General features: G+C 51.9%; 57 protein-coding genes and 1 pseudogene (2 of these 58 cut by a window edge). 20 read left to right on the top strand and 38 right to left on the bottom strand.

Translation table 11 applies throughout. From position 1 onward, the window contains the following. The 9 genes from ACE99V_RS00540 to ACE99V_RS00500 all read right to left on the bottom strand — a co-directional run. On the bottom strand, positions 1-91 hold the 5' portion of the coding sequence (locus tag ACE99V_RS00540; RefSeq protein WP_400488993.1) for a hypothetical protein. The gene continues 1,310 nt to the left of window position 1, outside the view; only the first 91 of its 1,401 coding nucleotides appear in the window; it begins with the start codon at positions 89-91; its stop codon lies beyond the left edge, outside the window. A 367-nt stretch (positions 92-458) separates the two neighbouring features. Continuing rightward, the gene (gene kduD, locus ACE99V_RS00535) at positions 459-1,223 is read right to left on the bottom strand and encodes a 2-dehydro-3-deoxy-D-gluconate 5-dehydrogenase KduD (protein WP_400488992.1); all 765 of its coding nucleotides are present in this window, start codon (positions 1,221-1,223) and stop codon (positions 459-461) included. Between the two features lie 72 nt (positions 1,224-1,295). After that, complete coding sequence (locus ACE99V_RS00530; RefSeq protein WP_400488991.1) at positions 1,296-2,276, bottom strand: 2-hydroxyacid dehydrogenase; 981 nt, start codon at positions 2,274-2,276, stop codon at positions 1,296-1,298. Positions 2,277-2,293: 17 nt separating this feature from the next. Beyond that, on the bottom strand, positions 2,294-2,932 hold the full coding sequence (locus ACE99V_RS00525; RefSeq protein ID WP_400488990.1) for a bifunctional 4-hydroxy-2-oxoglutarate aldolase/2-dehydro-3-deoxy-phosphogluconate aldolase: 639 nt from the start codon (positions 2,930-2,932) through the stop codon (positions 2,294-2,296). Positions 2,933-2,959: 27 nt separating this feature from the next. Further along, the gene (locus tag ACE99V_RS00520) at positions 2,960-3,910 is read right to left on the bottom strand and encodes a sugar kinase (RefSeq protein ID WP_400488989.1); all 951 of its coding nucleotides are present in this window, start codon (positions 3,908-3,910) and stop codon (positions 2,960-2,962) included. A 22-nt stretch (positions 3,911-3,932) separates the two neighbouring features. After that, positions 3,933-5,423, bottom strand: a complete 1,491-nt coding sequence (locus tag ACE99V_RS00515) for a tripartite tricarboxylate transporter permease (protein WP_400488988.1) — start codon at positions 5,421-5,423, stop codon at positions 3,933-3,935. 21 nt (positions 5,424-5,444) lie between these two features. Next, on the bottom strand, positions 5,445-5,894 hold the full coding sequence (locus ACE99V_RS00510; RefSeq protein WP_400488987.1) for a tripartite tricarboxylate transporter TctB family protein: 450 nt from the start codon (positions 5,892-5,894) through the stop codon (positions 5,445-5,447). Positions 5,895-5,976: 82 nt separating this feature from the next. Beyond that, positions 5,977-6,981, bottom strand: coding sequence for a tripartite tricarboxylate transporter substrate binding protein (locus ACE99V_RS00505; protein WP_400488986.1), 1,005 nt, complete (start codon positions 6,979-6,981; stop codon positions 5,977-5,979). Positions 6,982-7,110: 129 nt separating this feature from the next. Then, positions 7,111-7,890, bottom strand: coding sequence for an IclR family transcriptional regulator (locus tag ACE99V_RS00500; protein WP_400488985.1), 780 nt, complete (start codon positions 7,888-7,890; stop codon positions 7,111-7,113). Between the two features lie 202 nt (positions 7,891-8,092). On the opposite strand from ACE99V_RS00500, the gene ACE99V_RS00495 reads away from it, so the two are divergent. Next, positions 8,093-8,779 carry an ArsR/SmtB family transcription factor gene (locus tag ACE99V_RS00495; protein ID WP_400488984.1) on the top strand — a complete coding sequence of 229 codons (687 nt, stop codon included), beginning with the start codon at positions 8,093-8,095 and terminating at the stop codon, positions 8,777-8,779. Between the two features lie 50 nt (positions 8,780-8,829). Here the strand turns inward: ACE99V_RS00495 and ACE99V_RS00490 are convergent. Continuing rightward, positions 8,830-9,099: pseudogene (locus tag ACE99V_RS00490) on the bottom strand (EamA family transporter); the annotation flags it as partial. Between the two features lie 47 nt (positions 9,100-9,146). Between ACE99V_RS00490 and ACE99V_RS00485 the strand changes: the two are divergent. Then, entirely contained in the window at positions 9,147-9,488 is a 342-nt protein-coding gene (locus ACE99V_RS00485; RefSeq protein ID WP_420997907.1) for a helicase HerA domain-containing protein, read from the top strand. Positions 9,489-9,717: 229 nt separating this feature from the next. Continuing rightward, entirely contained in the window at positions 9,718-10,209 is a 492-nt protein-coding gene (locus tag ACE99V_RS00480; protein WP_400488983.1) for a L,D-transpeptidase, read from the top strand. Between the two features lie 124 nt (positions 10,210-10,333). Here ACE99V_RS00480 and ACE99V_RS00475 read toward each other — a convergent pair whose 3' ends face one another. Continuing rightward, positions 10,334-10,591 (bottom strand): PQ-loop domain-containing transporter, encoded by a 258-nt coding sequence (locus tag ACE99V_RS00475; RefSeq protein WP_400488982.1) that lies wholly within the window; start codon positions 10,589-10,591, stop codon positions 10,334-10,336. Positions 10,592-10,843: 252 nt separating this feature from the next. Here ACE99V_RS00475 and ACE99V_RS00470 point away from each other — a divergent pair, with 252 nt between their 5' ends. Continuing rightward, entirely contained in the window at positions 10,844-11,968 is a 1,125-nt protein-coding gene (locus ACE99V_RS00470) for a copper amine oxidase N-terminal domain-containing protein (protein ID WP_400488981.1), read from the top strand. Positions 11,969-12,024: 56 nt separating this feature from the next. On the opposite strand, the gene ACE99V_RS00465 is transcribed toward ACE99V_RS00470, so the two are convergent. The 12 genes from ACE99V_RS00465 to ACE99V_RS00410 form a co-directional block, all read right to left on the bottom strand. After that, positions 12,025-12,402, bottom strand: coding sequence for an IS3 family transposase (locus tag ACE99V_RS00465; RefSeq protein ID WP_400488980.1), 378 nt, complete (start codon positions 12,400-12,402; stop codon positions 12,025-12,027). Positions 12,403-12,635: 233 nt separating this feature from the next. Continuing rightward, positions 12,636-13,718 carry a M42 family metallopeptidase gene (locus ACE99V_RS00460; protein WP_400488979.1) on the bottom strand — a complete coding sequence of 361 codons (1,083 nt, stop codon included), beginning with the start codon at positions 13,716-13,718 and terminating at the stop codon, positions 12,636-12,638. Positions 13,719-13,740: 22 nt separating this feature from the next. Then, entirely contained in the window at positions 13,741-14,637 is an 897-nt protein-coding gene (locus ACE99V_RS00455) for an acetamidase/formamidase family protein (protein ID WP_400488978.1), read from the bottom strand. Positions 14,638-14,640: 3 nt separating this feature from the next. After that, complete coding sequence (locus ACE99V_RS00450; protein ID WP_400488977.1) at positions 14,641-15,726, bottom strand: BPL-N domain-containing protein; 1,086 nt, start codon at positions 15,724-15,726, stop codon at positions 14,641-14,643. A 22-nt stretch (positions 15,727-15,748) separates the two neighbouring features. Then, positions 15,749-16,720 carry an ABC transporter ATP-binding protein gene (locus tag ACE99V_RS00445; protein WP_400488976.1) on the bottom strand — a complete coding sequence of 324 codons (972 nt, stop codon included), beginning with the start codon at positions 16,718-16,720 and terminating at the stop codon, positions 15,749-15,751. Next, positions 16,717-17,703: an ABC transporter ATP-binding protein gene (locus ACE99V_RS00440; protein WP_400488975.1), complete on the bottom strand. Its 987-nt coding sequence runs from the start codon at positions 17,701-17,703 to the stop codon at positions 16,717-16,719. The genes ACE99V_RS00445 and ACE99V_RS00440 overlap by 4 nt, the downstream gene beginning before the upstream one ends. Before the next feature lie 14 nt (positions 17,704-17,717). Then, positions 17,718-18,860, bottom strand: coding sequence for a hypothetical protein (locus ACE99V_RS00435; RefSeq protein ID WP_400488974.1), 1,143 nt, complete (start codon positions 18,858-18,860; stop codon positions 17,718-17,720). Then, on the bottom strand, positions 18,857-19,918 hold the full coding sequence (locus tag ACE99V_RS00430) for a response regulator (RefSeq protein ID WP_400488973.1): 1,062 nt from the start codon (positions 19,916-19,918) through the stop codon (positions 18,857-18,859). The genes ACE99V_RS00435 and ACE99V_RS00430 overlap by 4 nt, the downstream gene beginning before the upstream one ends. A gap of 2 nt (positions 19,919-19,920) precedes the next feature. After that, positions 19,921-20,694 (bottom strand): sensor histidine kinase, encoded by a 774-nt coding sequence (locus ACE99V_RS00425; protein ID WP_400488972.1) that lies wholly within the window; start codon positions 20,692-20,694, stop codon positions 19,921-19,923. Between the two features lie 21 nt (positions 20,695-20,715). Further along, positions 20,716-21,606 (bottom strand): ABC transporter permease, encoded by an 891-nt coding sequence (locus ACE99V_RS00420; protein WP_400488971.1) that lies wholly within the window; start codon positions 21,604-21,606, stop codon positions 20,716-20,718. 12 nt (positions 21,607-21,618) lie between these two features. Continuing rightward, positions 21,619-22,557, bottom strand: coding sequence for an ABC transporter permease (locus ACE99V_RS00415; protein ID WP_400488970.1), 939 nt, complete (start codon positions 22,555-22,557; stop codon positions 21,619-21,621). Between the two features lie 66 nt (positions 22,558-22,623). Continuing rightward, entirely contained in the window at positions 22,624-24,231 is a 1,608-nt protein-coding gene (locus ACE99V_RS00410) for an ABC transporter substrate-binding protein (RefSeq protein ID WP_400488969.1), read from the bottom strand. A gap of 666 nt (positions 24,232-24,897) precedes the next feature. On the opposite strand from ACE99V_RS00410, the gene ACE99V_RS00405 reads away from it, so the two are divergent. Both ACE99V_RS00405 and ACE99V_RS00400 read left to right on the top strand, forming a co-directional pair. Beyond that, positions 24,898-25,590, top strand: a complete 693-nt coding sequence (locus ACE99V_RS00405) for a response regulator transcription factor (protein ID WP_400488968.1) — start codon at positions 24,898-24,900, stop codon at positions 25,588-25,590. Beyond that, positions 25,568-27,772: a histidine kinase dimerization/phospho-acceptor domain-containing protein gene (locus ACE99V_RS00400; RefSeq protein WP_400488967.1), complete on the top strand. Its 2,205-nt coding sequence runs from the start codon at positions 25,568-25,570 to the stop codon at positions 27,770-27,772. Before ACE99V_RS00405 ends, ACE99V_RS00400 begins: the two co-directional genes overlap by 23 nt. Positions 27,773-28,086: 314 nt before the next feature. On the opposite strand, the gene ACE99V_RS00395 is transcribed toward ACE99V_RS00400, so the two are convergent. Next, a complete protein-coding gene (locus ACE99V_RS00395) occupies positions 28,087-28,437 on the bottom strand; it encodes a hypothetical protein (protein WP_400488966.1) in 351 nt (116 codons plus the stop codon). A gap of 101 nt (positions 28,438-28,538) precedes the next feature. Beyond that, positions 28,539-31,037 (bottom strand): transglycosylase domain-containing protein, encoded by a 2,499-nt coding sequence (locus ACE99V_RS00390; protein WP_400488965.1) that lies wholly within the window; start codon positions 31,035-31,037, stop codon positions 28,539-28,541. Between the two features lie 280 nt (positions 31,038-31,317). Between ACE99V_RS00390 and ACE99V_RS00385 the strand changes: the two genes are divergently transcribed. Continuing rightward, complete coding sequence (locus ACE99V_RS00385) at positions 31,318-31,773, top strand: DinB family protein (protein WP_400488964.1); 456 nt, start codon at positions 31,318-31,320, stop codon at positions 31,771-31,773. Positions 31,774-32,000: 227 nt separating this feature from the next. On the opposite strand, the gene tkt is transcribed toward ACE99V_RS00385, so the two are convergent. Next, positions 32,001-34,007 (bottom strand): transketolase, encoded by a 2,007-nt coding sequence (tkt, locus tag ACE99V_RS00380; protein ID WP_400489070.1) that lies wholly within the window; start codon positions 34,005-34,007, stop codon positions 32,001-32,003. Between the two features lie 121 nt (positions 34,008-34,128). On the opposite strand from tkt, the gene ACE99V_RS00375 reads away from it, so the two are divergent. Next, positions 34,129-34,290, top strand: a complete 162-nt coding sequence (locus ACE99V_RS00375; RefSeq protein ID WP_400488963.1) for a hypothetical protein — start codon at positions 34,129-34,131, stop codon at positions 34,288-34,290. A gap of 121 nt (positions 34,291-34,411) precedes the next feature. On the opposite strand, the gene ACE99V_RS00370 is transcribed toward ACE99V_RS00375, so the two are convergent. Continuing rightward, positions 34,412-34,609: a YqgQ family protein gene (locus tag ACE99V_RS00370; RefSeq protein ID WP_400488962.1), complete on the bottom strand. Its 198-nt coding sequence runs from the start codon at positions 34,607-34,609 to the stop codon at positions 34,412-34,414. Beyond that, positions 34,606-34,998 (bottom strand): hypothetical protein, encoded by a 393-nt coding sequence (locus ACE99V_RS00365; protein ID WP_400488961.1) that lies wholly within the window; start codon positions 34,996-34,998, stop codon positions 34,606-34,608. Before ACE99V_RS00365 ends, ACE99V_RS00370 begins: the two co-directional genes overlap by 4 nt. 166 nt (positions 34,999-35,164) lie before the next feature. On the opposite strand from ACE99V_RS00365, the gene ACE99V_RS00360 reads away from it, so the two are divergent. Continuing rightward, entirely contained in the window at positions 35,165-36,331 is a 1,167-nt protein-coding gene (locus tag ACE99V_RS00360; protein ID WP_400488960.1) for an MFS transporter, read from the top strand. A 55-nt stretch (positions 36,332-36,386) separates the two neighbouring features. Here the strand turns inward: ACE99V_RS00360 and abc-f are convergent, their stop codons facing one another. From abc-f to ACE99V_RS00345, 3 genes are all read right to left on the bottom strand, one after another. Then, positions 36,387-38,309, bottom strand: coding sequence for a ribosomal protection-like ABC-F family protein (gene abc-f, locus ACE99V_RS00355; protein WP_400488959.1), 1,923 nt, complete (start codon positions 38,307-38,309; stop codon positions 36,387-36,389). A 413-nt stretch (positions 38,310-38,722) separates the two neighbouring features. Beyond that, positions 38,723-39,487 carry a stalk domain-containing protein gene (locus tag ACE99V_RS00350; RefSeq protein WP_400488958.1) on the bottom strand — a complete coding sequence of 255 codons (765 nt, stop codon included), beginning with the start codon at positions 39,485-39,487 and terminating at the stop codon, positions 38,723-38,725. A gap of 126 nt (positions 39,488-39,613) precedes the next feature. After that, positions 39,614-41,308, bottom strand: coding sequence for a methyl-accepting chemotaxis protein (locus ACE99V_RS00345; protein WP_400488957.1), 1,695 nt, complete (start codon positions 41,306-41,308; stop codon positions 39,614-39,616). A gap of 194 nt (positions 41,309-41,502) precedes the next feature. On the opposite strand from ACE99V_RS00345, the gene ACE99V_RS00340 reads away from it, so the two are divergent. Then, a complete protein-coding gene (locus ACE99V_RS00340) occupies positions 41,503-42,270 on the top strand; it encodes a DUF3050 domain-containing protein (protein ID WP_400488956.1) in 768 nt (255 codons plus the stop codon). Positions 42,271-42,396: 126 nt separating this feature from the next. Here ACE99V_RS00340 and ACE99V_RS00335 read toward each other — a convergent pair whose 3' ends face one another. Further along, positions 42,397-43,347 carry an AEC family transporter gene (locus ACE99V_RS00335; protein WP_400488955.1) on the bottom strand — a complete coding sequence of 317 codons (951 nt, stop codon included), beginning with the start codon at positions 43,345-43,347 and terminating at the stop codon, positions 42,397-42,399. Between the two features lie 14 nt (positions 43,348-43,361). Further along, positions 43,362-43,763, bottom strand: coding sequence for an Imm1 family immunity protein (locus tag ACE99V_RS00330; protein ID WP_400488954.1), 402 nt, complete (start codon positions 43,761-43,763; stop codon positions 43,362-43,364). A 347-nt stretch (positions 43,764-44,110) separates the two neighbouring features. On the opposite strand from ACE99V_RS00330, the gene ACE99V_RS00325 reads away from it, so the two are divergent. The 5 genes from ACE99V_RS00325 to ACE99V_RS00305 all read left to right on the top strand — a co-directional run bounded on the left by ACE99V_RS00325 (position 44,111) and on the right by ACE99V_RS00305 (position 47,287). Then, complete coding sequence (locus ACE99V_RS00325) at positions 44,111-44,938, top strand: amino acid ABC transporter substrate-binding protein (protein ID WP_400488953.1); 828 nt, start codon at positions 44,111-44,113, stop codon at positions 44,936-44,938. Next, positions 44,925-45,623: an amino acid ABC transporter permease gene (locus ACE99V_RS00320; RefSeq protein WP_400488952.1), complete on the top strand. Its 699-nt coding sequence runs from the start codon at positions 44,925-44,927 to the stop codon at positions 45,621-45,623. The genes ACE99V_RS00325 and ACE99V_RS00320 overlap by 14 nt, the downstream gene beginning before the upstream one ends. Before the next feature lie 17 nt (positions 45,624-45,640). After that, positions 45,641-46,378 (top strand): amino acid ABC transporter ATP-binding protein, encoded by a 738-nt coding sequence (locus ACE99V_RS00315; RefSeq protein WP_400488951.1) that lies wholly within the window; start codon positions 45,641-45,643, stop codon positions 46,376-46,378. 282 nt (positions 46,379-46,660) lie between these two features. After that, positions 46,661-46,825, top strand: a complete 165-nt coding sequence (locus ACE99V_RS00310; RefSeq protein ID WP_400488950.1) for a YjcZ family sporulation protein — start codon at positions 46,661-46,663, stop codon at positions 46,823-46,825. 246 nt (positions 46,826-47,071) lie between these two features. Further along, the gene (locus tag ACE99V_RS00305) at positions 47,072-47,287 is read left to right on the top strand and encodes a hypothetical protein (RefSeq protein ID WP_400488949.1); all 216 of its coding nucleotides are present in this window, start codon (positions 47,072-47,074) and stop codon (positions 47,285-47,287) included. Between the two features lie 163 nt (positions 47,288-47,450). On the opposite strand, the gene shc is transcribed toward ACE99V_RS00305, so the two are convergent. Then, the gene (gene shc, locus ACE99V_RS00300; protein ID WP_400488948.1) at positions 47,451-49,175 is read right to left on the bottom strand and encodes a squalene--hopene cyclase; all 1,725 of its coding nucleotides are present in this window, start codon (positions 49,173-49,175) and stop codon (positions 47,451-47,453) included. A gap of 89 nt (positions 49,176-49,264) precedes the next feature. Between shc and ACE99V_RS00295 the strand changes: the two genes are divergently transcribed. The 4 genes from ACE99V_RS00295 to ACE99V_RS00280 all read left to right on the top strand — a co-directional run bounded on the left by ACE99V_RS00295 (position 49,265) and on the right by ACE99V_RS00280 (position 52,436). After that, complete coding sequence (locus tag ACE99V_RS00295; protein WP_400488947.1) at positions 49,265-50,407, top strand: DUF2515 domain-containing protein; 1,143 nt, start codon at positions 49,265-49,267, stop codon at positions 50,405-50,407. Continuing rightward, positions 50,370-50,819 (top strand): CBO0543 family protein, encoded by a 450-nt coding sequence (locus ACE99V_RS00290; RefSeq protein ID WP_400488946.1) that lies wholly within the window; start codon positions 50,370-50,372, stop codon positions 50,817-50,819. Before ACE99V_RS00295 ends, ACE99V_RS00290 begins: the two co-directional genes overlap by 38 nt. Positions 50,820-50,884: 65 nt before the next feature. After that, positions 50,885-51,589 carry an SGNH/GDSL hydrolase family protein gene (locus tag ACE99V_RS00285; protein ID WP_400488945.1) on the top strand — a complete coding sequence of 235 codons (705 nt, stop codon included), beginning with the start codon at positions 50,885-50,887 and terminating at the stop codon, positions 51,587-51,589. 34 nt (positions 51,590-51,623) lie between these two features. Beyond that, the gene (locus tag ACE99V_RS00280) at positions 51,624-52,436 is read left to right on the top strand and encodes an NAD-dependent epimerase/dehydratase family protein (RefSeq protein WP_400488944.1); all 813 of its coding nucleotides are present in this window, start codon (positions 51,624-51,626) and stop codon (positions 52,434-52,436) included. 15 nt (positions 52,437-52,451) lie between these two features. Here the strand turns inward: ACE99V_RS00280 and ACE99V_RS00275 are convergent, their stop codons facing one another. The 4 genes from ACE99V_RS00275 to ACE99V_RS00260 form a co-directional block, all read right to left on the bottom strand. After that, the gene (locus tag ACE99V_RS00275; RefSeq protein WP_400489069.1) at positions 52,452-53,579 is read right to left on the bottom strand and encodes a glycoside hydrolase family 15 protein; all 1,128 of its coding nucleotides are present in this window, start codon (positions 53,577-53,579) and stop codon (positions 52,452-52,454) included. Between the two features lie 10 nt (positions 53,580-53,589). Then, a complete protein-coding gene (locus tag ACE99V_RS00270) occupies positions 53,590-54,417 on the bottom strand; it encodes a carbohydrate ABC transporter permease (RefSeq protein WP_400488943.1) in 828 nt (275 codons plus the stop codon). Position 54,418: 1 nt separating this feature from the next. After that, a complete protein-coding gene (locus ACE99V_RS00265; protein ID WP_400488942.1) occupies positions 54,419-55,327 on the bottom strand; it encodes a carbohydrate ABC transporter permease in 909 nt (302 codons plus the stop codon). Positions 55,328-55,400: 73 nt separating this feature from the next. Next, positions 55,401-56,687, bottom strand: a complete 1,287-nt coding sequence (locus tag ACE99V_RS00260) for an extracellular solute-binding protein (RefSeq protein ID WP_400488941.1) — start codon at positions 56,685-56,687, stop codon at positions 55,401-55,403. A 418-nt stretch (positions 56,688-57,105) separates the two neighbouring features. Here ACE99V_RS00260 and ACE99V_RS00255 point away from each other — a divergent pair, with 418 nt between their 5' ends. After that, a protein-coding gene (locus ACE99V_RS00255) for a LacI family DNA-binding transcriptional regulator (protein ID WP_400488940.1) crosses the window boundary here: on the top strand, positions 57,106-57,671 show its 5' portion. 454 nt of this gene lie beyond the right edge of the window; only the first 566 of its 1,020 coding nucleotides appear in the window; the start codon lies at positions 57,106-57,108; the stop codon falls past the right edge of the window.

Below are 57,671 nucleotides of genomic sequence, written 5' to 3'. Positions count from 1 at the left end.
GTTCAGCTACTGCCCCAACAGCGCCGCCAATCCCAGCGCCTAATGCAATATTCCGCCAACGTTCGCCTGCTGTTTCGTCGCGTTGGTTCATGTCTTGTCCCAGGTCCGCCAATTCAATAGCAGCAGACGAAATCCCGCCTTCTACAGCCCCTCTGACAGCATTTTGCGCCATCCGGGGGGTAGTAGGTGCCAGTCGTTGCAGTAATTGCTGTACGCCCTTTCCCCCGCCTTCTATAGCACCGCGTCCGAATCCAGCATAGCCACTCCAATACGTTTCGCATATGCCTGTCCGACTCCACTGCCTGTTTGACAACGGGATTATCGACAATCGCTGGAAGAGGCAAGTGGTAAGTTGTACTCATTATACTGTATTGGAAAAACAGGAAAAGAGGCACTCCACCGTGGAACGCCTCTCTTGACGAAATTCTCTAGTTATTTACTCTTTCCATGCAGACTTCTTAGCGGCCCAGCCAGCCGCCATCCACTGTCAACACGTGTCCGCTCACATAGTCAGAGGCGCGGGAGGCGAGGAAAATTGCCGCTCCCACCAGATCGGAAGGCTCTCCCCACCGGCCGGCCGGGATTCGCGCCAATATCCCCTCGTTTCGCTTGGGATCGTTACGCAGCGCTTCCGTATTGTTGGTTTCGATGTAGCCGGGCGCTATCGCGTTTACCTGGACGTTATGGGGGGCCCACTCGTTGGCAAACGCCTTGGTCAAACCGGCTACCGCATGCTTGCTCGCTGTGTACGCCGGCACATAGACTCCCCCTTGGAACGACAGCAGCGAAGCGATCGTCATGATTTTCCCTTGCCTGCGCTCCAGCATGGGGCGGGCGACCAGTTGGCTCAACACAAACACCGAGTTTAAATTGGTGTTGATCACCGTTTCCCAGTTCTCCCAGGAGTATGTGCTTGCGGGCTCCCGTCTGATCGTGCCCGCGTTGTTTACGAGAATATCCACCTGCACCTGCTCTATTATGGGTTGGACAGCTGCTTCGATCTGGTCGGGCTTGGACAGATCGACCAGGACAGTCCGATACGAACGGCCCGTTCTATCGATCAGCGCTTCCGTCTCCTGCATATTGTCCCGGTGGCCCAGCAGGATCACATCAGCGCCAGCTTCCGCCAATCCGCAGGCAATCGCTTGACCGATCCCACTTCTCGCTCCGGTCACCATCGCCGTTTTTCCTTCCAGGGAGAAAAGCTCCTGAAGGTATGTCACGTCGAATCCTCCCTTCACCACTTTCTTTCTTTGACAAAAAACTGCACCGGAATTCCGATGCAGCCACAATAATTAATGAGAAAAGACGGCAGGGTTCAGCAGGTTCTCCGGTTTTTCCCCAGCCAGACCGGCAATCATGTTGCGCGCTGCCTTTAGCGCCATTTTTTCGCGGGTTTCGCGCGTGGCGCTGCCGATGTGAGGCAGAGTAACCACGTTCTTCATGGAGAGCAGCGGGTTGCCCTTTTGCACTGGCTCGGTGGCAAATACATCCAACCCGGCTCCGCCAATTCGCTGTTCCATGAGCGCATCGATCAGCGCTTGTTCATCGACGACCTTGCCGCGGGAGGTGTTGATCAGGATCGCATCCTGCTTCATCAGGCCCAGTTCACGCTTGCCGATGAATCCGACTGTCTCCGGGGTGAGTGGTGTCATCACGACGACGTAGTCACTGCGGCGCAGCAAATCATCCAATGAGACATACGCTGCGTCCAAAGACTGCTCCGCTTCCGTTTTGCGCGTCCGGTTATGATACAAGATTCGCATGCCGAAGCCTTTTGCCCTGCGAGCCACCGCTTCCCCGATGCGCCCCATCCCGATAATGCCGATGACGGCGCCGTGAACATCCTTGCCCAGCATCAAGCTTGGCAGCCATTCATTCCACTCTCCCGCCTTGACGAAACGGTCCGCTTCTGCAATCCGCCTCGCCGTAGCCATGAGCAGAGCGAAGGTCAAATCGGCTGTCGTTTCCGTCAATACGTCGGGGGTGTTTGTAGCCATAATGCCGCGTGCGGTCAGTTCACGCAAATCGAGATTATCGTATCCGACCGCTACATTGCTGACGATTCGCAGGCGGGGCGCACGATCCAACACGTCCGGCGTAATCTTGTGCCGGGAGTAAACCATCAGGCCGCAAGCCTCCTGCAATCCCGCAAAGAATGCCTCCTCATCCAGCATTTCTTCGACATCGCGATAATCGAGTTCGCAATGTTCAGCAAGAAGCGAAAGCGCCTTCTCTGAAATCCGGTGGGGAATAAACACGCGTGGTTTGGTCATAGGTCGCCCTCGCTTTCCTACCCTCTGGCCTGCTTAACCGTCTCGACGAAATTGCGTGCCGTCTCGGTCAGGCGGGTCAGATAGGCATCATCCACCTGTTCCTTGAAGCTGACAAGCGAACTGCCTACTCCAAGCGCTACGGCACCTGCCTTGATGTAGTCGGCAGCATTGGAAAGATCGATGCCGCCTGTCGGCATGAGTGGAATCTGCGGCAGCGGACCGTGCACGTCTTTCAGATATCCAGGCCCAAATACGCCGGCAGGAAATACTTTTACCACGTCCGCGCCATGCTGATAAGCGTTCAGGATCTCGGTCGGGGTCAATGCGCCGGGAATACTGATGATGCCGTACCGTTTGGTCAGCTGAATGGTTTGTGGATCGACTGTCGGCGAAAAGATGAATTTTGCTCCCGCCATAATGGCGGCACGAGCTGTTTCCGAATCGAGTACGGTCCCTGCTCCGACTACCACTTTATCGCCCAATTCGGCGGATACCTGCTCAATCAGGGAAAGAACTTTTGGTGTCTCCACCGTGATTTCCAGGGTGGTGACGCCGCCTTCATGCAGCGCTTTGGCCACAGCCAGGATCTTGTCCGGCGATGCTCCGCGAATGACCGCGACAATGCCGCTGTCGATGATTTTTTGCAAAAGGGTCATGGTTTTTTCCTCCCTCATTCACATGTTTTAGCGAATAACCTCTTCAATCGGCGTTTCCATAAACCGTTTCAGGTCTTCCCGTTCTGGCAAGCCTTCTACGTCGCCATTCACCATGGTGACAATCGCACCGACGGCATTGGCCCGTTTGACCGCATCAGCCAATGGAAGGCCGTCCAAAAGACCGGAGACCAGTCCTGCCGCAAACCCGTCGCCCGCACCAACCGGATCGATCACGCGCTCCACAGGGAAACCGGGGACATGGGCGTTTTCTTCTCTGGTAAAATAATGGGCGCCTTGTTCACCCAGTTTCAGAACGACCGTCTTGGCGCCGTGGTCCAGAAAACGCTGTCCCAGTACGATTGGATCCCGCTCCCCAAAGAGAAATTTACCTTCCGAAATACCCGGTAGCACGATATCCGCTTCTGCGGCAATGGCCAGCAGCGTTTCGCGCGCCTGCTCCTCTGGCCACAGCTTTTTGCGCAAATTGGGGTCAAAGACGACGGTTAAACGATGCTTTTTCGCCAGACGGATTGCTTCCCAGACCATCTCCCGGCAGCTGTCGCTCAACGCCGGGGTAATCCCCGAGACAAACAGGTATTTTGCCTGCATCAGATACGTTTCATCCAGGTCATCCTTGGTCATGAGGCTTGCAGCCGACCCTTTGCGATAGTAGTAGACATTGACATCGCTCGCGTTCCGTATCTCCTTGAAGTAAATGCCGGTTGGAGCCTGCGCATCCAGACGGACGCGGCTTACGTCTACCCCCTCGCCGCGGATGAAGGACAGCATCGCTTTTCCCAGCTCATCGTCTCCCACTCTGCTGATCCAGCCAGCCGAGTGTCCCAGACGGGCCAAACCGATCGCAAAGTTCGTTTCCGAGCCTCCGAATTTGCGGGAGTATGCGTGCGCATAGCGCATGAAGCCCGTCGTCTCCGGTGTGAACAACACCATTGTTTCTCCAAATGTTACAACGTCCATCTTGTTCTCCTCCAAAGCTGCGTTATTGATGTGCGTTTTTCCTCTGCTGCAAAATGGCTTTCACGATCGGAGTAAGGATGGTAATGGCCGAAATCAGCAGGAGAATCAGTGGGATCGGGCGTGTATAAAAGATGTCGTAGCTGCCGCTCGAGAGCGCTAGCGCGCGGCGGAACTGGCTTTCAGCCATCGGCCCGAGAATCAGCGCCAGCACAATTGGCGAGGCAGGGAAATCGTACTTCTGCATGAAGTATCCGATCACACCGGCCACCGCCATGATGACGACATCAAAAAAGCTGTTGTTGATTGCGTATGAACCGACGATGCAGAGCACCAGAATAATCGGTGTCAAAATTTCTTTGGGAATCTCCACCACTTTGGCAAAGTAGCGGGAGGCAAATAGTCCCATCAGGCACATGATGACGTAGCAGATGATCATCCCGATAAACAGGGTGTAGACGAGGTCGCCATTGTTTGCAAAAAGCTGCGGGCCAGGCTGCAGCCCTTGCACCATCAAAGCCCCGAGCATGACAGCAGTGACCGCGTCGCCGGGGATGCCCAGCGTCAGCAGCGGAACGAGCGCGCCGCCGGTGCAGGCATTGGCGCCCGATTCGCAGGCGGCGACACCTTTCATCTCGCCTTTACCGAAGTTTTCCTTGTTCTTGCTAAAACGCTTTGCCTCGTTGTAGGAGACGAAAGCGGCGATGTCCGCCCCGGCACCGGGAATGATCCCGATAAACGTACCCAATCCGGTGGAACGCAGAATGGTTGGGATCAGGTTGCGGAACTCCGGCCAACTCGGCATGACCTTCTCGATTTTCACTTTCACCTTTTCCTTCACATTCATTTCCGTCAACGATTTAAAGGCTTCGGAAGCAGCGAACAGGCCTATCATAATCGGTATAAAAGGAACCCCGTTCATGATTTGCTCATATCCGCCGGTAAAACGGGGGAAGCCGAGAATCGGGTCAAGACCGACAGTGGCCAGCAACAGACCGACCATACCGGCGATCAAGCCTTTTACCAGGGATTTGCCGGAAATGCTGGCGATGATGCTAAGACCGAAAACGGCCAGGGCAAACGTCTCCGGTGCACTGAACTCGAGTGCGATATTGGCGAGGATCGGAGACAAAAACATCAGAATGACGATACTGATGGTCCCGCCCGTAAACGAAGAAAGGGTGGCTGCTCCGAGTGCCTTGCCCGCCATCCCTTTTTGCGCCAAGGCATACCCGTCGATAGCGGTTGCCGCGGCTGCAGGTGTGCCGGGGGTCTTCAAAAGAATCGCCGTAATGGATCCGCCGTACACCCCGCCGAAGTATACACCCGACAAAAGCAGAAGACCGGCCACCGGTTCCATTCCAAATGTCATGGGCAGGATGAGAGCCACACCCATCGTTGCCGTCAGGCCTGGAAGCGCCCCGACGATGATCCCGATCGCCACGCCGACGACTGACATGAGCAGCGCGAATGGGTCAGTTGCAATATTGCTCAGTCCGCTGAGAAACAAGTCCATGCGATGCCCTCCTTACATTCATCATTCAAAGAATACGCCCGCAGGAAGGGGAACCTGCAGCACTTTTTCAAAGACGAGATAGATAAACAGCGTCACAATGACGACGACAGCCACTGCCGGAATCGTTTTGCGGTAGCCGAACAGCCAGATGAAGCCGAACAAAAAGATAGGTGTGGCGATGTAAAAACCACAAAAGTAGACAAGCGCCAGATAGACAAATGTCAGAACGAAACCGAGAAACGTTTTCTTCCATGACGTGGAGCCCTCTTCTGGCTGATCGTCTGCCTGCCGCCGGAAAGAGAGTGCAATCATCACCAGCGACAGCAGAAGCAGTACGGAAGCAATCAATTGCGGAAAGAAGCCGGCTCCTACATCTGTGTCACCGACACTTGGAAACTGATTGGCTGTGATCCAAGTGGCAACGGACAGGATAATGAGCGCCAGACCGACGAAGAAATCAACCTTTTTCACTAGTGGCCCTCCTTAAAAAATTCAATCCAAGCCTTCGATAAAATGGAGGACACGGGGGAGTATCGCCCGTGTCCAACGCACATTACTTTTTCAGTCCAAGATCGGTAACGAGTTTCGCGAACAATTCGCTGTCCTTTTGGATGGCCTCCTTGAACGTTGCATCGTCAGCATAGGAAACGCCAAGATTCATTTTTTCCAGCACGTCCGTGAAAGCTTTGTCTTCCGTTACTTTTTTGGCTGCGTCTTTCAGAACGGCTACCACGTCGTCCGGCGTATCTTTTGGCACGGCCAGACCTCGCCATGTGCCAATGGACAGGTCAATGCCCTTGTCCTTCAAGGTTGGCACGTCCTTGAACTTGTCCAGCGGCTTGTCGGCCATGACCGCCAGCATTTTCAGCTTGCCTGCTTCCACTTGTGCCGCTACTTCGGCAGGGCTGACGGATACGGCTTCAATATGTCCGCCGAGCAGTGCAGTGACAGCCGGGCTTGCGCCTTCAAACGGGATGTGGTTGAATTTGGTACCCACTTTTTGCTCCAATGCGGTGGCAGCCAAGTGCCAGATTGCTCCTGTACCGGAGTTGCCGATACGAACTTTCCCTGGATTTTGTTTGGCATAATCCAAAAATTCTTCAATGGTGTTCCAAGGAGCATCAGCTTTTACAGTAATGGCCGATGGATCGGCATTCAGGCGGGCAACCGGTTTGAAATCTTCCGGTTTAAAGGTCGCCAAGCCGAGTGGGGGAAGCGTTGTCATTTCCACGGTGACCAAGGTAACCTTGTACCCGTCTGCTTTTGCCTTGGAGCCTTCGGTCATCCCTACGGCACCGCCGCCTCCTGTTTTGTTCACGACCCCGATCGGTTGGGGAAGAATTTTGTTGGCAGAGTCCGCGAAGGCACGCGCTACCGCGTCGGTTCCTCCACCCGCGGCGTAGGGAACGATCAGTTCGATTTGCTTTTTCGGATAGTCGCCTTTACTTCCTTCAGCCTTATCGCCGGTTGGGGAAGCAGCATTGTTAGAACCGCAGCCTACGAGGGAAGCAATAAGTGCAGTTGCAGCCAGACTGGTGAAGATGCGTTTCAATTTCATGGTGTCATCCTCCAAAAAAAAAAAATAATGTGTATAGGTGCACCCCAAGCCCGTCATTTTCTAGATGACAGCTTGGAGAATCACTCGTTCCGTAATAAGGAACATTGTTCCTGCATGGTGCCGAAAAAATTACCCTCGGAAGCCAAGGTGTTTGGAAATTTCCCGAGCGTAATAAACAACACGATCCGTACAGAACTTCACTTTTTCTTCATCCATCCGCATCAGTGGACCTGACACACTCAATCCTGCGACTGCTTCGCCGTTGTGATTGAGGATCGGGGCGGCAACACAATGAATGCCGGCCTCATGTTCTTCCCTGTCAAGGGAGTATCCCTTTTCGCGAATTTCCTTCATATGAACGAGCAGATCGTCCAGCGAAGTGATGGTATTTTCCGTGAACTTCTTCAAACCGCGTTGGGCGACAATTTTTCGCACCTGCTCTTCCGGAAGGTAGGCAATCATGGCCTTGCCTACACCTGTGCAGTGGACGGGAGCGCGTTTACCGATCAGGGAATACATCCGGATAGTGTAAGGGCTTTCAATCTTTTCAATATAGACGACTTCCCCGTCTTCCAACACGACCAAATGGGAGGTTTCCCCTGTTTCCTGTACCAAGCTGTTCATAAACGGATTGGCAATTTTCCGGATTTCCAGCGACTGGGTGACAATCGAGCCCAGCTCAATCAGCTTTAATCCCAGAAGATAGCGCTCACTGATCGGATCTTGCCGAACATATCCTTGATTTTTCAAAGAAGTCAGCAGGCGGTGAACGGTACTTTTGGCGATGTCCATCCGATTGGCCAATTCCGTGATGCCAAGACCGTCATTTTGTTCTTTCAGCATGTCCAAAATGATCAGGGCTCGGTCTACCGATTGGACAGAAGACACGTCGCGCGAGGCCTTTTCCATTTTCCACCTCCTCAAAACAGTTCCTTAATACGGAACATTGTTCCTTTTTCATATGTTCTGAAATTGATTATACTCCTTCTCGATGCTTTGTCAATAGACAGGCGTTTTCCATTTTCCACTCATCCATTTTAAAAGCAATCACGATTCGTTTAAGATCGAATGATGGATGTGGTACCGTAATAGAAAAGGAGGTCGAGAAACGATGGGTTCCAGCCCCAATATTGTGGAAGTCGCATCCCTCATCGGGGAACCGTCCCGTGTCGCCATGCTTTTGAGTCTTTTGAGCGGAAAATCCCTGCCGGCCAGCGAATTGGCCCGTTCTGCCCGTATTACTCCCCAAACAGCAAGCTCCCACCTGTCCAAGCTGGTGGAAGGCCGCCTTTTGATCTGTGAGTCGTACGGACGGCACCGCTATTACCGGTTGTCCAGCCCTGAGGTCGGACATGCCCTGGAAGCTCTTCATGCCATCGCCTCTCCCAAACCGGTCCGGTCTCTGCGCGAGTCAGACCAACTGCGGGCCATGCGATTCGCACGCACCTGCTATGATCATCTGGCAGGCGAAATTGGTGTCGCACTGACAGACAGGCTGCTGGAATTGGGGTTGCTCGTGGAGTCCGGCAAAGAGTATGTGCTGAATGCAGCAGGCAAAAAGAAGCTGCTGGGCTTGGGTGTCGACTTGGAAAGAAGCCCCAAAAGCCGCCGCAGCTTTGCCCGCCAATGCCTGGACTGGAGCGAGCGCCGGCATCATCTGGCGGGAAGTCTGGGGGCATCGCTGACTAGGCGACTGTTTGAACTGGGTTGGATCGAGCGTCTGCCGGACGGCCGGGCCGTGCATCTTACGCAAGCCGGAATCAAAGGGTTGGCCGATGAATTCGGGCTGCTGGTATAAGGAACTGCCCAGCCTACCTGATCCCTGATCCGGCTCAACAGGCCTCCCCTTCACCCACGTCCGACATGGTGCTGCGGGAGCCTTTTCTTTTCAAATGTCCAGTTCACCAGGAAAATCCCGATGACAATCAGAAGCCCTCCTGCATACACATGCCATTTGACTATTTCAACAAGCAGCAGCCAGCCAAAGATAACCCCAAAGAACGGCGTCAGAAACAAACAGGCACTCGTTCTCCCCGGGTCTCCCTGATTCAGCAGGTAATACCATGTGGCAAACTGCACGATCGAGGCCATAATGGCGAGCCACAGCAGAATCATAATCTAATTTCCGCGGCAAGCAAAAGCATCTCGCATTTAAGGACATCCGAATGCTCATGCAGCACCTTTACTTGATCGGCGCCACTGGTTCCGGGAAGTCGTACCTTCTCACGTTCCTGGCTCTGCAAGTTGTTCGGCACGCGGGGATTACTTTCTTTGATGTGAAGGGTGATATCGTCGATTTCTTCTTGGAGCATCTACCGCAGTCCGAATGGGACAGAGTCGTTTATATCGACCTTCACGAAAGCGAATGGTTCATCCCCTTCAACATCCTTCGGCAGCCGGGAATTAGCGTCTATAACCTTGCTACGTTGATTGTAGGGGTGTTTGTAAGGTGTTCTCTTCCGGTTCAATCAAGGAACATTCCCAGACAATCCTACGGCAGGCGTTGATTGCCGTGATCGCCACAGACCCAACTGGCTCGCTCCTGGCCGGCTAAAGAAAGGGGCCGTGTCTAGTGGAACGGTTATTGAAAAGCCGCAAGTTGTCCCAATTCCAAAGAAAGCAGACAGAGAAAGCGAACACAAAGGACGTGCTAAAAAAGGGAACGCTGACCAAACGCGACAAAGCCGTTCTTCTGTCCGTATACCATCACCGTTGCCTTACAACTGCTGGGAAAGCATGCGCGAAGTCGTACCGCTTGCCCTTTTTCCGGAACCGACCGTACCGCTGCAGCCGCTGCAGATTCGCATCCAGCAAGGGTCCTATTCGCTCGTATTGTACAGCGGTTCCCACCCGGTGCGCCGTTATCCCATCGGGATCGGAAAAGACGGACTGACGCCGGAAGGGTACTTTTTCATCCTGCAAAAAATCAGCCGCCCCCGTGGACACGGCGATATTTACGGGACGCGCGGCCTCATCTTCGCCGACGGCGGATACGCCATTCACGGCACCAACACCCCGGAAAGCATTGGCCAGGCCCACTCGCTTGGCTGCATCCGCCTGCACAACGTTGACGTGGAGGAGCTGTATTCCTTTGTCTCTTTGGGGACGGAAGTGATTGTTTCCGCCCACAACCAACCGCTGCGCACCTGGTCTAACCCGGTCCGTTTTTTCCTGACGGCCGGTCCGGACGAAGAGACTCCTCAGGTTGTGTATCACTGGCTCCAGTGATGCACCCCTCATCCGAAAAAGAAAGCCGTTCCTACTAGTATGCCTGCCTACCTCCAAAACTCCCCTTTTTCGTTTGGAGGGGAATCTGCCGCCGCCAATTGCCCGGGGTGAGACAGCTGAACTTTTAACGTACAATCAGGACAACAATGACCAGGACAACACATAGAGACATCGTATTCGTTATCAAAAACGCTGCGCCGACACCTGTTACAGCCAAACTGACAGCGTAGGTCTCCATCAGACTGATCCCCAAAAGAACCAGTAGGTAAGATTTTAAACTTAAATCTTTAACAGACTTTGTTTTAAGAATTTGAATAATTTGTGGAATCCAGCCCAAGGACAGAATGATTCCACCCAACAATTGCATGATTGAAAACAGCATTTCACACACCCCACATCATCCATAGATAAGTCCCTTGCTGCGAGTATTTTTGCCCGCAGGTTCGAACGGATATATGGAGCATATTAAAAAGCTGTGCAGATCGTGCTTCTACACAGCTCAAGCAGTAATGATTTTTCCGTGGAGCAACGTGGGCGTCGGGCCAATAGATGAAACGTACGCAAAAGGCAGCTCGTCACATAAACAGGACGGCAGGGCAGTCAGCCCGCATTTTAGACAGATTGGAGGATCAACATGAAAAGGATAAATGCGCCTCTCTTGACTAAAAAATGGTTCCTTGCCGGTGTTGCTTCTTTGTTGTGCGTCGGTTCCATCAGCCCGGTATTTGCTTTTCGTGAAAATGCTCCTCATGCCGCCATTTCGTTTCAGATCGGAGAGAAACGTGTGAATGGCGCCGGCGAAGAGTATCGGTTGTCTTACGCTCCTTATCTCAAAAACGGCTCAGCGATGTTTCCCATCAGAGACTTTGCGAAAGCACTTCATTTTACCCTAACATGGAACGATGCCAAGCGGGAGATCTCGATTCAGGATAGACAGCAGAAGATCGTGCTAAAACCCAACAGCCCATTTGTTACGATTAACGGCGACCGGCAGCAAATGAATACATCGGTTGACATTGTGGACGGAAAAGCATATGTTCCGATTCGTTTCATTGCCGAAACACTGGGAGCACATGTACGTTGGGATCATCAAGCACGTATGGTTACCATTGATAAAAACGACGAAACTTCTCTTCAGTTGACGTACGATTTTCAGAAAGGCAATGATGGCTGGGAAGCGGGATTTGCAGATTTACCGCAAGATTATGCAGATAATGACTATCGATTACAACACAAGGTCGACGTCATACCATTGCCAAACCATGCAACGAATAAGGGGTTCTATCTTAGCGGGATGAACCGAAGCGATGATTTATTCATGTATATTTACAAAAAAATAGGGTCCGAACAAGGCATTCTGCCCAATACTGCCTATCACATTACGTTGGCCTTCGATATTGCGACCAACGAAGCCGGCGGAGCTTTCGGCATTGGCGGCGCTCCCGGGGAAAGCGTATATGTGAAAGCGGGGATCGTGGCCCAAGAACCGAAAACGCAGCCAATCGATGGCTTCTACCGATTGAATGTGGAGAAAGGGAACCAGGCAAATGAGGGTACCGAAATGAAGCTTCTAGGCAATGTCGCGAAAACAGACAGCGTTGATTCCAGTTATGAGCTCAAACATTTTGTAGAAAGTTTTGATGTGAAAAGTAATGAAAAAGGGGAATTGTACCTGATCATGGGGACTGATTCCGGTTATGAAGGTTTAACTAGCATTTACTATACGAATATCCAATTGGACATAAGAAAAGAAAAATAGCTGCCAGAGAAGATGGTCGTATCCCCGTCAAGTGGACAGCAAAAAAGAAGATTAACTTATACGGCGATCGCTTTTCGGTATTCAACCGGGGAGAGGTCGCCGAGTTTTTTCTGGAAGCGATCATTGTTGTAGTAGTCGCTATATTCCGCAATCAGTTTGCGTGCCGCAGCCTCACTATCTGGCTTCTCAATAGAAAGCTTTTCTTTTTCAGGTGAGAAAAGATCCCGTCTGAACAGGGGAAAATACCGCTGCCGTGACTTGGCAGGCATCCCGGTGTGAGCAGGTGGCACACCTTGTGCGTCTTTTTTCTCCAGAACCGTAAAGGAAATTCCTGTCACAAGTACTCTGTCGATAATAGGGCAGCGGCGGGGGAACGGTGCGTAAGAATCATCCCCCTTCCCCGCCTCCGCCTCTTGCCGCTGCGAGTCGTACAAATCTCGCGCGTACCCAGACCTTGTTCAGTGTTGCGGAAATCTCGTTCACACTACCTTTCTTTCGATAAAATGGAGCAACCGCATCATCTCCACCTCGCTGTTAGGTTTGATCATCACACCGCCACTCTTTGCCCGCAGTTGATGCAATGGACGGGTTGATGATGCCTGGAAAAGCTGAACACAGGATGTTCACGGCTCACGTAATGCGTGTTCCAAACGCCTCCTTTGCCGGTTTATAGTTTTTCTTTCAAATCTTCAATAAAGCTCACGATCAGTTGTACCGCTCCTTCCATATCGTCCAGGTGAACACAACCAATCGCCGAGTGGATGTAGCGGGAAGGGATCGAAACACATCCTGTTACGACACCCGTACCGCTCACGCTGATCCCCCATCCATCGGTTGCGCCATGAAGAAGTACCTCTCGCTGATAAGGAATGTTTGCCTTCTCCGCCACTTCCTCCAATTTCCTGGTGAGGCGTTTGGGAACGGCATTGCCGTGATACGTATTTGGCGACCAATCGTAATATTTGATCGCGGGTCCCTGCCCAAGCTGAATCGGCATTTCCTTCGGCTCTATTCCCGGCGAACCTCCGGCTAAGGTGACGTCAATCGCCAGCGCCACGTCAGGTTGAATTCCGAAAGCTGCCGGACCGGAGCCGCGTATGCCAACTTCTTCCTGTACGGTCGCAACGGCGTACACCGTTGCCTCCGGCTGCGTATCCCGCAGCCGTTTCATCACTTCGATCATCACCGCGCAGCCGGCGCGGTCATCGACGGCTTTGCCGGTAAACACCTTCGTGTTGTTAAGAAGTTGACCTTTTCGTTCAAATGTGATGAAATCGCCAATCCGCACGCCTAATGACTCCGTTTCCGCACGGCTGGACGTCCCCAGATCGAGGTGAATGTTTGCCATGGGTATGGTCTTTTTGGCCTCTTCCGGTGTGACAATGTGGGCCGGTTTGCTGCCCGTCACTCCTTGTACTGGTCCCTTGTCCGTATGGATGGTCAACACTTGATTCAACAGCATGCGATCGTCGTGACCACCGGCGGGAACGAAGAAGACAAATCCCTTTTCATCGATGTAATGGACGATAAAGCCGATTTCATCCATGTGCGCGGACAGCATCAGCTTTAAGTCGGGATTTCGGCCCTTTTTGACATATATCTGGTTTCCGAGCGGATCGGCATAATTCTCATCGGTAATTCCGCTTAATTGCGCCTTGATAAATGCCGCCACCCGTTCTTCATACCCCGAAACCCCCGGGATCTCATCCAGTTCTGCCAGCAGTTGATACAGTGACGTTTGGCCATTCATTTCATTTCCCTCCTCACCCGAATTAAATGATAGCAATGTTCAGCTGCTGAAGTACCCACTGGGGCACCACAAATCTTGCCGTCAAGAGCGGGTCCACCACTTGGCAGATTTGCGTTTGGCCGACCGCACTCATCAGCATGGTGATTTCGCTTAACGGCAGGCCCGAAGCCGCAACAATCCGATCAACCATCTCTTCTACGGCTATCTTTACTGCCTCATCCAGCGTGGGAGCGGAAGCAATCGTCGTGACCACGCTGTCGTTTTCCAACATCGGATGACGCAGGGCAGTTCCTTTTATAACCTCTAACGTCACGGTTACGACACCCGGGATCTCGATGCCGGACACGCCTATCTCCCCGTCGCCCATTGCGGCATGCAGATCACCTAAAGCAAACAACGCTCCCTCGACAAATACGGGAAAGTATACGGTTGCCCCCTCGGTGATCATTTTGTTGTCCATATTGCCTCCATGAGCGCCGGGGGTACCACAGGATACTTCCCCTTGTTCCGGCGCCACACCAATGACGCCAATCATGGGATTCAGCGGAATCTCCAGATGGTTAAAAATCGCTTTGTTGTTGCGAATCGGGATGATCTTCGCCTCAAATGCCTCGATGCGATGCCCCATCACACCCAGCTTGGGTCCGACGGCCATCACACCCTGGTCGGCTATCTCAATGCGCTCGATTTTTACTTTTAACACATCACCAGGCATGGCTCCTTCCACATAGATCGGACCGGTAGCCGGATTGATCTGCGCCCAGTCGATCGAGGTAAATGCAGTATCCTCCGATTGAATCTGATTGGTGAAGCAATCGTAGGTTTCAATTTGCAGCGTCGTTCCGGATCGGACGGTTTTGATGGGCGGGTTGTTGCGGCTAAACGCATAAATAGAATGCTGGCACTTCAGTTGTTCCACTGCTTACATCCCCCTTGATAAGTAGTACAAACTGTTCATCAACAGCAAATAATTGGGATTGTCCTCCATTGTCGGGCTAGCCCCGCAGGTGCCGAACTCCGCGTGCGGGGAAAGCAAAATCATTTTTCCGCGGCCGTATTCCGCTTCAATGATCGCCGGTTTGCCTTCCAAATGGCGGGCGAATCTTTCCCTGGTGAGCGGATTGAGCCATTTCATCGCTTCCACGGCAATCTCATTGCTGCCGATATCCCAGCTTGGCGGTTCACATCCGGAAGCGAGGAAGTCCTGATAACTGGCGATTACTTTGACGTTGTTGCCGTCAAGCAGCTGAAAGGCCGGTCCTTCCCAATAAATCACGTCCAGCGTGCTGGGAACTCCGAAAGCGAGACCGTACGTGACAGGATGCGTGGTGTCGTTAAACTGGATGCGCACAAATCCTGTACCCGTCCGCCAGTAATCAAGCCCCTGTACATCCGTCACCGGAATCATGTTTAACCAGACATTACCGGCCGCCGAACCTACCGGGGCCGATAACGGAAAATAGCTGCCCGCACAAGATCCCAAATAACCGCCGCCGGCTTCCACAAAGGATCGGATCTGGTCGTACCCTTGTTCGCCCAGCCCCTCGTAATACGACTCGCCGGCATCTGGTCCGCCAGGTACAATCAACAGGTCATAATCCTTGAGCACACCGTCACGGACCTGCTGATCGCTGATTTCATCCACATCCAGCCCATAGGCGGCAAAAAACGCAAAAAACGGTTCGGAACAAAAAGCTGCGCAATTTTTGCCATTGAGAAAGGCAATTTTTCGTTTAAGACAAAGGGGTGCGATATACGGCTCAATGCCCCCCTCCACGAGATCGGTGACACAATCGGTCAATTGCGTTTCGCTTTCTACCAGCAAACTCCCGGGAAAGAGATAATGTCCTTCCGGAAATCGCTCCGTTTTTACGAAACACTTTTGCTGAACCTGATACACCTTCCCACCTTCACGCAATAGGCGGTTCACCTGCTGAAACAGTTTGGACAATTTGCTTTGATAGGGGACGAGACCGAGTCGCGTCATAGGCAGCAGACGATAAGCCACAGTCAACACACCTCCAGCTCATTTATTGGTCATATAGATGACAAGCCACGTAGTGGCCCGGACTGACTTCTTTCAAAGAAGGCATCTCCATCCGGCAGCGATCCATGCACTCGCTGCAGCGGCTGGCAAAGCGGCAACCTTGCGGAAGGTCAATCGGGCTTGGGATATCCCCTTCCAGAATCACTTTTTCGCCTTTTCGCTTCGGATCAGGAACCGGAATGGCTGACATTAACGCTTTGGTGTACGGGTGCAAGGTGTGCTGGTATAATTCATCAACGTCAGCCAGCTCGACGATTTGTCCCAAATACATCACGCCGACACGGTCGCTGATGTGTTCCACAACACTTAAATCATGGGCGACAAACAGCATCGTAAGCCCCAACTCTTCTTTCAGCTTGCCGATCAGATTGAGAATTTGCGCTTGCACGGAAACATCAAGCGCGGATACTGGTTCGTCTGCCATGATAAACATAGGCTCCACCAACAGGGAACGGGCGATCACGATCCGCTGCAGTTGGCCTCCGCTGAACTCGTGGGGATGGCGATCAACCGAATCTTTCGGCAGACCGACCAACTCCAGCAATTCACCGATTCGTTCCGACTCCCTGCCGGCTGCCAATCGGTGCACTCGCAGCACTTCCATAAACGTTTGCCTGATCGTTAGGCGCGGATTTAGGGAAGAATAGGGATTTTGAAAGATCATCTGCATCTTTCGCCGCAATTGTTTTAATTGTCTTGCATCTACATTTGTAATGTCTTCACCATCAAAGTGAATCCGGCCGGAAGTAGGTTCGATAATACGCAGCACGCAGCGGCCCAACGTAGACTTGCCGCACCCGCTCTCACCCACGAGGCCGAAGATCTCCCCCTTGCGAATGCTGAAAGACACACCATCGACCGCTTTTAACAATTGACTCTGCTTGCCCAGAAGGTTTCGCTTGCCCGCCGGAAAATACTTGGTTAATTCTTCTACCTTCAGGATGTCTCCGCTCATGCTGAAGCCTCCTTTTCCAGTTCGTTCCAATGGTGACAGGAGACGAAATGCCCTGCCTTGACCTCTTGCAGTTGCGGCTTTTTCTCCAAACAAGTGGCGGTGCGGAACGGACATCGTTCGGCAAAGGCACATCCCTTTATGGCGAGAGAGAGGTCAGGCGGCGCTCCTTCGATGGAACGCAGCTTTTTTTCATTTGCTCCCAGCTTAGGAATGGAACCCATCAGACCCAACGTGTACGGATGGGAAGGGGAAGCAAAGATCGTCTCCACGTCGCTGCTCTCTACGATTTCCCCGGCGTACATCACCGAGATCTTGTCACACACCTCCGCTACCACGCCAAGGTCATGGGTAATCATAAGAATAGCCATACCGAACTCTTTTTGCAGATTTTTCATAAGACGCAAGATTTGCGCTTGTATAGTCACGTCAAGGGCAGTTGTCGGTTCATCTGCGATCAGCAGCTGCGGTTTACAGGACAGTGCGATGGCAATCATCAACCGCTGCAGCATGCCGCCGCTAAACTCATGCGGGTATTGGCTGTAACGCTTTTCCGGGGAAGGAATGGCGATATGGCGCAATAATTCGAGCGTTGCCTGTCTGGCAGCCTGTTTGCTCATCTGCTTATGAAAACGAAACATCTCGGCAATCTGCTCTCCCACCGGAATGAGCGGATTCAATGAGGTCATCGGATCTTGAAAAATCATGGAGACGACATTGCCTCTTATATGCTCCATCTCTTTTTCTTTCAAGTTCAATACATTGCGACCGCCCAGGATGATTTCACCGGATACCTGTCCACGTACGGGATCGATGAGCCGCATGATCGATTTTGCCGTCACGCTTTTGCCGCTGCCGCTTTCTCCGACCAACCCCATCGTTTCCCCTGGTTTTATCGAGAAGTTGACGAAACGAACGGCATGCGCGATCCCGCGTTCCGTCTTAAATGTTGTAGATAAGTTGCGTACCTCCAGAAGATTTTCCATTTTTACCCCCCCAGCTACGTTTTGGGATAAAGCCATTTCAACCAAGGAACTAGCAATACACCTGACAGACAGGTACCGTACAATACACCTGTCAAGACATCTCCATACAGGGCAAATCCGATGCCGGCGGCTGCGCCCAATCCGAATGCGATAAACATTCTCGTCCTGCTCCCTTTTGCCCACAGCAACACAGGCAACAGCGGTCCCCACAGCAAACAAAAGGAGGTCACCACATCAAGCAGCGTGACATGAGAAGTGAACACGATGGCCAGCGGGATCGGCAGCAGGGCTAGCGATTTGGGATAGGATTGGTGAAAATCGCTGTATGAACGCTTTACGCGAAAGATTTCATAGATAATCGTAACGACCAGCGCCATCAAAAACAGTGATTTTCCAAACTGCCCGCCAAATTGTTCGATGACCTGCAGGCTGACGTGATCGGTCAGCTCCGGCCAAATCGCTTGTGCTTTGGCCACAAACGACAGGGAACCTAGTGAAATCGGCACAAAGGCAAACAGCACGGAGGCGAGCAAATAAGAAAGAAAGCTTTTTGGCGTCCTGATTTGGCTGACGCCCCCATACATGTAAAACAAGTAGTGATGGACAAGTATGCTAATCCCGAGCACCAGGATGAACAGCCACGTTTGCTGTACATCCAGCTTCAACATATCGGTGGCCAGGAAATGGAGACCGGAATACACGGTCGGGATACTGATTTTCAGATAAACCAGGGTTGGGATGAGAAACGACGCGATCATTCCGACGACCACCACGCCGACCGCAATCCATTTAACAAACCAGTTTTTCGCGAAGCCCAACAGCATGAAAACAACAATCAGGAGAACCATGAAGAAGAAAAACGAATCCATCCATAACGATTGGCTGATGACAATTTTTCCGGCCAGCAGCATACAACTGACAGATTCGGTTAAATAGAGAAAATGAACCAATCGATGCAACCCTTCTTCTACCCGTCGGGCTGCAAGTCTTGTCCGCCAAAAGAAAAACAGATAGAACGATGCCACTTGCATGATGACCAGTCCCAGAATTCCCAATACGCCATAGTCATAGGCGATTTGCGGCACCATCAGAAACACGACAGGGGTAAACCAGGAAATCAGGACAAAGATAATCTGGGTGCCCACTCCCTGCGTCATCCTACCTCACTCCGGTACGTCCGCGGCGATACGCCTGTTGCCTTTTTGAAACTGACGGCGAAATAGTTGGAACTGTTAAAGCCCGTCATCGTGGAGACAGCCTCGATGCTGTAGTTTTTCTTTAACAGCTCTTTCGCTTTTTCGATGCGCACAGAGGTGAGAATATCGACAAACGTAACGCCAACTTCCTTTTTTAACAGCCGATTCAGATGAGAAGGACTCACGTGGACAGCTTTGGCCACATCTGCCAAAGTTAATGGTAATGCGTAGTTCTCATGAAGATAGCGCAAGCATTGCTTTACGACGGACTGGTCCTTTTCGTGCATTTGCTGGTGTGCCGTGAGATAGGCCTCGCTCAAATCGGCTGAGACACCCACGCCGTAATAAAAACGATCTTTTATTTCCGACTCCACGCGCATCAATCCCTCATACAACTCTTTCAGCTGCAGGGAACACGTCAAGTAAACGTGAACATCGCCGACCGGTTCCGGGGTCAAAAACCCTTTTAGCCTGCCGATATGCTTCTCAAAGATGGACGGCCAGCTCGAATAGGCACACTGCACGGCAACGATCACATCGGGAACAAATCCAAACTCGGCCCGCCATGAATCGGCGTCACGGATACCCCCCGTTTTGAATATGCTTTTTTCGATCAATGACTGCTTGACGAGCGGATTTACTTTCTTTCTGGTCGTCCATCGTTCTTTCATCTTGGCCAATGTTGTATAAAACTCAGTGGTGCTAAACGGTTTCAACAGATAGGAAGTCGCTTCGCATTCCAGCGCTTCTTTGGCATAGGCGAATTTGTCATATGCCGATACCATTGCTACTTCCGTATCCGGCCACGTTTGCTTGATTTTTTTTAATACCATCAAGCCGTCCATTCCCGGCATGTGTATATCCAGAAAAACAAGATCCGCCGATTCTTGCTCCAGCTGTTGAATCGCATCCATCCCGTTTTCGGCCATCCGTACGGAATACGGATGTTGATTGTTCATTAACAGTTCCCTTAGGTTTAACAGCTCGAGCGGTTCATCATCTACCAGTAATACCCTCATTGTCAAACCTCCCGAATTGTTATGGTACATGTTGTGCCAGGGGAAGCAGCCTGAATGTGCAAATCTCCCTTGTCTCCAAAGTAGTGGCGCAAGCGTTGCTGCGTATTTTTCAGTCCGATTCCCAGATATACGGTTGCCTGCTCTCGCTCTTTCCAGCGGTTAAACTCTTCGACAATTTCCGGACTGATCCCGAGACCGTCATCGATAATCTTGATCTGCAGGCCTTCATCCCCGGACGTGGCGATGATCCTGATCTTTCCTCCATCCATTTTCGGTTCAATGCCATATTTGCATGCATTTTCCACAAGAGGCTGAATCATCAACAACGGAATTTTCACCCGCTTGCTTGGCTCATCCATCTGAATCTCCCAATCCAGTCGTTTGCCGAAGCGCAGTTGTTGGATTTTCAGGAACTGGGTGACATGAAACAGCTCTTCTTCCAGGTCGACCAATTCTTCCGTGCTGCGCAGCGAATAACGCAGCAGGGAAGAGATGACATAGGTCGCTTCTACCGCTTCTTCATGTTTTCCGATCCTGATTAAGGAAGAGACGGCGTTTAAGGAATTGAACAGAAAATGGGGCTGGATTTGGGATGAAAGGTGATGAAAACGGATTTCTCTCAACAGACCTTCCAATTCCGTTTGCCGCTGCTCCGCCCGCAAGTATTCTTTTTCTTTCTCGGAGATGAGCAAAGAAACGATCGTCGTCAGACTGACTACCCCGCCAACAATCCCAAAAACAATCATAAAGGTAAATGATGTAGCCGATAGAATCATGCTGCACAACCTCTTTTACAGCTATACCTTCCTTTGCTTCGGATCAAAGTGGGCCTGCAAGCCGTCACCAAATAAATTAAAGGATATAACTGTGATCATAATGGCGAATCCGGAAGCCAGGGCCGCATGAGGAGCAATCAGCAGATACTCTCTTGCTTCCGCTAACATGGCTCCCCAATCCGCCATCGGCGGCTGCACGCCTAGCCCCAGGAAACTCATCGCCGCTAAGTCTAGAATAGCATAAGCCAAATCAATTGTAGCTTGGACAAGTATGGGAGACATGCAGTTTGGAAGAATATGCCGGAAGATGATGCGAAGGTTGGACATTCCCAGTGTTTTGGCTGCTTCTACATACGTTTGCGACTTTTCCACCAGCGTGACGGATCGGACTATCCGTGAGATCATGGGGACGTAGACCACACCCAGCGCGATGATCGCATTCTCCAGCCCCCGTCCGTATACGGCTACGATCAGCAACGCCAGCAAAAGAGCGGGAAATGCCAGTAAGACATCCCACGCACGCATAATGAGACTGTCTATCTTTCCTCCGTAATAACCGGCAATCAGGCCGAGCGGCACGCCAATGATCAGTGAAATCAAGACAACAAAGACGGAGCCGAGCATCGTTGTTCTCGCGCCGTAAATCACACGGCTCAAAATGTCTCGCCCCTGTTTGTCCGTACCGAGGAGATGATCCCCGGACGGCCCTTGCAGCGATTTCGCCAAGTCACTGCTGTCTGGATCATAAGGTGCTAGAAACGGGGCCAACAAGGCCATGAATACTATGACAACGATAACCACACCGGCAGCTACAGCCAAGCGATTCTTAAAAAAGGAGGACTTGAAGATGGATCCCCGCTTTTGCTTTCGGACAGGCGCAGCCGCCGAAACCGTTGTTTCCACTTGTGCCACAACTCTCCCTCCTTACGAATAACGAATTCTGGGGTCAATCACCGCGTATAGCACGTCTACCAGCAAATTGATCAAAAGGAATACCACTACCATAAACAATGTCGTGCCTTGAACAACCGGATAGTCGCTGCTTTGCACCCCGTGAACGATGAGGCTCCCCAGTCCGCCGATGCCAAACGTGTATTCTACCAGGACCGTTCCCACCATTAAAAAGCCTACTTGCAATCCGGTTACCGTAAGGAGCGGAATCAACGCATTGCGCAATGCATGTTTAAAGATGATCGTCCGCTTCGGTATCCCTTTTGCGATGGCTGTCTGGATATAGTTCGTTTGCAGGACTTCGATCATCCCGCTTCTTGTAATCCGCGAACTTAGCGCAATCATGTTGATTCCCAGGGCGAGGGAAGGCAGGAACATATATTTCAGATTTTCTATAAAGTTATCCCCTGTGCCAAAAGCGGGAAGTAAGTCCAATTTGTATGAAAAAAGGAGGACGGCCAACACGCCTGTAAAAAAGATCGGGGAAGAAACGCCGGCTAACGCGAACAGGGACATGACGTAATCAACCCACGTATTTTTTTTGACAGCGGCCGCAATCCCAAACGGTACGGCAAATAACAAGGTGATGCACGTACTCATGATCACCAGTTGCAAGGTAAGCGGCAATCGTTCGACGATCATATCCCAAACCGGCTGCTTCTGTTTAAAGCTCTCGCCCAGGTTGCCATGCAGCGCATCTCCGAGCCAGTAAATGTACTGCTTCCATATGGGTTCGTTCAAATGGTACTTCTCTCTGATATTTTCAAGAACTTCTGGTGACGTTTGCTTACCTCCAACCATAATTAACGCGGGATCGCCCGGAGCCAGATGAGACAAACCAAAGATAAGAACGGAGACGAAGAATAATACCGGAAGCAAAAACAATAGTCGCCTGATGACATAGTTAAGCACTTGCGTCACCTCATAAAAGGAAAGTTGGAGGGACAAACAAGTTTGCCCCTCGCCCAAAAAATACGTTTATTTCAGCTTCATGTTCTTGGTAAATGCATCCCAGTACCACAGAGGCGTAATCGTATAACCTTCTAAATTTTTGCTTGCAGCCAATATTTGTTTCGGATGGTCAATCATGATCCACGGTGAATCCTCAGCGATGATTTTCATGGCTTCAATCATCAATTCGGAACGCTTGGTATCGTCGGTTAAGGTGATCTGCTGATCCAGCAAGGCGTCCACTTTCGGATTTTTATAGTTGCCGAAGTTGGAACCGCCATCGCCGGCGTTGCTGGAATGGAATACCGGCGTCAGGTTGCCGACCGGATCAGGGAAATCAGAACCCCAGGCATTGACGATGATATCGTAATCCCGCGCCCCGCTAAACGCTCGTGTATTGAGTTCTTCACCTGTCACTTTTTCAATTTCCAAATCAATGCCAAGTGGTTTAACGGCTGCTTGCAGGGCTAGTGCAGCATTGATCCGAATCGTCTCATTGTCCGTCAAAATCTTTGCATGGAAGCCATTCGGAACGCTTGATTTGGCTAAATATTCTTTCGCCTTTTCCAAGTCAAAGGCATAGTCAGGCAGCTCTTTGTACGCCGCTTCCCATTTATCCCGGTTGAACAACCAGATGGCGGGTCCGACCGGAACAGCTTTGGCCTCGTTACCGGCTGTTTTAACGATTTCCGTCAAAATCTTTTTCTTGTCAAGCGCATAGTTCATCGCTTTGCGCACGTTGGGATCGTCAAACGGTTTCTTTTGGGTGTTAAAAGCGATAAAGTCGTTCAAAAAGCTGTCAGCGTACTGAATGTTTACATTGTCCATGCCTTCGACTACCGGCAGCAAGTCCAGGGGAACATTAATCATACCGGTGATCTGCCCCGTTTTTAAGCCGGTTACACGTGTTGTCCCTTCCGGAAGGACTTTGAACACTACTTTGTCCAGATAGGGACCGCCGGACTTGTCCCAGTAGTATTCATTCTTCGCCAGTTCGATTGTAGAACCCGTTTGCCAACTTACGTATTTGAACGGTCCGGTGCCCATCACTCCGCCGTCCGGTTTGCCAAACGTGTCCTTGTGCTTCTCGTAATAACTTTTGCTAATGATATGTCCTGCCGTTGTTGCCACAACATAGCGCCAAAGGGCGTCCGGTTTTTTCAGAGTAACTTTGACGGTGTTGTCATCCACCTTTTCAATTTTATCTACGTTTCCATACATCCATCCCAGATAAGATGCCGTTTTCGGGTCTCTCGTTCGTTCCATCGAGAAAATGACATCATCCACTGTCATCGGTGTTCCATCCTGAAACTTGACGCCTTTGCGGATGTGGTAAATATACGTAGTCGGATCGGGATTTTCCCAACTTTCCGCCAGATTCGGCACCAGTTTGGAGTTTTGATCGAATTTTAGAAGTCCTTCGGTAATTTGATTGACCACAGGGTTTGTGGTGAAATCATAAGAAAAAGCAGGGTCTAGGGAAACGATGTCAGCCGGCAGCGCAAAGGTTACCTCTCCGCCATTTTTGGCTTGTCCACCGGATGATTCATTCCCGGAACTCGGCTTTTCGCTGGAACATGCGGCTGTTAACAGCAGCAAAAAGGCCAGCAGAGCCATAAATGATCTTCTCAACATGAAACTGTTTTCCCCCTTTATTTTCTGATTTGTAATACAATATAAACAATTTCTTCATTTGTATGGTTTAATATTTAATCATCCATTCTAAACATTCTAATCATCTTTACGTCTGAAAAGGGGAGACTATCAGCAATGCCGCCTTGTTTGTGATTCGATCCCGACTATGACGCTTGATAAAGGTTTCTTCCATTTTTAGGACTTCAGCTGTGGGGAACAAGTATCCCTAGCACGAGCAAGAAATCACGGCGAAACCGTTAGATTGTAAATCACTGCCCTTTCTTTGGTGGCATAAAAAGTCCCCTCCGGCCAACAGTGATGAATCCATGATATCATGAACTCTTTTTTCACTTTCTACCGTAAGGGGATAATACCAAGAGCACTGTTTAAAAGCGCTCTGCGTCGGGGCCAACGGGCGAAACCTACTCCCTCTCTGATATACCCAAGCACTTGCCAAAACCTTTTGGGAGTGCTTTTTTTTTGTCTCACAGACGAACTGGTAAACACCGATAGATCAATCATGGATTTCGCGATGATATACTATTTCATAATCATTCTGCTGTTCTTAAGAAAGTCTTAAGATTTATTCTTGCTTGATCTTAAGAAAGGCCGTTTACAATGTAGAACATATCAATCAAGCTATCCTTTTGAAAGGAGGGAGAGAACATGAATCCTTACACAGTATTAGTTGTCGATGACGAAAAAGAAATCCGCGATGCGATCGAAATCTATCTCAAAAATGATGGAATCAAAGTCATAAAAGCCAATGACGGCATCGAAGCGATTGAAAAATTGCATGAGCATGACATTCATCTCATCGTGTTAGATATTATGATGCCACGACTCGACGGGATCGCGGCCACAATGAAGATACGTGAGGAAAAAAACATTCCCATCATCATCTTGAGTGCCAAAAGTGAGGAGACAGACAAGATATTAGGTCTTCAGATTGGTGCGGATGATTATGTCACGAAGCCGTTTCATCCGTTGGAATTGATTGCTCGCGTGAAATCCCAGCTAAGAAGGTATGTGACGTTGGGGACCTATGAAGGGGCAGAAAAAGTGATCCATTTGAATGGTCTTTCTTTACATGAATCAGCCAAACAGGTTACTCTTCACGGGGAGGTTGTCAAGTTAACCCCGATTGAGTACAAAATCGTGGAATTATTAATGAAGAACGCAGGCCGAGTGTTTTCAATTCACGAAATTTACGAGCGCGTATGGAAAGAGCCCGGCTATAACGCGGAAAACACGGTAGCAGTCCATATTCGCAAAATTCGCGAAAAAATTGAGATTGATCCAAAGAATCCGAGATATGTAAAGGTGGTATGGGGAATTGGATACAAAATGGAAAAATAGATGGATGCTGGTTGCTTGGCTGCTCCTCTTTTCCCATGGGCTGAGCGGCATCATGACGGGGTTCGTTCATGGAAGGGACTATATCCAAAAGGATTATTTTCAGACCGATCAATTTGAAGGTCAGCTGCAGCATTTTATCGATCTGGTAAGCGTGTTTGAATGGAATTATATACCGAAGGAAGAAGCCAAAAAGTTGATTACCGTGACGGCTGAAGAAATTGAAGAGCACCGTTATCGGTATGGAGACCTGGCAGAGCAGATTTCCAATATTAAAGCTCAATATGAAGACAAAATTCAGCAAGCGCGAGCCGAAAGGAACCAGGAAGTTGCGAACGCCTATATCGCAGAACGGGACAGGAAAATTGAAGATATTACCATGAATTTTCAAAGCGACGAGCACGTCCGAGCCAAGATCGTCAAAGAAAAAGAACAGAAAATTGACGACTATTATCGGGAGATGGAATTCCAACGGGCGGATTTTGTGAAATACAAAGGGGTATTTCTCTATTATGTAAAGGATACCGAAACCGGAAAGGTATATACGAATGTAAATACAACCCAGGGTGATTCCAAAGATCAGGTGATCAACCCGAAAGATATGGCCTTTATTCGCACCTATCCATCATCTGCGTTCGGCTATCTTTCAACAGAAGGACGTTCTTCGTATCTGGATCATTTGCTATCCGCCAGAAAAGCAGGTATCTTTGAAGGTCAGATTGCCGTGCCGAAGTCAGCGGTTGCTGCAGGGGCGGTTTTGCCCGACTATTACGACTTTCAACATCAACAAAAGGTCTTTTATCTGTACACCGTCAGCGGGATCACTGCTTTTCTCATCAGCCTTTATCTGCTGAAAAAGATTCCCGTCGTCCAAATCATCGCACCAAAGAGTTGGCAGTCCTACTACAACCGGGTGCCCCTCGATGTAAGAGCGGGAATTCTGGCATTCAGCGGTTTGTTAACCCTTTTTAAGCTGGTGAGGAATCATCCCTTTCCCCTTCATGAATTCATGTATGATTATCTCTCGGAAATCCTGTTTGATTTGGGGATCACCGCCGTTTTCATTGCGCTCACCCTTGTCCAGGGGAAATATCTTTTTACAAGTATCAAAGATGAAACAAATCTTAGGGATGAGTGGCAAAAAAGTATCCTGTACAGGACTTGCAAGGGGATCCAGCAAGCCTTCCTGATCCGGCGAATCGGTACGCAGGTGTTCATCTTGTTATCGATTGTCTTTGTTTTTGGTGCAGGGTCGATCGTCGCATTGATGAAACCCGTTCTTTTGCCCCTCTATGCTCTCGGACTTGCCGCGGTTGCCCTGCCGATCCTGTTTTTCATCGTCAAACGTACGGGATATTTCAATCAGATTGTTTTGCATACGAGCGAGCTCGCCCGCGGCAATTTGGAGCCCGACTTGCCTGTAAAAGGAAAATCCGCTTTAGCCACTCTTGCCGGGAATATCAACCTGTTAAAGCATGGGGTCAAAACGTCACAGAAGGAACAGGCCAAAAGCGAACGGCTGAAAACAGAGTTGATTACAAATGTGAGTCATGACCTGCGCACTCCGTTGACGTCGATTATCACGTACACGGAGCTGCTGAAGACGCCTCACTTGTCAGAGGAAGAGCGAAATTCCTATATCGAAATTATTGACCGCAAATCGAAACGCTTAAAAGTTCTCATTGATGACTTGTTTGAAGCGTCCAAAATGGCCAGCGGCAGCGTGGAGCTGATGAAAGAAAAGGTTGATCTCGTCCAACTGCTGCAGCAGGCCCTTGCGGAATATGCCGATCGAATAGACGAATCCTCGTTGCAATTTCGCGTAACAACTCCGGATACGCCGGTTTATGCCCTCGTCGATGGACAAAAATTATGGCGAGTGTTCGACAACTTGATCGGAAATATCCTGAAGTATTCCTTAGAAAATACGAGAGTCTATATTTCTGTAAAAACGATCCCCAATCAAGTCGTCATCACCTTTAAAAATGTGACGAAATACGAGCTCGGAGAAAATATCGAGGAGTTGTTTGAACGATTTAAACGGGGCGACACCTCCCGCCATACAGAGGGATCTGGACTTGGCCTGGCCATTGCCAAATCGATTATTGACCTTCATGAAGGCAGCTTAGAGATTGAAGTCGATGGTGATTTATTCAAGGTAACCGTGTTCGTAAACACTAGATAGGAGTAATGCTTACCAAGGTAGGTTAGCTACAGGGTGTCGAGAAAGTGGCTGCAGCTGAAGAAGCTTGTTTCCGATCTTCGCTCCGGTCTACGCCCTTCAAGGATGCATAGACTGTCCGCTCCGCAACCATTCGCGGGGGAGCGCCAATGCAGTAGCCGCTCCGCAGTTCATTCAGAGTGACGCTCCTCATGCCCGCGAATGCGTTTCTCCGCTAGGTTGGGCTACGCTAGTCGCTCCATCTGGAAACAGGCTTCTTCTATCAAAACAGGCAACAAAAAACGTGTTCCCAAAGAAGGAACACGTTTTTTTGCTGACTATTCTTCCATATGGCTAAGGGTTTCTTCGTGTCGATTATCTTCTTCCGGATACCATTGATCCAGCACTTTCCCTTGCAGCACTTTTCCCTGGACAAACTGGACTTGCTGCTCACTGAACCAGTACGTCCAATCGATTCCCAACTCCTCCGCCAACTTAACAACGGTCAGAAGCTCGGACCAGGCCACGTAGCGTTTGTACCAAAAGAATTGGGGCTGCTCATTCATATATGGGTACAAATCATCGAAATCGGTATGTTTACAGTCGAGAGCACGTTCAAAGTTCACTTTGGCGCGTTGCAGTTTTTCCTCAAAGAAAGCCTTTAAATCTATCTGTGCAAAGTTAGTCATAGACAGTCCCTCCTGTCTTCTCTCCCGATTTACTGATTATTGTACCACGCAGGCGGAAATGTGAAAATAGTTGAAACCTTTCCATTTCTCCCGAAAACCCGTCATCCGTTCGTACCGTTTGACGGAGGATGAACTCCCTTCCCAGGCTGCGGAGGGAGTTCAATGTCAGGAGGCAGGATCGGTGTGTTGTCAGTCGGCTGTCCATTGCCGCCGTCCACCGGTGTGCCCGGATCGGGCTGTTCCGGAGTGCCGCCGTTCTCTTGATCACTGCCGCCGTCTTGACCGTCCTGAATGCCGCCATCCTGGCCGCTCTCTTCGCCCTCAATCGGGACCTCACCCTCCTGAAGGTTCTCGTCGTTATGCAGTTCACCCTGCTGCAGCAGGTTTTCCAGCTGTGTCATGCTGATTTCAGCTACGTTGGACGGAGGCCCCTCTGTGCCGTTCTCATCTCGAGGAACGACGATGTACTTGTAGAGATTGGGCTCATTCACCGTATCAACGTAGGACATTTCCGTCAAACCGGAAGCGATCAGCTGCTTCGACTCCACACTGTCTACAAAACGATAGAGATCATAGGAGAATTTCCCCTCTGTACTGCCGCCGATCCAGCTGAGGACGACTTTCATTTGCCCGTTGTCCAGCGTCAGGTCTGCAGCCAGTTGAAGAGGAGTGAACTCAATCGGCTTTTCTACTTCCTTCACGCCATCCGGACGTTCGAAGTCTTTCGCTTTCACGCCCCTGAGCCCCTCGCTTAAAACCGTGGCAAACAATTTCGCCGTCATGCTGCTGCCCTGACGCATCAGGTGCTGATTGTCCTCTTGGTCGAAGCCCATCCAGACCGCAGAGACGTATTCCGGCGTATAGCCCACAAACCAGGCGTCCTTGTTGACACTGCTGTCGCCGATTGCGGACTGGGTCGTACCGGTTTTACCCGCTACATGGCGGCCTTTGATCCGCGCTGCTTTCCCTGTTCCTTCGTTGACAGCACGCTCCAGAACCGTATGGATGTCCCATGCCGTCTGCGGCTTGAGTACTCGATCCTGCTTTGGTTCTGCCGATTGCTCATAGCCCATGCGCTGATTTTTCAGCTTCACCACCGCGTGAGCCTTGGAGACAACACCGCCGTTCGGGAAGGCAGTGTATGCCTGAGCCATTTCAAGCGGCGACGTTCCCTTGTACAATCCGCCCAGAGCGATGGCCAGGTTTCGGTCTTGCGGCTCCAGTGTGATCCCGAACTTCTTGAGGTATTCCACCCCTGTTTCCACGCCGATTTCGTTCAACAGCCAGACGGCCGGAACGTTCATGGACTTGATCAAGGCACGGGAAAGATCGACACTGTCGCTGTATACGCCATCGTAGTTGGTCGGCTTGTAGCCGTTAAAGCTCTGCCGCTGGTTGCTCAATGACGAGTGGATGTTCAAATCGTCCCTCGTGTCCAGTGCCGGGGCGTACACAGCCAGCGGTTTTAACGTCGAGCCCGGTTGCCGGCGCATGTCTACAGCCAGGTTCCAGCCCTTTCGCTGATAGTTGCGTCCGCCCATCATCGCGGCGATTCCCCCGTTTTTCGCGTCGACGACAATCATCGCGGACTCCACGGACCGCTTCGCGCCGTCTTTCGGAAAATTTTTCGGGTTCTCGTAGGCGCGAATCATGGCATCCTGCATCTTCGGATCAAGGGAAGTATAAATCTCCCAGCCTCCCCGGTACAGTTCGTCCTCGGAAATCTTAAACTTCTCTTCCACTTCCCGTACAACGTAGTCTACATAGGCCTCGTAGCCTTTTTTCATGCCGGCCTTCTCTTCTGTCTTGCGTTCCGGCATCGGTTCTTTCTGCGCCTGTTCTTTTTGCTCCAGGGTAATGAAGCCCTGTTCGTACATCAGTCGCAAGATGGTATCGCGCCGTTCCTTCGCCTTCTCTGGATCGCCAAACGGCGAGTAGTAGGTCGGCGCCTTCGGAATGGCAGCCAGAGCAGCTGACTCCGCCACGGTAAAGTTTTTATCGGTAACCGATTTGCCAAAGTAGTACTGTGCGGCCGCCTCCACGCCGAATTTCCCTTTCCCCAGGTATACCTTGTTCAGGTACATCTCCATGATTTGGTCCTTGGAAAACTTGCGCTCCAGGCCGATCGCGATGCTGATCTCTTTGGTCTTACGCCAAAAGGTCTGCTCTTGGGAGAGGAATACGTTTCGCGCCAGCTGTTGCGTGATCGTACTGCCGCCTTCGGCAAGTGTGCCTTTTCTGATATCATTGACGATCGCTCCGGCCACCCGGATGATATCGACGCCCTTGTGGTCGAAGAAGCGTTTGTCTTCGACTGCGATGAAGGCGTCAATCAAATGCTTCGGCATTTGACTGATCGGCATATATTCGCGAGTCTCGCTGACGTTCAGAGTGCCTACTTCGTCGTTGTTTTTGTCGTAGATCACCGACGCCTCGTTTTTGATGTCTTCCAGTTTCCTCATATCAATCATTTGCTCACCGGCGTACAGCAGGGCAAAATAGCCGCCGACAACGCTCAGGAGCAAAAAGACAAGAAATGAAACGGCAAACAGAAGCAAGCTGTTTTTCTTCTTTGCAAGTTTCTGGGCCTTTGTTGCCATTGGGTACCTCCTGGTTTCTTTCTCTCTCCCACCTTTTAGACGGGAAAATTCCAAAAAAGTTTCTGGGCTCCAAATGCAGCAGACCACTGTCTATGATTTCATACTTGCGCAGTTTTGTCACTGGAAAAAGCCTGTCACCGCTTGACGGAACAAGCTTTTAACGAGAACTTGTGCTGTTCTATCCTGCACTTTGCCGCTCTTCCCGACTTGATTTCGTCATGATCGGATCGATAAAATGGAAACGATACCCATTTCATTTCCATATACGGAGGGAACCCTGATGAGAGAAGCGTTTTTGTTCGGAATGTTTGAAAAAACCAGAGAACAGTGGCTGAAGAAACTGGAGACTTGTCCCGAAGACAAACGAACTGTTATTCCCGCAGGTTTTAACAATCACCTGCACTGGCAGATTGGTCACATTCTATTCGTAACCGATGGCCTGATATATGGTTTGTCCGGCAATGAAATGAGATTACCTGCTTCCTACCGAACGTTTTTCGGCAACAAAACAAAACCCAGTGAATGGACAGGGGAAGCGCCATCCTGGGAGGAGATCCTTGCCCACCTGAAACAACAGCCGGAGCATATTCGAGCCGCATTTGGTGAAAAGCTGGATGCCCCGGTCAAGGACAACTTCTTAAACGCCCAAACCGTGGGAGAACTTCTCATGGCAAATATCGTTCACGAAAGCAATCACGCGGGTACCATCAGTGCCATGCTCAAAGCCCTTCATTGAAAGAAATGCCACCTTTTTCACATGAAAAAACCACCCGGCATGAGCTATCCTCAACCCACTCGGCGTTAGCTATCGCTGAGCCGAGTGGGGTCCCTTTCTTCGCCGGGCGGGGCCCCGAACACTTTTCTAGCGGCTGTATGGGATGTCCAAATTTATAAATTCTTATACACGAACAAAGAGCCTGCATCTTACATGAACCAATCACGTAAGATACAGGCTTTTATCTGCTACTTCAACAGCTTTTCCGCTTCCGCCACCACGTTTTCCACGGTAAAGCCGTATTCTTTCATGATGCGCTCGCCCGGAGCGGAGGCGCCGAACTGGTTGATTCCAATGACGCTGCCGCCGTCGCCGACGTAACGCTCCCATCCCAGCGGAGCAGCCATCTCAACTGCGAGACGGGCTTTTACTTCAGGGAGAATGACGCTGTCGCGATATTCCTTCGGCTGGCGCTCAAACAGTTCCCAGCTTGGCATGCTGACCACTCGGGCCTGGATGCCTTTTTGAGCCAGCACTTCACGCGCCTGCATGCAGAGCGATACCTCGGAACCGGTCGCCAGCAGGATCAGCTGCGGGTTGCCGTTCGGGGCGTCAGCAAGCACATACGCTCCCTTGGTTACGCCTTCCGCCGCCTTTTCCTGCGTCTCGGCAAGCACCGGCAGGTTTTGACGGGTCAGCACCAGCACGACGGGTTCGTCTGTGCGGGAAACGGCGTATTTCCACGCTTCGTTGGTTTCAACCGCATCGGCCGGACGCAGAACGGTCAAGCCCGGCATCGCCCGCAGGGAAGGGAGATGCTCAATCGGCTCGTGGGTCGGTCCGTCTTCACCAACAGCGATGGAGTCGTGGGTAAACACGTACACAACCGGCTGCTTCATCAGGGCAGACAGACGGATCGCCGGACGGACGTAGTCAGAGAAGACAAAGAACGTACCGCCGTATACTTTCAAACCGCCGTGCAGCGCCATCCCGTTAAGAGCCGCCCCCATGGCGAATTCGCGGACGCCAAACCAGATGTTGCGGCCGTCGTAGCTGCCCGGCAGGAAGTCTCCTTCTCCTTTGATCACGGTGTTGTTGGAGTGCGCGAGGTCTGCGGAACCGCCGATCAGGAACGGAATGCGTTTCGCCAGACCGTTGATTGCGTTTCCGGAAGCTGCGCGGGTAGCCAGTTTGGCACCGGTCTCATACGTCGGCAGTTCAGCATCCCAGCCTTGCGGGAGCTGGTTGGAGACGGCTGTCTGGAACTGCTGAGCCAGCTGTGGATATGCTTTGGCGTACTCGGCAAAACGGGCGCGCCATGCCGCTTCCAGCTCTTGTCCCGCTTCCGCCAGGTTGGCGTAATAGTCAGCCACCTCTTGCGGTACGTGGAATTCCGCGTCATGCGGCCATTGATAGTTTTCTTTCGTGAGTTTTACTTCATCCTTGCCCAGCGGAGCGCCGTGGGATGCATTGGAGCCGCCCTTGTTCGGGCTTCCGTAACCGATGACGGTCTTCACTTCGATCAATGTTGGACGATTCAAGTCGGCTTTTGCTTCGGATATCGCCGCTTCGATCGCGTCCAGATCGTTGCCGTCTTCTACGCGCAGATACTGCCAGCCATATGCCTGGTAACGCTGGGCGACGTTTTCCGAGAAAGAGCGGGAGAGCTCGCCATCCAGGGAGATATCGTTGGAATCGTACAAAACGATCAGTTTGCCCAGCTTCAAGTGAGCAGCCAGGGAAGAGGCTTCGCTGGAGACGCCTTCCATCAGGTCGCCGTCGCCGCAGATCACGTACGTGTAGTGATCGACGATGTCAAAGCCTTCGCGATTGTAAACAGCCGCCAAATGCTTTTCCGCCATCGCCATTCCCACTGCCATGGCGATCCCTTGTCCCAGAGGACCGGTAGTCGCATCAACGCCTGGCGTGTGTCCGAATTCCGGATGGCCAGGGGTTTTGCTGCCCCATTGGCGGAAATGATGTAAATCTTCCATTGAAACATCATATTTCATGAGATGCAGCATCGAGTATAATAGCATTGAACCGTGTCCGGCTGAAAGGACAAACCGGTCGCGGTCAATCCACTGAGGGTTGAACGGATTTACCTTCATGAATCGGCTCCACAGCACGTGAGCCATCGGCGCGGCTCCCATCGGCATTCCCGGGTGACCGGAATTGGCCTTCTCAATCGCGTCAATTGCGAGCGTGCGTATGGTGTTGATCGCCAATTGATCTACAGACGTTTGCTGAGTCATATCCAAGCATATCCTCCCTGCTTTTTATCGAAACTTGTTCAAAAACGACTGTTCCATTATACCATAGTTTTCATGGAGGCAAATGGTTTGATTCAGAGGTGCAGAAAGGAGTTGAATGATCATGTCAACGGTCTACCTGATTCTTGGAATCATTACCGGCCTGGCCGGATTCGGCATGCTGTTCATGGCGATGAGCAGTTCTCCGTTCCTCAAAGCGCGGAACAAAAAGCTGCGGGAGAAGTCGCTGGAAAACCATCACTCGGGGGAAGACAGCCAGATGTGAATGCTGCCGTTTTACTCCCAGATACAGCAGAGCCAGAACTCCCAGTACATGCGTCTACGATCTTCGAACGCTGTGGAACAATCGCATGACAAAAACAACAAAAGGGCGGAAATCCGCCCTTTCACTGCTTGGTCCGTCTTTCTTTCAGCGCAGCCAGCGCCTGGATGAATTCCTCGTTGTCGATCAAACCCAGATGGCGCAGTTCGCGAATCTCGTCCTCTATCAGCAGGTAATCGCCTTCAGGATCGCCTGTATAAATAAAGATTCCATAGCGACGTAAGAATTCCTTCAGGTCAAACTTGTCTTGTTTTCCGCTCAATGCGCTCCCTCCAAGTCCGCCTCCATTTGCGCCAGGACGGAATCATAGTCGAATTCCACGGCAAACCCGGTAATGACGATAATCTTGGCGTGCGGATAAGCGGTTTGCCACTCGTCCGCCTCCTCCGGTTTCAAACCGACGATGTACAGCGGATCAGCGGACAACTGCTCGTCGTTTGCCAGCAAGCGAAGAAACTCCTTGCCTTTATCCTGCTCATACGCCGCGTTCAGGACGATCACAACCCGTTCCATTTCGCTCCGTTGCTCTTTCAACTGCTGAAACGTCTTGGCGGTGGGAACGAGCGCGTTCACCTGCGGGAACCTGTCGAGAATCTCGTCGAGCCAGTCATCTTCCTGCCATGCCAGATAGTACATCATCGCGGTAGACATTACACCAAACACCTCGTATTGTTCATGATTGTGAACGATGCAGACGCCCTATTTATTATAACACGTCGCAGCATGTTCCGTCCCGCCTTCGCGGCTTGACTTCCACCGCGGCTTCCCGTAAGGTGGAAAACAGCAAAACAATTTTTGGTTGAAAGAGGTATACGTTGTGAATAAGAAGCATCTCGCCCTCTTATTCTTGATCGCATTTCTTATGATGCTGGGCTTTGGCATAATCATACCGATCCTTCCCTTCTTCGCCGAAAAGGTGGGGGCTTCCTCCTTGCAAATCGGCATCTTGTTCGCCAGCTACAACATCATGCAGTTTCTCTTTGCTCCGATCTGGGGAGCGCTTTCCGACCGCGTCGGACGAAAGCCGCTTATTTCCTTGGGCCTGCTCGGTTTCTCCGTCACCTTCATCCTGTTCGGGCTCGCTACCAGCTACACGGAGATGCTGATCTACCGGATCATCGCGGGGATCGTCTCCGCCGCCGCAATCCCTACGGTCAGCGCGATGGTTGCCGATCTCTTCCCCCCTTCCGAACGAGCCAAGGGGATGGGGATCATCGGAGCGGGGATCGGCCTGAGCTTCGTCTTCGGTCCGGCCATTGGCGGGCTGCTCAGCACCTATCAGTTCGCATATCCGTTTTTCGCCTCCGGAGGGGTCGCCTTTCTGACGCTGCTGGTCGTTCTATTCGCGCTGCCGGAGAGCCTGCCTCCTGAAAAACGGGCAGAGCATCGTCGGGAGAAACGAGGCAATCCGCTGGTCGCCTTGTTCGGTTCCCTGTCCCTGCTCTACACGCTGCTGTTTATTGTCTCGTTTTCCTTTGCCGGTCTGGAGACGACCTTTGCCCTGTACATAAACGATTTGTACGGATTTACTTCCAAAGACCTGGGGTACATGTTTCTGGTCATGGGCACTATCTCCGCCTTTGTGCAAGGGGGGCTGATCGGCAGGATGGTGAAGCGGCTGGGCGAGGTATCCGTGCTTTCCATCGGTCTTTTGCTCTACGCTGCGGGCTTCCTCGCCATCTTGTACTCGGACAGCTTCTGGAGCTTTGCGCTGAACCTCTCGCTGTTTGGAGCGGGTCAGGGCATGATCCGGGCAACGGCTACCGCGATGATCACCCAGCGCACCACACAGGGGCAGGGCATCACAACCGGTGCCATCAGCTCGATGGACAGCCTGGGCCGAATCCTCGGGCCACTCGTCGGCGGAGCCATTTACCAATGGAATGAAAACGGACCGTTTCTGCTTGGAGCCGCACTGATGGCGCTGATCTTCCTCTTGTTCCGAAGCCGTTACCGTTACCTGCCGGAGCCGACGAGCCAGTAACAACCATGGTTTTGAATGAAGGCCCTTCCTGTCATTTTGGAAGGGCCTTTCCCTCTTACGCTTCCTGCATGCTGCTCCAGTCCTGATAGAGCTGCTCCAATTCCCGCTCACCGCGTTCCAGCTCCTGCTGCCAGCTCATCAGCACCGAGTAGTCGGTTTCTCCCCCGGAAAGGAGGGTAAAGAGCTCGTCTTGTTTCGCTTCCCGCTCGGCAATCGCCTGCTCCAGCTGGGCCAGCTTGAAGGGATTCACCTTTTTCGCCGGCCTTGCGGGCTTGGGCGGAAGGACTGCGTCCATTTCTATGAAAGAAGCTGGTTCTGCACTCCGCGTCTCCCCCGCTTCAATCATCCGCCGTTTCCGCTTTTCCCTCGCTTCGTCATAGCTTCCCACGTCATGCACGAGGCGCCCTTCTTCCACCCAGAACACGCCGTCTACCATCTTCTGCAGGAAGTAGCGGTCGTGGGATACGATGAACAGAGAACCGCGAAAATCGGCGAGCGCCTCCTCAAGCGTCTCCCGCGCCTCGATGTCGAGATGGTTGGTGGGTTCATCCAGAACCAGGAGGTTGATCTCCTGATGCATCAATTGAGCGAGACGAAGACGCATTCGCTCCCCGCCGCTCAACTGCCCTACGCGTTTGAACACCTGTTCGCCGTAAAACAGAAACCTGGCCAACCGATGCCGCGCTTCTCCCTCGGGCATCGCCGCCGCCTCACGAAACGCGTCGATGACACGGCGCTGCGGGTCCCCTTCAAGGGCTTGCTGAGAAAGATAGCCCACTTTGACGCTTTTTCCGATGCGTACGGTCCCGGCGTCAGGCACCATTTCTCCCAGAAGCATTTTCAAAAGCGTCGATTTACCGCAGCCATTCGGACCCAGAAGCGCCTTGCGCTCGCCGTAGCGCAGCAGCAGGCTGGCTCCCTGAAACAGCGTTTTGGTTCCGAACGACTTGCAAATCTTCTCGGCGACCAGCACCTCTTCGCCGCTGCGTTCCGTTTTTTGAAAAACAAGACCCATTCTCTCCGCTTCCAGACGGGGACGCTCGATTCGCTCGATGCGGGCCAGCGCTTTTTCCATGCTTTTGGCCCGGCGGTGAAACGCTTCGTTGGGAGGATTGGAACGGTTCCCCCATTCCTTCAGCCGCTTGATCGTCTCCTGCATTTTTTTGATCTTCTTCTGCTGTTCCTGATACTCCGCAAACTGGCGCAGCAGCCGCTCTTCCCGTTCCTTGATGAACGTGCTGTAGTTGCCGGGATAGTACTCCACCTCGCCGCCGTCCACGTGATAGATGGAAGTCGCCACGGCATCGAGGAAGTAGCGGTCATGAGAGATTACCAGAACCGTTCCCCGATAATCCCGCAGAAAACGCTCCAGCCACTCCATCGCCTCCACATCCAGGTGGTTGGTCGGCTCATCCAGAAGCAGCACATCACTCTCTTGGCAGAGGAGTCTGGCCAGACCTGTTTTCGTTTGTTCCCCTCCGCTTAACTGCGCAAAGGGAGTAGCCAGCAGTGCATCGGAAAGCCCCAATCCTTCCGTAATTTGCGCCATTCGCGCTTCCCACTGGTACCCGTCCATCCGCTCAAATTCCTGTTGCAGCCACTGGTAGCGATTCATCAGCTTCTCGAGTCTCTCGCTCTGATCACCCGTTTCCCCCAACTGCTGTTCGACACGGCTCATTTCTTCCTGGATTTCCAGGGTTCGTTCAAACGCGCTGGCAACCACGTCCCGCGCCGTCCACTCCGCGGGGTATTCCGGCCTCTGCGGCAAATACGCCCAGACCGTCCCCTTCGCGCGGAATATCTCTCCCTGATCGGGCTGTTCCAATCCGGCCAGCAGTTTGCACAGGGTCGTCTTTCCAGCGCCGTTTGGCCCGACGATACCGGCACGATCTCCCGTCTTGATTTCGATGGTGACGTCGGTCAGAACCGGATCGGCGCCATATGATTTAGAAACGTGTTGAGCTGCTGCAAGTATCATGTCTCATCTCTCCTTGGCATGTTCCCTTTTCCGCAAATGCGCCGGAACGTAAGAAAACCCACCCGGCATTAGCTAACGCTTCGCCGGGCGGGGCCCCGAACACTTTTCTAGCGGCTGTATGGGATGTCCAAATTTTTAAATTCTTATACACCAAAAAAGCCGCAGGCACATACCTGCGGCATCACACGTTTCAGACAAAAAGTGCGGTTGTAACCGGATGCATGGTACGCCTTTTCATTCGTTCCGTTCGGTTGTATGACCGTAAAAGGGCAGACTACCCCCTTGGCAAAAAAACGCATGGGTCATACTGGTGATTTCAACCACAAACCACGCCTGAACAGAACCGAACATGTACCTTGCACCTCCTTAACCAAGGATCAATATTCCATATCGGCCAGTATAGCATACGGTTGTTATTCTTCAAAGAGCGGTTTTTTCGTATCGGCATTGAGAAAACGGACGGTCGTGTAAAGAGGCAGATCGATGCGAGCCATCAGGTACGGATAGGCGATCACCTGAGGATACATCAGACCCGGTTCCGGCTTGGTCAGTTTGACGTAAACCTTTACCTGTTCCCAGCTTTGCTCCGTACCTGCCACTTTCAAGCCATAACCAGGATTGGGAGATTCCCCCCGGGCGATGACATACAGGTTGCCTTTCCGATGAATCCCCTTGGTTTTCTTCACCTCATTGACAAAGATTTGTTCTTCAGGGGTAAGTTCATCTCTGGTTACCAGCTTGATTGCGTCGTACTCTTCCGGCGCCACAATTGTCACCATCCGATCTTGAGAATTCCACTCCACTTTTAAGCCCGCCTGTTCAAACACCCAGCGCATCGGCAGGTAGATCACCTTGTTGTGAAGGATGGCGCCCTGATCGATTTTGGTCCATTGACTGCCCACAGCCGCTTCACTCCTGCTTGTCTTGAACGAAAGTGTTTTTGCTCTGAGCTGGAGCACCACCGTATTCCCGTTAACCTTCCAGGAGCCGTGCATCAGGTTGACGACATCCTCGGCACTGATGTACGTACGGCTGTTCACCAGCAGGGACGGGTGTTTCAACTGGCTTACATGTCCGTTCACGGTAACGAGCACATGGGTGTCGGCGCCCGCGCTGGCCGGAGTGGCCAGGAGCAGCAGCATTGCGATGACCCAGGCCCACGATTTCGTTCTTTTCATCTGCGTTCCCTCCGTATGATGACAGTTTTGCCTGTTATAGGATAAGACTGCCTGAATCAGCCAAATGTTTCATAAAAAAAGCTTTCCCCCTGTTCGGAAGAAAGCATGCAACAATCAGGTCTGCCATCATAATTTGAACGTTTTGATCGCGTCGCTCAGCTCCTGGGCCATGTGACTGAGCGACTCGGCTGTGGCGGAAAGCTGCTGCATCGTCGCCAGCTGCTCTTCGGACGCTCCGGACACCATTCGGGAATGGTCCGCTGACTGGGCTGCAATCCGCGTCATTTCCTCCACCGCAGTAGCCGCCTGCTGGGAGCCCGCTGTCATCTGAACGGAAGCCGCTGACACTTCCTGAATCTGTGCGGCCGCCTGTTGAGCCGCCTCCAGAATACGGCGGAACGCTTGTCCCGCTTCTTCCACCACGTCCCGGCCAACCTCCACTTCTTTCGTTCCCTCGGCCATGACCTCCATGGCGCGAGCCGTATCCACCTGGATATCATGGATCAAACCGGCAATTTGGCTGGCCGATGCCTGGGACTGTTCCGCCAGCTTTCGCACTTCGTCGGCTACGACAGCGAACCCTCTGCCCTGTTCGCCGGCACGTGCCGCTTCGATCGCTGCGTTGAGCGCCAGCAGATTGGTCTGGGCGGATATGCTGTTGATCACTTCGACGATTTGGCCGATTTCCTCTGATCGCTCATCCAGCACCTTTACTACAGCTGCGAGGTCGTTCACGGAGTGACTGATCAGCCCGATCTGGCGCACGGCGCGTTCGATGGATTCGTTGCCCTCTGCTGCTTCTTTTGCTGTCTGCCGGGATACATCGGATACGACCGATGACGTTTCGGCCACTCGCTGAATTCCCTCGGCCAGTTCCTTCAGGGAAGCTGCTCCCGCTTCCGCCCCCTGCACCTGGGCTTCCGCTCCCAACGCCACCTCCTGCATCGTTTTGGCGATTTGCGTGGTGGTCGCGGTCGACTGCTCGATGCTGGCGGAGAGCTGTTGGGAAGAGGCTGCCACCTGTTCCGTGGACAGCGTCACCTGCTCGATCACTTGACGGAGATTTACCACCATTTGGTTGACCGCTGCTGCCAGGATGCCAATCTCGTCCTTCTTTTTGATCTCCGGTACAGCCACCTGCAGATTCCCCTCAGCCACCTGATTGGCCACCTCGGTCACCAGCTGCAGCGGTTTGGTCACTTTGCGGTGGAGGAGGTAGAACGTACAGAGAATGAGGGTGATCAGCACAAAGACAAGCGTGCTGGCGATCCACTGGATCAGGTGGAACTGTTGGATAGCCGCGTCCGCTTCGCTTTTGACCCGGGCGTTCATCTTCTCCTGGAACATCATGATCGGATCCATGACGAATTTTTGCTTCGCTTGATATGTACTTCCGAACATCAGCAAACGGGCCTTGGGAAGATCTTTGGCTTTCACCGCTGCAAACGCCTCTTCTTCTTGTGCAGCCAGTTCGTTGGAGTTCGCGATGGCCTGCTTGATTAAATCCAGCTCCTCCTTTGGAGCGTTTAATTCGGCGAGGCGCTGCAGTACCTTTTCCCGCGTTTTGGTTTCCGTCACTTCACGCTGGTAGTTGTCGAAGTGCACCACCTCACCGAAGATGGAATATTCCCGCGCTTCATTTGTCAAATATAGGGAAGCATTTACCAAATCCAATCCCAGCTGCTTGAATTCTGCCTGTCTGGCAACAGCTTCACGCTGTTCGTTAAAACTCAGGCGCAGCATGAAAATGCTTGCCATGGTGATAAGCGAAAGCACAATGACGACAGCGCTCATCATTTTTAACAGGGATGATAATTTCAAAAGCAACCTCCTCCTTTCGACAACTTGTCGACATGATTTGCAATCATCCAAATTGTAAATATTACCTGTTTCCTTCGCAACACATTTTAATGGAATTGGACAATTCGGTGACAAAGCACCGAGTGATTTTTGATTTGCTTTTCTTTTATGCCATAATAAGGACGACTTACCAATCGTGGGAGGGCATCAAGCACATGAGTATAGATACAAAACAGTTGGAATCGATCCGCGAGCAATTGCTTCAGCATCCTGTGTACGGCGCCATCGACACACCGGACAAGGTAAAAGTGTTCATGCAGCATCACGTGTTTGCCGTCTGGGATTTCATGAGCCTCCTAAAACGGCTGCAGCAGGATTTGACCTGCACCACTGTTCCGTGGATGCCGTCCAAGCACGCGCAATACGCTCGCTTTATCAACGAAATTGTGCTCGGGGAAGAGACGGACGAAGACGGACGGGGCGGATACATCAGCCACTTCCATCTCTATCTGGAGGCAATGGAGCAGTGCGGCGCTGACACCGGACCGATCAAACGATTCCTGACTGAGCTTGAATCGGGGCGTTCCCTGCATGACGCCCTCAGAGTCGCGGAGGTTCCGGAATCGGTATTCCGGTTTGTCACCCAGACACTGGAGTTAGCGGAAAACGGGGAAACCCACCAAGTGTGTGCTGCCTTTTTCTTCGGGCGGGAAGACATTATTCCGGACATGTTTCAGGTGCTGGTCAACGAGTTAATACAGCGCGGCCAGGCCATCGACCGTCTGGTGTACTACCTGAACCGGCACATCGAACTGGACGGCGACGAGCACGGCCCCCTTGCGGAAAAACTGCTCAACCACCTGTGCGGTGGCGACCCCAGGCGGATCGCTGAAGCGGAAAAGACTGCCGTACGATCTCTGCAGTCGCGGATTGGGCTGTGGGACGGCGTACTGGAAGATTTGAAGAGACGAGAAGCCTCGTAATAACCCGCGATCACAAAAATATCGGGCAACTTGAAAAGAAATACAGGTTGTCGAGAACTTCTCGACAACCTGTGAAATCGGTTTACTGTCGCCCTCTTTCGGACAAACCTTGTACCATCAACAAGATCACGGATTGTGCTGAAGAATGAAACTGCCCACCAGAATGACGGCTGGGATGGTCAAAATCCCAAGCAGCGTGGAAAAAACGGTAGTCATTGCTCCCATTTCCTCGTCGGCCGCGTAGCGGGCAAACAAAATGGACGCCAGAGCGATCGTCGGCATCGCCACCTGGATCATGGCAATCCGTGTAATATCATCGTCAATCGCAAAGAGCGACAGCAGCAGGGCCGCTACCAGCGGAAAGACGAACAGCTTGAGGGACAGCGGCAGACCCAGTTGGGGCAGGGAGACGCGTCGCTTGTTTTTCAAAAGGCCGGGCAGCAGCATTCCGACGTACATCATCGCCAGTGGGGAAGCGATCTTGGCCAGCGTACCGGTCAAATGCTTCACGGCATCCGGAGGCGTCAACCCGAGGGCTGCAACCACAAGCCCCGAGACGATGGCGATCATCGGTATATTCACCATCGCCTTCAGCCCTTTCAAGGAAAAGGCCCATTTGTCCTGGAGCATCATTACCCCTACCGTCCAGATGGTAAAGTCCAGGCCGGCATCAAACACGGCGGCGAGCAGCGCCCCTTTGGGACCGAACAAGGCAGCGCAGAGCGGCAGACCGATGAAGCCGGTATTGCCCAATCCGGAGAGAATGGCCATCTCCCGGCGCTTTTTGTCCGGCATCTTCATCGCGCCCGCACCCAGCCAGCCGAGAAAAATTCCCAAACAGTTGAATAGTACGGAAACGCCGAATATTACAAATATTTGGGTCATCAATCGGCCGTCGATCGTCGTTTGAAACACCCCGTCCAAAATGATGCAGGGCATTCCCACGTTGACGATCATCGCAATCATCAGCTGACGGGAGTCGGCCGTCAACGGGTGGCGAAGCCCAAGCAGACAGCCGATTCCCACGATGACAGCCATGATAAAGACAGATGTCAACAGCGTCGTAATCTCGATCATATGGTTTCCCCTCTCTATCTCTTTACTTCAAGCCAGACGAATTCCTCCGCCGGCCCTATTTCACAGGTGCGCAGAATATCCCCGCACAAGGGTATTGCTTTTTCTAGCGGCACACACCAGTTTGCGGGAAACGCCGCTTCCTCTCCTTCAATCGTCAGCCTCACCATGACTGCAGACGGCTTGTCCGAAGTCAGTACGTAATGCTTCTCGCTGGGTTCATGCTCCTTCCATTGAACCAGCACCTGGCCGTTGTTACCGCCGGCGACAACCAAGTCTCCATGTTCACCGAAAGCGGCGTGGACCAGTGTATGAGTTGTTCCGTTCAGCTGGGCAATCGCTCTCAGCACTTCATGCCAAGCGGTGTTCTCTCGTTGTGTTCCGCTTGCGTCCGTATAGAGTAACCAATCGTTTAGCATTGATGTGTCAAGTCTCCTTTTTCCGCTCTTTCTACTCCAAGACAAGGAGCGGCCCCCGCTTTTAGGCCAAAAGGGGGGCTCATTCCACTGCTTCGTTTATTGTACGCTTCTTTTCACTCAACCTCAACTGCCGTTTGTGGAAGCTGCTTCGAGGGGCCGCTTTTTTACGGGGTTCTTTTCACGATTCGTGAGAGTAACCGCCCTGTTTTTGGGTACATTATCCAAGGGCACCATAGACGCGTGTAAGGAACTCACGTAGTTGATCCTTTCTAAGTACAGTTGACAAAACAAGTAAAGGCCATTAGTATGATTTCATTAAATCACATCGGTTTAGTGGGGGATTCATTATGAAAAAAAGATTATTGTCCGTTCTGCTTTCTACTGTTCTACTCGGAATTGCCGGTTGCGGCGCATCCAGCAATCAAACACAGCCAAGCGCTCCTGCTCCGGCCCCGGCCGAACAGAAAGCAGAAAACCTGCTTGAAAAAGTAAAGGCGGAAGGCAAACTGCGGATCGGTACGGAAGGTACGTACGCACCGTTCACCTTCCATGACCAGTCCGGCAAGCTGACCGGCTTCGACGTGGAAGTCGTGACCGAGATTGCCAAGCGCATCGGAGTGGAACCTGTTTTCATGGAAACCCAGTGGGATGCCATGTTTGCCGGTTTGGATGCGAAGCGGTTTGACGTGATCGCGAACCAAGTGGGTATTCGTCCCGATCGTCAGGAAAAATACGATTTCTCCAAACCGTACACGGTTTCTACTGCTGTCTTGGCGACGCATAAGGACAACACAACGGTAAAAGATTTCAAAGATATCAAGGGACTGAAAGCGGCGCAAACGCTGACCAGCAACCTGACTGACATCGCCCGGGAAAACGGCGCGGAAATCGTCGCGGTGGAAGGCTTCAACCAGGCGATTGACCTGCTCGCTTCCAAGCGTGTGGACGTCACGATCAACGACGGCTTGTCCGTACTGGACTTCCTGAAGCAAAAACCGAATGCGCCGATCAAAATCGTTGCCAAGCACCCGGACGCAGCAAAAAACGGCTTCATGTTCCGCAAAGGCAGCACCGAACTGGTTGACGCTTTCAACAAGGCGCTTGACGACATGATGAAGGACGGCACTTACCTGAAAATTTCCGAGAAATGGTTTGGTGCCGATGTTTCCAAGTAACCTGTTTGACAATCCCGAACGATTGGACAGGTTGGCGGAAATCGTGCAAAGCTCCTTTCTCCCTCTGGTGAAAGGAGCCTTAACATTTTCGCTCAGCCTCTCCCTCATCTCGTTTTTTATCGGTCTGATCATCGCCATTTTGACGGCGCTGGCCCGCATCTCCAGCATCAAGCCGCTGCAAGGACTTGCCCGCGCCTACGTTTCCCTGATCAGGGGGACTCCGCTTCTGGTGCAGTTGTTCATCATCTTTTACGGCTTGCCCAGTATCGGTTTGACGATTGACCCGTTCCCGTCCGCCATCATCGGCTTCTCTCTCAACGTCGGGGCATACGGATCGGAGATTGTCCGGGCAGCGATTCTGTCCATTCCCAAAGGCCAGTGGGAAGCCGCCTACTCCATCGGCATGTCGTATCGGCAGGCGCTGCAGCGAATTATCCTGCCGCAGGCTGCACGGGTATCGGTGCCGCCGCTGTCCAATTCATTCATCAGCCTGGTGAAGGATACGTCCCTGGCCGCGGTCATTCTCGTTCCGGAGATGTTCCGCAAAGCCCAGGAGATTGCAGCAGCCACCTACGAACCGCTTCTGGTGTACTCGGAAGCCGCTTTGATCTACTGGATGATCTGTCTGGTACTGGCTTATATTCAGGACCGGATCGAACACAGACTGGATCGTTATGTCGCATAAGAAGGTGAATGATTGACATGATTACCATCACCGATGTTCACAAGCGCTTTGGCGACCTGCACGTACTCAGGGGGGTCTCCCTGCAGGTGGAAAAAGGAAAAGTGGTCGTCATCATCGGCCCGTCGGGGTCCGGCAAAACGACCCTGCTCCGCTGCCTTAACGTTCTGGAAATCCCCTCTCAGGGAAGTGTCCGGATCGGCGAAGTCGTTTTGGACTTTTCAAAAAAGGTGGAGAAGTCACAGATTGCCCGTCTGCGTAAACAGACCGGCATGGTGTTCCAAAGCTATAACCTGTTTCCCCATATGACGGCGCTGGAAAACGTGATGGAGGGCCCGGTTACCGTAAAAAAGGAAAGCCCCTCTGTCGCCCGCGCCAAGGCGATTTCTCTCCTGACCAAGGTAGGGCTGGCCGACAAGCTGAACCACTATCCGGCTCAGCTCTCCGGCGGGCAGCAGCAGCGCGTGGGAATTGCCCGCGCCCTGGCGATGGATCCGCAGGTCATGCTGTTTGACGAACCCACCTCTGCACTCGATCCCGAACTGGTCGGCGAAGTGTTGAAGGTCATGAAAGAACTGGCCATGGAAGGGATGACCATGGTCGTCGTGACTCATGAGATGGGCTTTGCCCGCGAAGTGGCCGACGAAGTGATCTTTATGGATCAGGGAGCGGTTCTCGAACGCGGAACGCCCGAACAGCTGTTTACCCATCCGAAAGAAGAACGTACCCGCCAGTTTCTCCAACTCTTGCAAGAGTAAACGAAAAGACACTGTACTACAGAGCACAGTGTCTTTTTCGTGAGGACTTGTGATTAATGTTTGTCGTCGCTGAAGACCAGAAACAGCAGGATCACAATCAGAATGATCCCGAAAATGCCGCCGTCGAAGATCCCACGTCTTTTGCCGCTCATGCCTTTTCCCCCTCATGGTCAAGCATCTGCAGGACAAAGAACCCATGTTTGTCCTGCCATGATTATGATATGAGAAGAGAAATGTTCCCGCGTGGATGCTCGTCTATACGGGAACAAAAAAAGGCGAAAAATGCGGGGACCATTCGTACAATCATTTCTCATGACTTGCACATACAGTGTGATTAGTTACAGCAAAGGAGGGATAGTTTTGAGCGGCATCTTTAACGGCGACGATTTTGCCTTGATCCTGGTGCTTTTTGTTCTGTTGGTAATTGTTGGTTGTGACTGCGACTAATGCACGCTACGAAAAAGGAGAGAAGCGGGTCTTCTCTCCTTTTTCAATGTGCAGCACCGCCTGTGGCGCCTTTTTTTCCTTACCTATGCGTCTACCCAATCCCGATGACCTGTCCGTAACATAAAATGATCCAAACGTTTGTCACGTTACGTCGTGCCGATGAGGAGTGATGAAGTGGCCAGAATACGAAGAAACAGGAATAACGCTTCCCCTGAAATCCTTTCCTTGCAGAAGCAAATCGACGAATTGAAGAAAGAACTGGGCAAGAGACAATCAAATGCACTGGTGCCTCGGGAAAAACCCAGGTCAAATTTTCTCACCGGCTTGGATCCGGCAAAAATTTCCCAATGGCTGGAATTGATGGGCAATCCGGCCGTTCAAAACATGATTTCACAATTCACGTCGAAACCTTCTTCTGAAGTTGAGCAGCAGCCAAGGCGAAGAAGGGGTCTCTTCTTTTAGGAGTCACACATTTACACAACCTTAACAAATCTTTGATCGTTTCTCTACTTTCCCTTCATAAACACAACTTATGATAAGAATTGTCAGACCCTACGATGGACATATCGTCCTCTATTTGCTGCCCGTTTGGTCCCCTTCTGAACGGGTGGTCTTTTTTTACCTCTTATGGAAAATATTTTCTTTTGTAATGAGCGAATGCGAGCAAGGGCCAGATGTACCGGTAACTATGGTAGTGGAAGTAAAAACCACCAGGTAACCCTGCTCCGGTCGGATACGAGACCGTCCAATCCTCGGTCTTTCCGTTCGCCAGCAAATACTGAATTCCACGTTCAATGGCCGTCGTAGGTTCCGGGGATACGGCAATGAGAGTGTCCACTGCCCAGGCGGTTTGCGAAAGCGTACTCCCTCCTAAGGGAACATACCTTTTTAGGATGTCACTCTTGCAAGATTCCCCCCATCCCCCGTCTTCATTCTGGATTCGCTGTACCCATTGTACCGCTTTTTGTACCGCCTGATGCTCCGGCGCTACCCCCACCGCTCTCATCCCGGTTACAGCCGACCACGTACCATACAGATAGGAAATCCCCCATCGCCCATACCACGACCCGTCCATCTGCTGGTTTCGCAAGATCCAGTGTACGGCTCTTTCCACATTCGGGTGGGGCAGGGTAAATCCCGCATGGTTGCCGAGGAATTCCAACGTCCTGCCGGTCAAATCGGCTGTCGAAGGATCCGTACTGACCGCGTCAGCGCCTTCCATTGGCAGCAAGGACAATATTTTTTTGTCCGTGTTTTTCTCAAACGCCGGCCATCCCCCGTCGTCATTCTGCATGGATAACAGCCACTGGAGGCCGCGTTTCCAGGATTGGCGGTAAGCCGGATCTTCTTCCCTCAACCTGTTCATCACCCGCAGTGCAGCCGTTGTGTCATCGACGTCCGGGTTGATTGTATTGACATCCGAAAACCCCCATCCTCCGGGCAAAACAAAAGGATCCTTCAACGCCCAATCCCCATATCTGTCCTGCTGCCGAGACAGAAGATAGCGGCCAGCCTTTTTTACCATGGGATTGGATGGTTGCACGCCAACGGACAGCAGGGCATGAGCCAACAGGGCGGTATTCCAAACCGTTGCGGTTGCATTTTGGACATGTCCATTTGCGGGGCAGGTCATTGCTTTCATTCCAGCGATTGCTCGAGTGATAACCGGATGGTTGGACGCATATCCCAGTGCCTGTAAAGCGAAGATCATGAGAAAGGTTGAGGTGAAATAGCTGTACAAGGTGCCATCCGCTTCAAGACGATCCAGCATGAAGCGTTCGGCCATGCGCAAAGCCTGACGATGCATTACCGCCGGCAGGTACGGAAGACTCCTGATCCCATCAACAATCCTCTTATGGAAAGAACGCGCTTCGGCGGATTGGAGAATGCTCGTTCTGCTGTTTCGCAGATCAGAGATATCGGGTGTTCCGGGTATTCTCCTGACGAACTTGCGGTCAGATACGACCAGCAGGGGAGCAATATGCACTCTGGCGTACCCGGCAAAATCAAAAAAATGGACGGGAAACCACGGCGGCAGCAACATCATTTCAATCGGAAGCAAGACGTGCTTCGGCCACGGATACTGGCCCGTCGAGGCAAGCATCACTTTTGTCAGCAGGCTCGAATGTGATAGCCCGCCCTTCGACAGGATAAAACGCTTTGCTGCCTGCATGCGCGCATCGTTATTCCTACAGTAGCCTGAAAAAAGAAGGGCATAGTACGCCTCTACAGTTGCAGAAAGATTGCCTTCCTCTTCGTCATGAAACAGCTTCCAGGCGCCGTCCAGCGATTGACTTTTTTGCATTACCTGAATGATTCGATTTATTTCCACATCCACTCTGTCGATCATTCCTACACAGACCTTTCCTCATCCGAAATCACTCCTATCCCCACTTTATTCATCGGATCATGTAGGGTTCGAAAAAGGAGAAGGCCTAAATGGGAATCAAGCTGCGTCAAGTACTGCCTCTTCTCACTGTGAAAAATGAATTGAGCAAAAAAATGAAGGCTGGCAACAAGCTGACTCATGAATCGAAATTATCCCGACGTGACCAATTGCTCATTCGGCAAATCAAGGAAAGAACGAACCGGCAAAACCTGAACAATGTGACGCGGACCATGACGTACTACGAGTTCTATCGACGTCATCCGGAAATCCATTGGGCGTTTTTGGGGCACATGGTATCCAGAAACGGCGGCTGGAACATGACGGATATCAAGGGAGAGCTTCTTTCCAGATTGCTTTCAGAAGCGGAACAGAAGGATTTCTTTTTGTTTTTGGAACGCGGCAATTGGCTCATTTTTCAGGATGTGTATCCGCAATTTTTGCTGTATGAAGAAAGTGTGAGAAGAGAGACGAATTTGTTTTATCTGTTGCCTTATTTCCACGTATCCGTCTTCATGGATGTCATGTGGAATCATATCTGGAAAGCGGGAGACCGCTATCTTTTGGCGATGGCGCTGATCATCAACGAGCAAAGCTATCTGGAAAAAAGAGTCATCCAACATCCTCGTTATCAAAAAACCGTTCTGCAAACCATCGAGTTCAAACTGCAAGATTTGCTTGGCTTAAATCAAATTCTTTTTCCATGCTACAAGGGGGGGACCGATAAAGAACTGCATGTGATCGGACAAACTCTTCGTCATTTTGCTTCCCTGCAGGAGCGAATTCGATTGGGAAAACGGCTGTATTCGCTGCTTTTTGGACGTTCCGACTACTTGCAGGGCGCATTGAACTGGGCAGCCGATCATCCTCACACCGGCTCTCGAAAAGATTACTGGCCCCATTTGTTCAACGATGTGAATGATTCTGTGCCGGGCACTCTCTATGTAAGACGGTTGAAGAATTGTCAATTACAGTCAGGAACCAACCGTTTTTACAGTCCAACCCTGGAGCATGCCTGGAAAAATCAAGCTCATGAGGAAGCGGAAATCGGAGATTGGTACAGGGATTGGAAGGTCATTGCCAGCCTGATGAACGATGAAGAAACCACAGATGGGGAGATTCGTCATGAATACTGTAAAACACTGGAGAAAATCGAGCTTGCCGTCATGGCGCAAACAGCCATCTTTGAGAGATAAGCTGATTTCCTATGTACCAACGATGATATTTTCTTCCTGGTTGGCAACGTATCTGGACCTTTTTTTCGTACAGAAGAAACTGTACTCGTTTCCAGCGAGACCTCTCCCCGATCTTTTTCCAATCAATATTTTGTTTACGTTGTTTGCGCTGCCGCTGGTTACGTTGATCTTTCTAACCCTTTTGCAACAGATGCGTACCTGGCAAAGAAGAGGCGCGATCCTGCTGTTTGGCATCATCGCCGCGTTGGCGGAACAATTGGCTGAACGGCTGGGATGGTTTGTTCACAGCAGTGAATGGAGTCACACGTATTCATTCTTCGGATACATCCTGTTATGTGGCTGTTGTGGAAATTTCATCGACGGTTTGAAAGGTAGTGGGAGAGCCGTTATCGCTCTCCCTCTTTCGTTCTGAGGGCAGCCCTGCCAAACAGCCAAGCCCATGGTACAATACCCCTATAGTGGAAAGGAGAGGGATTTGTGAATCACGAGCGTACGGAAATCATCCGACCTGGTTTTTTCAGCATCGAAGCAGCGGCAGATCGCAGACGCAACGAATTCGACTATCACAATGAAGCCATCCTGCATCATCGCGTTCCGGTAGACTTCGTCTTTTTCGGGGATTCCATCACACACTGGTGGGACCTGCAAACCTACTTTGGACGCACGGGGAAATTCATCGTCAACCGAGGGATTGGCGGGGATACGACGGAATTTGCCAGAAAGCGCTTTGCCGCAGACGTGCTCCAGCTTAAACCAAAACACCTCGTCATGAAAATCGGCATCAACAACACCTGGGCATTGGACGAATGGAGAGTGGAAGACCGAAAAACGGCTGACCAAATCTATCAGGAGATCGTGCAGGACACGGAGGCGATGCTGCATGCTTCGATGGGTCAGGGGATCAGCACCATTCTCTGCTCCCTTTTGCCGACCTGCATGGACAGGTATGCGCAGAATCACGCCAGAAACCTGCTCGTTGTGAAGACAAACGAAGCCCTCAAGCAGCTTGCCGAAGAGACTGGCGCGATTTACGTCGATTACCATTCCCGGATGGTCGAAACGGACGGGGTAACACTTCGGGCTGAACTGGCCGACGACGGACTTCACCCCCATGTACTGGGGTACAACATCATGGCTGAGGTGCTAAGGCAGGAGCTTTGCCGTCACGGCATTGAGATCTAAAGGAGTCCAGAGCGGAGAGAAGGGGGAATGATTGATGAAAAGGGTTCTGATCACTGGAGCAGCTGGTCGAATTGGAACAGTATTACGCCGCGGACTGCGTGAGAGTATTCCCATCCTGCGGTTAACGGATGTCATCCCATTGGGAGAGGCGCGAGATGGAGAGGAAATCGCAAGGGTGGATCTACGCGATTATCCATCGGTGGAAGCGGTTATGCATGAGGTGGACGCCGTCATTCACCTCGGTGGCATTCCTGATGAAACCCATTTTCAATCCATTTTGGAAACGAATATCCTGGGAACGTACAACGTCTTTGAGGCAGCAAAAAATCAGGGCGTAAAAAGAGTGATTTTCGCCAGCAGCATTCATTCTGTCGGATTTTACCCGAGAGAACAAAAAATCGGCCCGGATGTTCCTGTCCGTCCCGATACCTATTACGGGGTCAGCAAGACTTTTGGCGAGAGTTTGGGAAGCCTGTATGCGGATAAATTCGGACTTGAAGTCGTTTCCGTACGAATCTGCAGTTTCGAGGAACGCCCTCGCAATCGAAGACATCTAAGCACGTGGCTAAGCCATCGGGACGCCGTTCAGCTTTTTTCGGTGCTATTACAGGCGAAGCAGGTGCATTACTCGATCGTGTACGGCGTCTCCGGCAACAGCCGATCGTGGTTTGACAATTCCCATGCGGAAGCTCTCGGCTATCGTCCGATCGATAATGCCGAGACCTACTGTGAAGAGGTGATCGGAATGACGTCTGCGGCAACGGATCAAGACGGGTTGGCGGAGAAACTGATGGGCGGTGAGTTTGTCTTACGGGATTATGGTCTAAGAAAACCCACCCGGCATTAGAAAACGTGAGCTCCTCTACCGTTGAGGAGCTCCGTTCTCTTTTTCTATGGAATCGACCAAGCCCAGCTCTGCCGCCAGCACCAGGTACATGGCATGGGACCAGAGCAGCGGCAGCGCCGGCTGTCCTGCCCGCTCCACCCACTCGCCGTAGGCTTTTGGCGCAAGCAGGTGATCCTGAACCTGCTCAGGCAACCCTTCCTCCGTCCACTTCGATTCGATCCAACAGAGAATATCGCCTGCTTCGTCCGTTCTGCCGGTCTGCGCGTAGTACCAGCCCAACCAGGCCGACAGCAAAATCCACTGACCGCCGCCGTAATAGACGTCTTCCGGATAGCGGTGAACGCCGCGCCCCCTCACGATCTCCTGCTCCATTTGCCGCACGGTTTCTTCCATCGTCGGCTCATCGAGAGCAGCCAGACCGAACGGCAGGGAGAGCCAGAGCAGGCTGGCATCCACGGCAGGATTGCCCAGTGATTTGACAAACCTGCCGTTTTCCGTGCCGTTCTCCCGCACGAACGTTTCAATCAAACCGCACAGCACCGAAAGCTGCCCTTTTCGCTCCGGAAGCCACCGCGCAATCGACTTGCAGCCACCGTAGATAGCTGCCAGCGTGGCCGGATGGATTCGATCGCCAAACTCCTCCCAGCAGTCGTAATTGGGCAGCTGCCAGCAGGCTTGCAGGTACTCAAGGGTAAGCTCGATCGCCGACCGGAAGCGGTCGATCAGCTCCACGTCCCCTGTCATGCGAATGTGCTCCGCCAGTCCCCACAGCCAGGTGCCGTACCCGTCCAATTGAAAATTGCCCCACTCGCCCTCCACCTCTTCTCCGTCTACGGTGTAGCGGGTGTGTAAAAACAGGCCGTCCCAGTCTGTGCTCACTTCCCCCGACCGAACGGCCGCAATGGCGCGCCGCGCTTTCTGCTCGTGCTTCAAGAGCACGCCGCTGCACCATTCGTAAAAACGGCGGGCGCTGTCGTGCTCTCCGACGCGATCCATTGCATACGCGACAAACGTCCCGTCTCGCAACCACGCATAGCGATAATGAACAAACGCAGGCGAGGCCAGGTACGCCCCGGTCTGCGCCTGATTGTGTTTGATTATCTTCACGCTTTGGCGGATACAGCCTGCTGTTGACAACTCCATCACCTCGCTGTCAGCCTTTGGTTCCGCCGGACGTCAGGCCGGATATGAGGTACCGCTGCGCCAGCAGGAACACCACCAGCACCGGCAGCGTTACAATGATCGCCCCAGCGGCCATGTAGTGCCAGTCGGTGTTGAACTGGTTGACAAATTGACGCAAGCCGATTGGCAGCGTATACTTCGTCTCTTCGGACATAAATGTAAGAGCCATGAGAAACTCGTTCCACGCCGTGATAAACGAGTAGAAACCGGTTACCGCCAAACCCGGAAGGGACAGCGGAAGCACAATCCGATAGAAAGTGCCGAAGTGGGACAGCCCGTCGACACGCGCCGCCTCTTCCAATTCGAACGGAATGGTATCAAAAAAGTTTTTCAGCATCATCACGCAAAATGGCACCGCTACCGTAGAATATGCCAGAACCAGCCCGACGTAACTGTTCAACAGTCCCATCTGGTTGACCAGCGTATAAAGCGGGACGATCAGGAGCGCTCCCGGAAACATCTGCGCCAGAAAGAAGCTGAAGTCGATCACTTTCCAGCCGACAAACTGAAAGCGGGAGAGAGCGTATGCGGCTGTAGCCGATAAAAACAAACCCACCAGCGTGGTCAGCAGCGCAACCAGGGTGCTGTTCCAAAACCAGTTGAGAAACACCCCGTCAGACCGCGTCAGCACATGCAGGTAGTTGTCCCACGTGACGTTTTCCGGAATCAGCTGAATTGAAGTTGAGAAGATCTCTTCCTGCGGCTTGAAGCTTGTCGAGAATATCCAAATGACCGGGAATACGGCGATCACGGAGGCGATGACCAATAAAATGTGCACCCACCAATTCGACTGTCGCATTTTAATAGTGTACCCCCTCGTTCGTATTCAACAGGCGTCTGTAAACCAGGGAGAACAATAGAAGAAAGCTGAGAATGACAACGCCATAGGTGGTGGCCACGCCAAAATTCCAGCGTTCAAAGGCCTCCTGATAGGCATAGGTAACGAGAATTTGCGTAGAACGGACAGGTCCGCCTCTCGTCACCAGATAAATGATGTTGAACATGTTGAACGTCCAGATGATTCCCAACACGGTAGCTGTCGCCGCAACCGGGCGCAATAGCGGCAGCGTGATGTTCCAGAACTGGCGCCAGGCCGATGCGCCGTCAACACGCGCCGCCTCGTAGAGCGACTCAGGGATGCTTTGCATACCGCCCAACAACGTCACCATCATAAACGGCACCCCGATCCAAACGTTGACGGCAATAACGGAAAACATCGCCCAAAAGGAGTCGCCCAGCCAGGAAACAGTGGGAAGCCCCAGTTTTTGCAGCATCAGATTGAAAAGCCCGTACTTCTCGTTGAACATCCACGTCCACGCATACGCGCTGACAAACGACGGCACGGCCCACGGCACCATCAACAGCATACGGTACACACCGCGCCCTTTGACCTTCCGGTTGAGAAGAAGCGCCAGACAAAGGCCGATCGTGAAGTGGAAAAAGACATTCACAAACGTCCAGATGAGCGTTTGCATGACGACGTCACGGAACACTGAATCCCCTGCCGTAAAACTGGAAAACAAGTCTGTGTAGTTTTTCAGGCCGATGAATTCGTAGCTTGGCGGCGCAAACTGACTCCCCATATTGTACTGGTTCATGTTCGTAAAACTGAAGGAAATCCCCTGCAGCAACGGATAAAAGACCAGAGCACCCATGACAAGCACGACCGGTGCCAGAAACACATAAGCGATCCAACTGCGATTGCCCACGCTGCATTCGCCCCCCCTTCCAAAAATGGGAGAAGGGAAGAGAGCCGCATTGGCCCCTCCCCCTTACCCTTGCCTATTTGCCCAACAATTTGTTCCACGCTGCCGCAACAGCATCCAATGCTTCCTTCGGAGATTTCTCCTTCTTGAATGCCGCCTGGATTTCAGGGCTGAAAGCGGTGTAGATTTGACCGCCTTCAGGAATAACCGGGCGATTGGTTGCAGCGTCAAGTACGGCTTTGTACTCAGAGATGAGACGGTTGCTCTTCACTTCGGGTATCTCATACGCAGACTTGCGAGTAGGCAACAATCCATTCTTGTTTGCGAACTTCGCCTGGTTTTCCGCATTGGACAAGTAGGCAATCAGCTTGTAGCTGGCGTCCTTCACTTTGGAACCGGCGTATATCACATAGCCGTGACCGCCAACAGGGGAGCCGGTTTTGCCTTCCGGACCTGCCGGTATGGGGGCGATACCGAAGTTGTTCGGATCTTTGAATTGTTCACCGCTGAGGAGGTCGCTGGTTGCCCACGGACCGTTCAAGATCATGGCCGCACGCCCCGTTTTCAAAGCGGTGTTCATGTTGTTGTAATCGTTCGCCGCGTCGAATTCATCCGGCATCACTTTGTCATCCCGCAGTTTGAGCAGGAATTCAAGACCTTTGACGGAGCCTTCGTTGTTTACGAAAACATTTTTGTTTTCGTCGATCAAACCGCCGCCGAACGCCCACATGAACGGCTGAAACCAGTAGGAGTCGGTTTGACGGTGGTAGTAACCCCACTTGTCCTTGGCTGGGTCAGACAGCTTTTTGGCCATGGTGTAGAACTCATCCATGGTTTTGGGAGGAGCGTTGAAACCGGCGTCAGCCAACATTTTTTTGTTATACAGGAGAGCAAGCGCATCCGTTACCTGCGGAACGCTCCAGGTTTTGCCGTTCCATTTGCTGTAACGAAGCGGAGCGTCAAGGAAGTCTTTTTGATCTTCTGCTGGAAAATAGTGATCCAGCGGTTCGAGGAGCCCCAGCGCCGCGAATTCAGGAGTCCAGGCGATTTCGGAGCGAAGCACGTCCGGACCGTTGCCTGCTTTTGCCGCATTGCGGAACTTGTCTTGCGCTCCGTCGAACGGAATGTTTTGCAGGTCTACCTTCACATCCGGATTTTCCTTCTCGAAGCTGGCGATGATTTCTTTGAGCGTCACCTGTTCCTCGTCGTTCATCGTGCTCCAGAACGTAACCGTAACCGGGCCGTTTGGCTTTTGCGCCTGATCACTAGGCGCTGGCTTGGGTGCTGGCGCAGAACTGCTGCAGCCGGCGAGGACGGAACCGAACAGCGCCATCGCGGTAAAGATGCTGAAAAAGCGTTTCATGTGTTTTCCCCTTTCTATACCTGAAATCAGTTCAGCGTGGCAGGGCCGCCCCAATCAAACCTGATCCCGCTCGGCTTTCTCTCCCACTGTGCCAAGCAGGGCTTGTGCAAACGATTGCACAAATGCACAGCAAACGTTTTCATGATTGGAGAAGGCGTGTGACGCCTCATATGTACTCTCATCCTACAACAAAGCATTCTTCCAAGAAAACGCTTGCAAATGGTAAAATTTAGCCGAATTTCATTGTTTTTCGCACCTTATTATTGTAAATCTCGGTAATACTTTCATTTTCTTTAATTATCTTTTATTTCCCTCTTTTCCATATTTTTCGAAACCATTGGTTTACATTCTGCTTCTTTTCATATACGATGATCTAAAACAAACGTTTGCACAGCGTTTCACTTACAAGGAGGCGCGTATGTCCGTCACGATCAAGGATGTCGCCCGTGTCGCAGGGGTTTCCCCTTCCACCGTTTCACGGGTACTGTCCAACCACCCGAAAATAAGTCCGGAAACCGTGCGCAAGGTAAAAGAAGCGATGGAAGCGCTCGGTTACCATCCCAATATCATGGCGAAAAGCCTTGTTTCCAAAAGCACACAGACAATCGGACTTGTTCTGCCCCGCCTGGTGGAGGAGTTCTCCAATCCGTTCTTCTCTGAAGTGTTGCGAGGCATGCTGGCTTGCGCCAACTCGGCCGGGTACGACGTGCTGATGTCTTCAGCCAACAACCGGCAGGAGGAGCTGGATTCCGTCAATCGGATGATCCTGGGCCGCCGCGTCGACGGCATCATCCTGATGGCTCCGCGAAAAGCCGATCCGCTGGTGGAAAAGCTGCTGGAGCACGACTTCCCCTTCGCTCTGCTCGGCCGCTCGATCGAACATGAAGATTTGCTTTGCGTCAACAACAATAACGTCCTGGCTGCCTACGACGCCACCAATCATCTGATCGCACAGGGTCACACCCGGATCGGCTTTGTCAGCGG

It is taken from the genome of Brevibacillus soli (genome assembly GCF_044759095.2).
GTDB lineage: Bacteria > Bacillota > Bacilli > Brevibacillales > Brevibacillaceae > JBIYSM02.
The sequence above is the reverse complement of the archived record's forward strand: the minus strand, read 5'-3'. Positions and strand labels throughout refer to the sequence as shown.

What these genes read in the sequence shown, in the direction of transcription:
- shc (WP_400488948.1), bottom strand. Translation starts at nt 49,175, where the DNA reads ATGATCGACAGAGTGGATGTGGAAATAAATCGAATCATTCAGGTAATG.
- ACE99V_RS00335 (WP_400488955.1), bottom strand. Translation starts at nt 43,347, where the DNA reads ATGATCGAGATTACGACGCTGTTGACATCTGTCTTTATCATGGCTGTC.
- ACE99V_RS00340 (WP_400488956.1), top strand. Translation starts at nt 41,503, where the DNA reads ATGAGTATAGATACAAAACAGTTGGAATCGATCCGCGAGCAATTGCTT.
- ACE99V_RS00525 (WP_400488990.1), bottom strand. Translation starts at nt 2,932, where the DNA reads ATGACCCTTTTGCAAAAAATCATCGACAGCGGCATTGTCGCGGTCATT.
- ACE99V_RS00295 (WP_400488947.1), top strand. Translation starts at nt 49,265, where the DNA reads ATGGGAATCAAGCTGCGTCAAGTACTGCCTCTTCTCACTGTGAAAAAT.
- ACE99V_RS00435 (WP_400488974.1), bottom strand. Translation starts at nt 18,860, where the DNA reads ATGACGCAGGGAGTGGGCACCCAGATTATCTTTGTCCTGATTTCCTGG.
- ACE99V_RS00430 (WP_400488973.1), bottom strand. Translation starts at nt 19,918, where the DNA reads ATGAGGGTATTACTGGTAGATGATGAACCGCTCGAGCTGTTAAACCTA.
- ACE99V_RS00365 (WP_400488961.1), bottom strand. Translation starts at nt 34,998, where the DNA reads ATGTCTACCGCGATGATGTACTATCTGGCATGGCAGGAAGATGACTGG.
- ACE99V_RS00390 (WP_400488965.1), bottom strand. Translation starts at nt 31,037, where the DNA reads ATGGCAACAAAGGCCCAGAAACTTGCAAAGAAGAAAAACAGCTTGCTT.
- ACE99V_RS00325 (WP_400488953.1), top strand. Translation starts at nt 44,111, where the DNA reads ATGAAAAAAAGATTATTGTCCGTTCTGCTTTCTACTGTTCTACTCGGA.
- ACE99V_RS00385 (WP_400488964.1), top strand. Translation starts at nt 31,318, where the DNA reads ATGAGAGAAGCGTTTTTGTTCGGAATGTTTGAAAAAACCAGAGAACAG.
- ACE99V_RS00480 (WP_400488983.1), top strand. Translation starts at nt 9,718, where the DNA reads ATGCGCGAAGTCGTACCGCTTGCCCTTTTTCCGGAACCGACCGTACCG.
- ACE99V_RS00320 (WP_400488952.1), top strand. Translation starts at nt 44,925, where the DNA reads ATGTTTCCAAGTAACCTGTTTGACAATCCCGAACGATTGGACAGGTTG.
- ACE99V_RS00495 (WP_400488984.1), top strand. Translation starts at nt 8,093, where the DNA reads ATGGGTTCCAGCCCCAATATTGTGGAAGTCGCATCCCTCATCGGGGAA.
- ACE99V_RS00505 (WP_400488986.1), bottom strand. Translation starts at nt 6,981, where the DNA reads ATGAAATTGAAACGCATCTTCACCAGTCTGGCTGCAACTGCACTTATT.
- ACE99V_RS00515 (WP_400488988.1), bottom strand. Translation starts at nt 5,423, where the DNA reads ATGGACTTGTTTCTCAGCGGACTGAGCAATATTGCAACTGACCCATTC.
- ACE99V_RS00445 (WP_400488976.1), bottom strand. Translation starts at nt 16,720, where the DNA reads ATGAGCGGAGACATCCTGAAGGTAGAAGAATTAACCAAGTATTTTCCG.
- ACE99V_RS00530 (WP_400488991.1), bottom strand. Translation starts at nt 2,276, where the DNA reads ATGACCAAACCACGCGTGTTTATTCCCCACCGGATTTCAGAGAAGGCG.
- ACE99V_RS00500 (WP_400488985.1), bottom strand. Translation starts at nt 7,890, where the DNA reads ATGGAAAAGGCCTCGCGCGACGTGTCTTCTGTCCAATCGGTAGACCGA.
- ACE99V_RS00425 (WP_400488972.1), bottom strand. Translation starts at nt 20,694, where the DNA reads ATGATTCTATCGGCTACATCATTTACCTTTATGATTGTTTTTGGGATT.
- ACE99V_RS00440 (WP_400488975.1), bottom strand. Translation starts at nt 17,703, where the DNA reads ATGGAAAATCTTCTGGAGGTACGCAACTTATCTACAACATTTAAGACG.
- ACE99V_RS00520 (WP_400488989.1), bottom strand. Translation starts at nt 3,910, where the DNA reads ATGGACGTTGTAACATTTGGAGAAACAATGGTGTTGTTCACACCGGAG.
- ACE99V_RS00330 (WP_400488954.1), bottom strand. Translation starts at nt 43,763, where the DNA reads ATGCTAAACGATTGGTTACTCTATACGGACGCAAGCGGAACACAACGA.
- ACE99V_RS00405 (WP_400488968.1), top strand. Translation starts at nt 24,898, where the DNA reads ATGAATCCTTACACAGTATTAGTTGTCGATGACGAAAAAGAAATCCGC.
- ACE99V_RS00350 (WP_400488958.1), bottom strand. Translation starts at nt 39,487, where the DNA reads ATGAAAAGAACGAAATCGTGGGCCTGGGTCATCGCAATGCTGCTGCTC.
- tkt (WP_400489070.1), bottom strand. Translation starts at nt 34,007, where the DNA reads ATGACTCAGCAAACGTCTGTAGATCAATTGGCGATCAACACCATACGC.
- ACE99V_RS00485 (WP_420997907.1), top strand. Translation starts at nt 9,147, where the DNA reads ATGCTCATGCAGCACCTTTACTTGATCGGCGCCACTGGTTCCGGGAAG.
- ACE99V_RS00395 (WP_400488966.1), bottom strand. Translation starts at nt 28,437, where the DNA reads ATGACTAACTTTGCACAGATAGATTTAAAGGCTTTCTTTGAGGAAAAA.
- ACE99V_RS00275 (WP_400489069.1), bottom strand. Translation starts at nt 53,579, where the DNA reads ATGGAGTTGTCAACAGCAGGCTGTATCCGCCAAAGCGTGAAGATAATC.
- ACE99V_RS00410 (WP_400488969.1), bottom strand. Translation starts at nt 24,231, where the DNA reads ATGTTGAGAAGATCATTTATGGCTCTGCTGGCCTTTTTGCTGCTGTTA.
- ACE99V_RS00375 (WP_400488963.1), top strand. Translation starts at nt 34,129, where the DNA reads ATGTCAACGGTCTACCTGATTCTTGGAATCATTACCGGCCTGGCCGGA.
- ACE99V_RS00460 (WP_400488979.1), bottom strand. Translation starts at nt 13,718, where the DNA reads ATGAATGGCCAAACGTCACTGTATCAACTGCTGGCAGAACTGGATGAG.
- ACE99V_RS00260 (WP_400488941.1), bottom strand. Translation starts at nt 56,687, where the DNA reads ATGAAACGCTTTTTCAGCATCTTTACCGCGATGGCGCTGTTCGGTTCC.
- ACE99V_RS00475 (WP_400488982.1), bottom strand. Translation starts at nt 10,591, where the DNA reads ATGCTGTTTTCAATCATGCAATTGTTGGGTGGAATCATTCTGTCCTTG.
- ACE99V_RS00310 (WP_400488950.1), top strand. Translation starts at nt 46,661, where the DNA reads ATGCGGGGACCATTCGTACAATCATTTCTCATGACTTGCACATACAGT.
- ACE99V_RS00270 (WP_400488943.1), bottom strand. Translation starts at nt 54,417, where the DNA reads ATGCGACAGTCGAATTGGTGGGTGCACATTTTATTGGTCATCGCCTCC.
- ACE99V_RS00315 (WP_400488951.1), top strand. Translation starts at nt 45,641, where the DNA reads ATGATTACCATCACCGATGTTCACAAGCGCTTTGGCGACCTGCACGTA.
- abc-f (WP_400488959.1), bottom strand. Translation starts at nt 38,309, where the DNA reads ATGATACTTGCAGCAGCTCAACACGTTTCTAAATCATATGGCGCCGAT.
- ACE99V_RS00470 (WP_400488981.1), top strand. Translation starts at nt 10,844, where the DNA reads ATGAAAAGGATAAATGCGCCTCTCTTGACTAAAAAATGGTTCCTTGCC.
- ACE99V_RS00280 (WP_400488944.1), top strand. Translation starts at nt 51,624, where the DNA reads ATGAAAAGGGTTCTGATCACTGGAGCAGCTGGTCGAATTGGAACAGTA.